This window comes from Deinococcus frigens DSM 12807 (assembly GCF_000701425.1).
Taxonomy (GTDB): Bacteria; Deinococcota; Deinococci; order Deinococcales; family Deinococcaceae; genus Deinococcus; species Deinococcus frigens.
The window spans coordinates 1-55,804 of the sequence record NZ_JNIW01000020.1 but is presented as its reverse complement, the minus strand read 5'-3'; the positions used below and the strand labels follow the sequence as shown (position 1 = coordinate 55,804).

The following is a 55,804-nucleotide window of genomic DNA, read 5'->3' as shown; positions in this document are numbered from 1 at the left end:
AGTGGCCCAACGACCTGCTGGCCCCTGGTGGCCGCAAGCTGGCAGGCATTCTGCTGGAGGCGGACCTGCGCGGCGAGGAAGCCCGGCGCGCGGTCCTGGGCATCGGCCTGAACGTCTCCGGCGCTCCGGCGGGCGCGGCCCACCTGAGCGAACTGCGCTCAGGGGTAACCCGCGCGGGGGTGCTGGGCAGCGTCCTGGCGCAGCTTGACCGCTGGCTGCGCGCCCCGCCCGCCGAGATTCTTGAGGCCTGGGCGCGGGTCAGCGTGACCCTGGGCCGCCCGGTGCGCGTGCAGACGCCGCGCGGCCCACTGGAAGGCGTCGCCGAACGCCTGGACGCGGGCGGCAGCCTGATCGTCCAGACCCCGAACGGGCCGCACACGGTCAGCGCCGGGGATGTGGAACTGATCGGCGCTCTGGACGGTGGTCCGGCCCCGTGAAACGCAGCCCGCTCTTTTTGCACATAACTCTTTTTGCACATAACACGATCTTTTTCCACACATCACAAGCCCCTTTCAAGGAGAACCCCATGACCCAGCTCACCCACCCCACCCTCGCCCGTACCCTGGTCCCCGCCCCCAGCCTGAGCCGTGACCTGCTGCTTATTGCGGGCGGCGCGGCCCTGATCGCGCTGCTGGCCCAGGCCGAACTGCCCCTGAGGCCCGTTCCGGTCACCCTGCAAACCCTGGGCGTGCTGCTCGTCGGCGCGGCGCTGGGCTGGAAGCGGGCGTTCGCCGCACTGGCGCTGTATCTGGCGGTGGGCGCGGTGGGCCTGCCGGTGTTCGCGGGCGGTGTCGGCAGCGTGGCCAAATTTGCCGGACCCACCGGTGGCTTTCTGCTGGCCTTTCCCTTCGCCGCCGCGCTGGTGGGCTTTCTGGTGGAACGCTTCGCGCTGGACCGCCGTCCCCTCGGCACCGTGCTGGCAATGCTGGCGGGCAGCGCCGTGATCTACGCGCTGGGCCTGCTGTGGCTGGGTCTGGTCACGGGCCTGAGCGGCCAGCCGCTGCTCAGCGCGGGCCTGCTGCCCTTCCTGACCGGCGACGCGCTGAAGCTGGGGCTGGCCGCGCTGCTGCTGCCGGGGGCGTGGGCCGTGGTGGGACGGCGTTAGGCGGAAGAGTTACAGCGCCTGAGAAATGTGTCACCGGGGGTTGCCCTGGTGGCGCACTCTCTGAGCTGCCTTGGCCTCCCGGTACGCAAGCGGAAGAGGGAGGAACTTGCAAAGCTGAGCAGAAGCGGAGCGCAGCGGCAGAAGGTGAGGGGCCACCGGGCAGACCAGAAGCTCAGCAAGATGCCAGCGCTTCCTTTCAACTGCCCCCGCAGTGAGCGAGAGCTGTTTCCTCGGCCTCCCCATCCCTGCTGCCCGCGAACCCTGCCCCGCCTCATCCGCGCGCGCTATGCTGCGCCGCAGTCATGAATGAACGCAAACCCCTGGTGTCGCTGGGCGACTTGAACTGGGACGTGCTGGCCAAACCCGACACCATGCTGCTTTCGGGCGGCGACACGACCGGGCGGCTGGAACTTTCGGGCGGCGGCAGCGCGGCCAACCTGGCGGTGTGGGCGCGGCGGTGCGGCTTTCCCGCCACCTTCGTGGGCAAGATTGGCCGGGACCGCTTCGGCGAACTGGCCACCGCCGAGCTTCAGGCCGAGGGCGTCCAGACCGAGCTGATCCTCAGCGCCGAGCATCCCACCGGGGTGGTGCTGGCCCTGATCGACCGCCGGGGCCAGCGGGCCATGCTGACCGGGCAGGGTGCGGACTGGGAGCTGCTGCCCGCCGAACTGCCGCAGGAGGTGCTGCGCGGCGCGGGCCACCTGCACCTGACCGCCTGGAGCCTGTTCCGCGATCCGCCGCGCGCCTCGGCCCTGGCGGCGGCGCTGCTGTCCAAGTCCGCCCGGACCGGGGAGGGCAACGCCACCCTGAGCCTGGATCCCGGCAGTTTCCAGATGATCCAGCAGATGGGCCGCGAGAACTTTCTGAAGATCGTGGACGAGGTGCCGTTTGACCTGCTGTTCCCCAACGACGACGAGGCCCGCGCCATGAGCGGCCACACGGACCCCGGTCAGGCCCTGAGCTGGCTGCGCGAGCGCTATCCGCACGCGCTGGTGGTCCTGAAGATGGACGCCGACGGCGCACTGATCGAGGGACCCCAGCAGCCGCGCGTGCAGGTGGCCGCCACCCCCGACCTCCTGACCGACGCCACCGGGGCTGGGGACGCCTTTGGCGGCGCGTTCCTGGGGGGCTGGCTGACCCACCGCGACGCCCGGAAGGCCGCCCGGCTGGCCGTCGAGGTGGGCGGCTGGGTGGTCTCCCGCTTTGGGGCCAGACCGCCCGCCGACGCCGAGCTGCTGGCCCGCCTCGCGCGGCACCCGCTGGAAAGTGCCGTGACCGAGGCGAGCCTGTGACCCGGCTGCGCGGAGGCCGATCATCCGTATGGGCCAGGGTTCTGCTGATCCTGCTGGTATTGCTGCTGCTGGCGGCGCTGGGCGCGTTCCTGTATGTCCGCAACCTGAGTGCGCCTGCCGGGGGCGCGGCCTACACGCTGGAGGTCAAACCCGGCGACACGCTGGGCGCGGTGGCCCGCGAATTGCAGGACAACACAATCGTCAAGAGCGCCGACGCGCTGCGCTTCGTGATGCGCCAGAACGGCACGGCGGGCAGCCTCAAGGAAGGTCTGTATGATCTGGACGGCACCCTCAGCGTGCAGGGGGTGGCCGACAAGCTGGCGGGTCCGGCGCGCATCCCGGTGGTCAATGTGACCGTGCCGGAGGGCAAGCGGATCAGGGACATTCCGGCCATCTTCAAGAAGGCGGGTTTCGACGGCGCGGCCATTTTGAGCGCCCTGAAAGACCCCAGCCTGAGCAAATACGCTGCCAGCACACAGAAGAATCTGGAAGGCTTTGTTTTCCCGGCCACCTACGAATTCCGGCCCAAGGAAACGCCGCGCAGGATCGTGGAAACGATGGTCTCGCGCATGAACGATGAATTCACGCCGGAGCGCGTGGCACAGGCCAAGTCACTGGACCTCTCGGTGCGCGACTGGGTGGTTCTGGCGAGCATGGTGCAGGCCGAGGCCGCCAACGATCTGGAAATGCCCATCGTGGCCGGGGTGTTCCTCAACCGCATCAAGGACGGCATCGCGCTGGGCAGCGATCCCACCGTGGCCTACGGATTGGGCAAGGACCTGCCCGAACTGGACCGCTCGGCGGGGGATTTTACAAAGGACACCCCGTACAGCACCTACACCCGCATGGGCCTGCCCGCCGGACCCATCAACAACCCCGGCCAGTCGGCCTTGCAGAGCGTGCTGAACGCCAACCGCAAGCTGGCCGACGGGCGCGACGCGCTGTATTTCCTGCATGCGGCGGGCGGCAAGATCTACGTCAACCACACCTATGCCGAGCATCTGCGGGACAACGAGCGGTATCGCTGAGGGCCGCCTGGGGCCGGCGTCCAAACGTCTGAAGACCTCACTGTCAAACTGCCGGGGCCAGGTTGGACAAGAATCTCTGAACAGCGGTTGTCGCCGTGCCGCCTACACTTCTGAAACATGCCCCCCCGCGAATTTCTTGAGCGGCGCAATGCCCTGTGGCAGCGGCTTCGTGCGCTATCCGCAGAGGATGGCCTGCCAGATGACCCGGCGTTCGAGGCGGCGTTGCTTGAACTGTCCGCATTGATCGGCTGGGAGCGGCAGCGGGTGCTGGCGGGCCTGGGCTTGAGCGACGCGCCGAGAGCAGGGGACCGCCTATGAGCGGCCCGCCCATCGTTCCCTTCGACTGGCAGCGCATCTGGCTGGGCGACGTGCCGCCGCTGTTTCTGCTGGAAATCGTCTTCCGCACGGTGGTCATTTTTCTATGGTTGCTGCTGCTGCTGCGCGTGACGGGCAAACGCAGTCTGGCACAGCTCAGCGGCCTGGACCTGGCGATTGTCATCGCGCTGGGATCGGCGGCGGGCGACCCGCTGTTCTACCCGGAGGTGCCGCTGCTGCACGCCATGCTGGCCCTGGCGCTGGTGGTGGCCCTGCAACGGGGCCTGTCCTGGCTGGTGGTCCGCTCGGAGCGCGTCGAGACCCTGATGGAAGGCCAGCCGGTCGAGCTTGTCCGGGACGGCGTGTTCAGCCTGCGGGCGCTGGAGACTGCCAACCTCAGCCGCGAGGACCTGTTCGAGAAGCTGCGTGCCCAGGGCGCGGCGCAACTGGGCGAGGTCCGCCGCGCCTACTTCGAGCAGGACGGCAATCTGACCGTGTTCAGCCATGACGGGGACCCGCCGCCCGGCCTGCCCGTGGTGCCACCCTGGGACCTGGAAAAACCCGCCGTGCTGGACCCCGATGTTCCGCATCAAGGTTTCGTGGCCTGCCTGAACTGCGGGCGCGTGGAGCGGGTCAGTGGGCTGCTCGGTGGCTGCGAATGTGGGGGCAAGGACGGCTGGACGGTGGCGGTGACAGACCCGCTGGCTGGCCCTGCGGGCGTCTGAAGGTCAAAGGGTCTAACCGTCTCTACTCCTGCGCCACCAGGAGCAGCGCCCGCCCGTCGTGGTCCCCTGTTGTTTCCAGCGGCGTGTCGATGGCCGAAGCCAGATTCAGGTAACCCTGGGGCTTAAAGACGGTTTTCGCACCCATCTGCTTGGCCAGGTCCTCGCGGGCCACCTGGAAGGAGCTGTAAGAATGGCCGGGCCGGGGCAGCCAGCGGAAATCCTCGCGGCTGAACGAGGCGATGAAGACCGTGCTGCTGCCCACCTCGAACGGCCCAAAAACGCGCCCGTGGTTGTTGGAGCCGTACCACGGGCCGTCGCTAAAGGCCAGCCCCTTGCCGTGCGGATACTGGGGCCTGAGCTGACCGTTCAGGTAGCCGGAATAGCCGTCGCTGTGCATGTTCTTGGGACCGTAGCCCGCGCGGTTCATGGCGTCCAGCATCCGGCGGGTGGCGTCCGTCGGTGTTTTGGCGACGGCGTCGATCAGGACGACGTTGATCGGTTCGCGCAGGGTTCGGCCTTCCACCTTCTCGCCGAGCCAGGTGGCGTTTTCCAGATTCTTGGTGATCATCCAGCGGCCCAGATCGCCCACGCCGTCGATCTTTGACGCCACCTCGCCGGGCGCGGGGCGGAATGTGACGGGATCGGGCCGGGGGCCAGTCTGGGCCGGGGCGCAGGCGGCCAGGATCAGGCCCAGAGCCAGGGCGGACACGGGAAAAAGCGGAACATGACGCTTGGACATAGGGCGAACCTCCAGGAAAAAAAACGGCGATGATTCTGCGGAGAATAGGGCATTTTTTACCTTCTGTGCCGTCCAAAAAGGGGGACACTCGCACTTGTCTCCCGGCGGTCCAGGCACGATTCTGTGTCCATTGGGACGGGCCAGATGGGGGACCACCGTGACCTCTGGACAGGCCCAGGCAGAGTCAACCTCTTAAACTAGGAGCAAGATGACCAGCAAAAGCAGCATGAAAAAAGGAAACCTCATTACAACGCTGCTGGGTGGGGCCACCGTGGTGACGCTGGCGGTGGCGATTGCGCTGGGCCTGGCCGCGCCGCTGGACCTCAATCAGGGTTCGTTGGTGCGCCTGATGTTCGTGCATGTGCCGAGCGCCTGGCTCAGTTACCTGGCCTACGGCGGCACCGGATTATTTGGCCTGCTGTACCTGATCGGGCGGCAGCGGCGCTGGGACCGTCTGGCCCTGGCCAGCGCCGAGATCGGCGTGCTGTTCACGGTGGTCACCATCGTCGGCGGGATGCTGTGGGCCAAGCCCACCTGGGGCGTGTACTGGGTCTGGGACGCGCGCCTGACCACCACCGCCCTGAGTCTGGTGGTCTACGGCGGCTACCTGCTGATCCGCACCCTGATTGACGATCCCGAACGCCGCGCCCGCGTGTCGGCGGTGGTGGGCATCGTGGGAACGCTGTATGTGCCGGTCAATTACATGGCCGTGGAGTGGTGGCGCGGCGTCCACCAGACGCAGACCCTCAAGCTGCTGGGCAAGATGCGTTTCGACGCCGCCCCGATCTACGGCTGGGTGCTGCTGATGGCGGTGGTGGCCTTTACCTTCCTGTACCTGTACCTGCTGCGCGTGCGCGGAACGCTGGCCGCCCGCGAGGAAGCCCGCGAGGAGCGCGAACTGCTGGAAGATCTGGGCGCTGGGGCGCAGATGGGGGCTGCCCGTGGATAAGTACAGCGCCTACGTGATCGTGGTCTACGCGGTGACCTTTGTGCTGCTGCTGGGCTATCTGGTGTGGCTGTGGGCGCGGCTGCGCGCCGTGAAGGATGAGACCGGCGAGGCCCCACGGTGAGCGGCCAGCTTCCGGCCCCTCTGCCGCGCGCCCGCCAGCGCCGCCGCAATCCGCTGCCCGTCATTCTGGGGGTCGTCGCCCTCGTCGGCCTGAGCGCCTTTATCGCGTTCGGCAACCTGAACAAGAGCCTGGAATACTTCGTGACGCCCACCGAATACCAGCAGCAAAAGGCCGAGCTGGAGGGCCGCCCCATCCGCATCGGCGGACTGGTCAAGGCCGTGAATTACAACCCGCAGACACTGGATTTAAAGTTCGTTGTCTCGGACGGCGGGGCCAGTTTTCCGGTGCAGTACAGCGGGGCGGTCAGTGACCTGTTCAAGGAAAACCAGGGCGTCGTGGTGCGCGGCGAGTTTCAGGGCAATACCTTTCACGCGCAGGAACTGATCGTCAAGCACAGCGAGGAATACAACGTTCCCAAGACGCAATCGGAGCTGAAGGACATGCTTCAGCAGACGCAATGACAGGGGTGGGAGGCAGCGCGTGACAGATTTTCACCATGCACTCCCTCCCGCGCACCTCTACTTTCCGGTTTTCCCGAAAGGACATCCATGCTTAATCTGATTTCCTTCCCGTCCAGCGCGCTGGGTTCGCTGGGACAGATTGCGCTGCTCCTGGCGCTGGCCTTTACGCTGGCGGGGCTGGCGCTGGCCGTTGTGGGCGGCATTCGCGCCGACGCGCGGGTGGTGGAGGCGGCGCGGCGGGCGACCTGGGCGGTCTTCGCCCTCCTGACGCTGGGCATCCTGGTGCTGATGGTGGCGCTGCTGAAAGACGATTTCACAGTGCGTTATGTGGCCGAACATTCCATGCGGTCCTCGCCCACCTGGATCAAGGTCACCAGTCTGTGGGGCGCGCTGGAGGGCAGCATTCTGCTGTGGGCCTGGCTGCTCTCAGGTTTCGCCTTCATCTTGTCGCTGACGCTGCGGCGTGACGCCCTGCGGCCCTGGGCGCTGGGAACCATGTTCGTCAGTCTGCTGTTCTTCGTGGGCATCTGCGCCACCATCGCCTCGCCGTTCACGCCCGTTTCCGTGCTGCTGGCCGATGGGCGCGGCCCCAATCCGGCGCTGCAAAACCACTGGATGATGGCCGTGCATCCGGTGCTGTTGTACCTGGGCTTCGTGGGCCTGAGCGTGCCGTTTGCCTACGCGGTGGCCGCCCTGGTCACGGGCCGCCTGAGCGATCACTGGGTGGTAGTCACGCGTCGCTGGACGCTGGTGGCCTGGACCTTCCTGACCGCCGCCATTGTCGCGGGCGGCTGGTGGAGTTACGAGACGCTGGGCTGGGGCGGCTACTGGGCCTGGGACCCGGTGGAAAACGCGTCCTTTATCCCGTGGCTGCTGACCACCGCCTTCCTGCACAGCATCCAGATTCAGGAAAAGCGCGGGCTGATGCGCTCGTGGAACGTGTGGCTGATCGTGCTGGCGTATTCCAGCACCGTGCTGGGAACGTTCCTGAACCGCAGCGGCATCGTCCAGAGCGTCCATGCTTTCGCGGGCGGCCCGGTGGGGCCAGTCTTCCTGGGTTTCCTGGCCTTCTTGCTGATCGTGGGCATCGGCCTGGCCGCGTGGCGTGCGCCCGCCCTGCGCGACGAGGCGGAGGTGCCTTCCCCGGTCAGCCGCGAAGGGGCATTTCTGGCGGGCAACTGGCTGTTTCTGGTCTTCGCCTTCATGGTGCTGCTGGGCACGCTGTTTCCCACCTTCGTGGAAGCGGCGCAGGGACGGCGGGACGCCAGCGTGGGACCGGCCTTTTACAACGCCTTCGCCATTCCGCTGGGGCTGGGCCTGCTGTTGCTGATGGGTGTGGGGCCGCTGCTGCCGTGGCGGCGCGCGGACGGGCAGGGGCTGATGCGGGCGCTGGTGCCGCTGCTGGCCTCCGGGATGGGCGCGGCGCTGATCGCCTTCGTGTTCGGCATCCGCTCAGCGGGCGTGCTGATCACCATTGCACTGGCTGCCTACAACATCGTCGGCCTGGGTCTGCTGACTGCCCGCGCGGCGCGGCAGGCGGGCGGGCTGGGCAGAACGCTCCAGGCACAACCCCGCCGCTACGGGGCCTACACCGCCCACATCGGCCTCGTGGTGCTGGCGCTGGGGCTGGCCTTCAGCGGCGCGTACCGCCAGGACGCCCAGGCCACGCTGAACCTGCGGGCGGCCCCCAGCACCCTGCTGCATGAGCAGTTGGAGCTGACGGGGTTGCGCGAAGTAGACCGGGGCTTCGGTCAATCCACCATCGCCTCTGTGTCCATTGACGGCAAGCCTTTCAAGGCGCGGCTGAACACCTACGTTCAGGCTCCCGGCACCCTTTTTCCCGCGCCCGCCGTGCGCTACGGGCTGCTGGGCGACACCTATCTGGTGGTCACGAGCATTGACCCTGGGGGGCAGTGGGCCAGCGTCCGCCTGATCGAGAGTCCGCTGGTGTCGTGGATCTGGTGGGGCACGCTGATCATCTGCCTGGGCGCGGGCCTCACGCTGGTCAGCCCGGCGCGGCCAGTGGCGCGCGCGGTCCCCGCCGGGCTGGCTCCAGCGACAGATTAGCGGGGCGGCAGAAGACGGAAAACGCCACTGAGAGTTGACTATGACTGATACACCTTCCACCCAGACCGCCCAACCCAAGTCCGTTCCCACCTGGCGACGCGCCCTGCCTCCACTGATTGCGGCGGCGCTGGTGGGCGTGCTGGGCTACACGCTGCTCAATCCGGCAAAGAATGTCACCACGGGCGGCCCGCTGATCGGCAAGCCCGCGCCCGCTTTTACCCTGACCAGTCTGGACGAGGTACCGGTCAGCCTGGCAAGCCTGAAAGGCCGCCCCGTCGTCCTGAATTTCTGGGCGTCGTGGTGCGGTCCCTGCCGTGAGGAGGCCCCCCTATTCCGCGAGCTGGGCGCACAGCAGACGGCGAACGGCGCGGCCATCCTGGGCATTCTGTTTCAGGAAACCAAGGAGCAGAATGCCCGCGATTTTATCAAGGAGTACGCGCTGGCCTACCCTAACCTGCGGGACCCCGGCATCAACACCGGCGTCGATTACGGCGTGTCTGGCATTCCCGAGACCGTCTTTATCGACAGGGCGGGCATCGTGCAGCACATGGACCGGGGCGGCCTGACCCGCGAACGGTTGAACGTGGGCCTAAAAAAAATCGGTGTGAAGGGGCTATGAGGGGGGGTGTGGGTTGTCGGTTGTCGGCTGTGGAGGCGAACTCTAACCGGCTCACGGTCAAACCGTCTAAGCGCAGAAAGCACCTTGCCTCCTGTCTTCTGACTTCTGTCTTCTGCCTGTCTCTCGCACACGCCACCGCTCCCGCCACACTGCCCCTGACCCTGCCCCCCGCACAGGAGGGGCGCGCCGTCGCCATTCAGAGAAACCTGCGCTGCCCGCTGTGCGACACCGGCGAATCCATCGCGGACTCGCGCAGCGACATCAGCGTCAAGATGCGCTCCTCGGTGCGCGAACAGATCGCGGACGGGCGCAGCGACTCGGAGATCTACACCTTTTTCTCGCAGCGCTACGGCAATTTCGTGCTGCTGGACCCGCCCAAGACCGGGCGTAACCTGCTGCTGTGGGGCGCGCCGCTGCTGGCGCTGGGCGGCGGCGGCGCGGCGCTGTGGGCGTTTCTGCGCCGCCGGGGGCCAGCCCCAGCCCCGGACGCGGCCCAGGATGCCGAACCCTACGACTCGTATCTGGATCAGGTGCGCCGCGACACGGGCGGAGGTGGGACGTGATTTTCAGCCTTTTGCTGCTGGTGCTGATCGGTGCGGCGGCGCTGTGGCTGGTCCTTGAACCCCTGCGCCGCGCCGCCCCCGAGGACCCGGACGCTCCCGAACGTGCGAGGTTGACCGCCGAGCGGAACCGCCTGTACGCCGAGCTGAATACGCTGGAAGACGAGAGCCGCCGCCCCGGTCTGGAACGCCGCGCCGCGCTGACGTTACGGGCCTTGGATGGTCTACCTCCTGCTTCCACAGCCAAAAATCCCAGTCGTTCACGCACGCTGGCGCTGACCGGCGTGGGCGCAGCCGCGCTGCTCACGGTGGCGGGCGCGCTGACCTTTATTCCGCGCTGGCAACTGGCCTCGCTGGACGTGGGGGAGGCGAGCAAGGTGCAGGCCGTTCTCAAACTTCCCGGTCTGAAGCAGACGGCGCAGCGCAGCGAGAAGAATGCCGATTACCTGGCCTGGGGCCGCGCGGCCTTTGATTCGGCCAACTACGATCAGGCGGTCAGCGCCTACGGCAACGCGCTGAAAACCGATCCGCGCCAGCCCGAGGCCCTGCGCCGACTGGGCATTTTGCTCCTGACGCGCGGTGAACAGATCGGGCAGGCCATCAGCGCTGAGGACGCCGAGCGCGCAGGTCTGCTGATCCGCACCGCCGCGCAACTTGCGCCAGAGGAGCCTGAATCTCAGTTGCTGCTGGGCTTTGCGCTGTCCCGCTTCGGACAGGATCAGGAGGCGCTGGCGGCGCTGGAGCGTTACCGCACCCTGGACCCCGCCGGACGCGACGCCGACGACGTGATCACGTCTTTGCGCGCCCGCCTGAACCAGAGTGACCCGGCGCTGAAGCTGTACGCCGCGAGTTGCGCCTCGTGCCACGGTGCGGCGGGCGGCGGCGGCATCGGCCCCAGCTTGCGCGAGTCCATCCTGAGCCGCGCGGCCCTGCGGAGCATCACCGTGAACGGCAAGGGGGCCATGCCCGCGTACCCCAACCTGACCGACGCTGAGCTGAAGCTGCTGCTGGACCTGATGGAACAATGGCAGCAGGAGGGGTGATGCAGGGTGCCTGGAACGAGAAGAGTTCAGGGGCTGAAAGGTCCAGGGGGCTGAGGCTTTTGGTTCCTCCTCCCCTGCGGGGAAGGCTGGGAGGGTGGGCCACCGGGCAAACCTCAGAGCAGGCAAGTTGCCCTGACCGCCCCCACACCCCGGCATGACCACCCGCCGCGCCCTCCTCGAAAAATGGTGGCTGCTGCCTGTGGCGGCCACGGCGGGGGCCTTCGGCTACATGGGCTGGTACGCCACGCGCGTCACGCTGGGCAAGCAGAGGGCCGGTGCGCCGGACTTTCAGGCGGCGGCGGCGCAGCGAATCGCGCCCCTTGCCGGGCTGCAAGCCGAGTGGGCCGATGTGAACTTCACCTACGCGGGCCGTCCCTGCGTGCTGTTGCGGGTGCCGCAGGCGGTGGCAGGCGGACTGGAACTGCGGGCTGGCGGGCATCTGGTGGCGTACTCGCGCGTCTGCACGCATCTGGGCTGCACGGTCAATCTGGTGCGCGATCCGGAGGTCTTGGCCTTCGCCTTCAATTACCGCCCGCCGCCGGACGCGCAGCACCCGCAACTGGGCTGCCGCTGCCATTACAGCGTCTTTGACACCTTGCAGGCCGGAGATGCGGTGTTCGGCAAGGCCAATGGCCCGCTGCCGCGTGTGCGCTTAGAACTGCGGGGCCAGGAGGTCTGGGCGACGGGGATTGAACCCGCCCCGACTCAGGACGACTAAACTGCGTCCATGAGCGGCGTGACCCTGCATCCGGTGGATTCCAGCATGATGAGCCACATTGGCTACGATCCAGCCAGCAAAACCCTGACCATTCTCTTCAACAGCGGCAAGCGCTACGACTATGACGACGTGCCGCCAGAGGTCTACGCGAGGTTTCTGGCGGCCTCGTCCCAGGGATCATTTTTCAGGAACGAGATCGATGAATGCTATTCGTATCATCAGGTGCGCGGACGGCGTTGAGCGAGCTGATCCTCACTTCCGGCAACGACAGCTCCGCCTCCGCAGTGCTGATCGCCGCCGCCCTGTACCTCAAATCTCGTGGTGAGCCGCTCTGGCCTGAAAGCAGCCTGACCCCCGAACGCCTCGCGCGCCATTACCCTCAAGGCGGCTGGCGCGTGGCCTGGCGCGGCGATGTGGCCGTGGCGTGCATGTGCCTGCTGGACACCGATCCGCTGTTCTGGCCGGAGGATTCTGCGGGCGAGGCGCTGTACCTGCACAAACTGGCTGTTCACCCGGACGCGAGGGGTCAGGGATTGTCGGCCCTGCTGCTGCATGAAGCTGCGCGGGAGGCGGCGCAGCGCGGCAGGCCCTGGCTCAGGCTGGACACCGCCACGGCCCGGCCCAAGGTGCGCGCCATCTACGAGGACTTTGGCTTCCAGAGCGCCGGGCAGCGCACCGTGAAGGGCTTTGGCGTGACGCTGTATCAGTTTCCAATCTGACTCCACACATTTGAGGGGGAGGCCGAGGCAACACGCCCGGACCTCCCCTGAGTGAAATGGAGGTTTGAAAATTAGCGCCGCCCCACCATATCCGCGCCCCTGAGCAGTCCGGCCTGCGCCTTTTCCAGCCCCTGCACCACATCGGCCATGTGCCTGATCTGGGCGCTCACCAGAAAAAATTCGGCGGGCGTGGTCCAGCCGTTCCGTGGAATGATCTTCAGCAGCTTTTCCAGTCGGTCCGAATTCGCCAGTTCGCGTTGCATCGCGTGCAGCGATTCGATATCGCGGCCCAGTTGTCTGATGTCATGACCGGAGTGGATCATCCCGGCGTGATTGCGGGTGTTCTCCTGCGTGGTGTCCATCATCGTTCTCCTCCTTTTGTTCTTCTCGGGCTGTGGGGGCGCGATTCCATTCCCTGGCTCCCCCCCGGAAGTGGTCTGGAATCACGCTTGAGAACAGTGTCGGATATGCACCGTGATCAGACCATGATCGGAAAAAGATCGGAAAGCCACAGAGTACAACTGTCTCACTGCCGGACCCGTCCCAGCCGACATTGTTTGGTGGTTAGACCGCTAGACCGCTTCACTCCACCCAGGTCACGGTGATCTCTTCCCAGCGGGCGGGCAGGGTCAGGCGCAGCACGCCGTCCTCGTAGGAAAAGGAGGTGGCCCCCTGGACCTCGCGGACCGGTTCCAGCCCGATGATGTGCAGGACCTCGCGCTGTTCGGGCAGGGCTGAGTCGCCCTCGGTCTCGCGGCGGATGCTCAGCGTACCGCCCTCGCGGTCCCCAACCAGGCGCGTGAATCGGCCCTCGGCGGGACCGTCCCCGGCGTCCTCGTACAGGTGGCCCACGAAGCCGGTCTCGCCCAGGTGCGCCAGCCAGGTCACGCGCGGCCAGCGGGCCTGCGTGGTATGCGCGGCGGGTTCGGTCAGCGGCAGCGCCTCGCCCGCCTTCAGGTACAGCGGCAGCGTGTACAGCGGCGCGTCTGCGGTGACATAGGCGGGACCGTCGTGAATGGCCCCGAATTCCGCCAGGTTGAACACGGCGGCCCAGCGCCCCGCCGGAAGGTAGACCTGCCGCCCTCTGTGGCCCGCCGCCACCACTGGAGCCACCATTAGGCCCTGCCCCAGCAGATACTGGCTGTCCGCGCGCAGGGCGTCCTCGTCCCCTGCGTGGTGCAGCGCCAGCGGACGCAGGACCGGCAGCCCGCTGCGGGTGGCCTGTTCCACCAGCGTGTACAGGTGCGGCAGCAGGCGGTAACGCAGCTCCAGCGCGGCGTGGATGACCCCTGTGTACGGCTCTCCGAAGCGCCACAGTTCCTGGTCTGCCGTGCCCTGCGCCGAGTGGTTGCGCAGGAAGGCGTAGCCCACCGCCGCCTGATACCAGCGCGCCAGCAGTTCCCCGGTGGTGTCGCCGCCAAAACCCCCAACGTCCGCCGCCGCAAACGGTATCCCGCTCAGGCCCAGCCCCCCGATCATCGGCAGGCTGAGGGCCAGATGGGACCAGGTGGCGGCGTTGTCCCCGGTCCAGACGGTGGCGTGGCGCTGAATCCCCGCGTACCCGGCCCGCGAGATGATCCACGGACGAATCTGCGGGCTGTACTTGGCGTACCCGGCGCGGCTGGCCTGGCTCATGGGGTTGGCGTAGACGTTGTGCATTTCCAGATGACTGTGGGCACCGTGCAGGGCGTCGTAGGGCAGTGTCTTCCCCTCTGTCTCCCTGGCCCCACCTTTGTCGGTCAGGGCCAGCGAGAAGCAGGCGGGTTCGTTCATGTCGTTCCACTGGCCCTGGATTCCGGCGTCGGTGAACAGCTTGTGCCGGGCGGCCCACCACGCCACCACTTCCGGGCGGGTAAAGTCGGGGAACACGGCGGGATCGGGCCAGACCTCGCCCACCAGCACATCGCCGCGCGCGGTGCGGATCAGGTAGTCGTTCTTCAGGGCTTCCTCGTACACGTCGTAGCCCGCCTCCAGCTTGATGCCAGGATCGATGATCGGCACCAGCTTGACGCCCTCCTTCGCGGCCTCCTGCACAAACGCCTTGAGGTCCGGGAAGCCCGAACGGTTGACCGTCCAGACCTTGAAGGCGTCCATGTATTCGATGTCGATATATACGCTGTCCAGCGGCAGATCTCGTTCGCGGTAGCCACGGATCACGGCCCGCAGATCGTCCGCCGTGCGGTAGCCCCAGCGGCTCTGGGCGGCTCCCAGCGCCCACAGCGGGGGCATTGGGGCGTGGCCGGTCAGGTCTGCGTAGCGGCGCAGCACGTCCGCCGGGCGCGGTCCGGCCAGCACGTACACGTCCAATTCCGGTCCCGCCGAGGCGAAGGCCAGCTCTTGCGGGTTGGTGCGGGCCACGTCCGCCGTCATGCGCCACGTCTCGTCCACGAAAAGGCCGTGAGCCAGCCCGCCCTGCACCACCGTGGTAAACGGCACGCTGATGTACAGTGGATCGGTATCGGTGTGGTGCGGATAGCAGTCGGTGTTCCAGAATGTGAGGTGCATGCCGCGCTTGTCCAGCGGTCCCACGCGCTCACCGAAGCCCAGGTAGGCCGCGCCTGCGAGGGCGTCTAGGCTCAGGCGGCTGCGGCGCAGGTTGAAGCGCTCGCTTTCCATCGCGGGGCGGGCGGTGGGGGCGTCGCCGCTCCAGGCCAGCACGTTGGCCAGTTCGCGCTGCGGCCTGCCGTCCTCGCCCTCCGTGACCTGCCACGCGCCGTCCCTGCGGTTCAGATGCAGGGTCAATCCGCCGCCGCTCACGCGCAGCGTGTCGCCATCCTCCTGCACGCTCAGGCGTTCGGCTTCGGGCAGATCGGGACGCAGGGCGAAGCTGCGTTTCTCGGTCAGGCGCGGGAAGCCCAGACCGCTGGCCCGTGCCTGCGGGGCCAGCCTCACCCGCAGCACCCCCGGCAGCGGTGCGCTGACCACCAGCACGTCTGTCTCGCCCCATGCGCGCACCTGCGCGCCGCCGCCTTCCGTCACGAACTGGCCTAATCTCATCCTTTACAGCCTAGCGTCCCGCCGTCCCGCCGAGCGCTTGAAACGGGTGCTAGCCTGCCGGGCATGACCGCCTCCGATTCTCCGGTGCTGACCCCCATCGTGGGCACATTGCACGCGCTGCAAGTGCCGATTCCCTACCCCATGAAAACCGTGACCGTGCTGATCGATAAGCCGGAAGACGGCCCCATCACCCTGATCGACACTGCGCTGGACACGCCCGAAGCGCAGGCGGCCATTGAAACGGGTCTGAATGAGCTGGGGCTGGACTGGAAAGATGTCGAGCGGGCCATCATCACCCACCACCACCCGGACCATTACGGTTTGGCGGGCGTCGTGGAGGAGCGCAGCGGCGCGCAGATTCAGATGCTGGACGTGGAAATCGGGCGCGGCGAACGCTACTGGCACCTGTGGGAGGAGTGGCTGCCCGGCCACCTCAAGCACATGCGCGATCACGGGTTGCCCCCCGAGTCCCTGGAGGGGATGGGGGCGGACAACCGCCGGGGCCGGGACCGGGTGCATCCGGCCCAGCACGTCACGCCGCTGCGCGAGGGCCAGAATGTCGCGCTGGCCGGGCGCGACTGGGAGGTGCTGTGGCTGCCCGGCCACGCCGACGGCCACCTGGGGCTGTGGAGCGCCGGGGACAGCATTTTAATTGCCGGGGACGCCATCCTGCCGCGCATCAGCCCCAACGTGGGCCTCTACGCCTACACCCGCCCCGATCCGCTGGGCGACTACCTGCAAACGCTGGGCAAGCTGGAGGCGCTGAACCCGGATCAGGCCGTCGTGGGCCACCACGGCCCGGTCATGACGGGGGTGCAGGCCCGCGCCCGCGAACTCCGGAGCCACCACCACGAGCGGCTGGATTTCATCAAGGCCGAGGCGGACCAGCAGCCCCGCAGCGCCTATGACCTGTCGCTGGCGATGTTCAACCGCGAACTGAACGTCAGCGGACGCCGCTTCGCCCTGGCCGAGACGCTGGCCCACGCCGAACACCTGCGCCTGCTGGGCCAGCTCTACCGCACCTGGCAGGAGGAGGACGGGGTGTGGATTTACCACGCGTGAACGGTGATGAGCGGTGAATACCTACACGCCCACCTAATTCGAGTTGTTCATGACCACCCTCGATCCGGTTCAAACGGAGCGCAAGACTGATTTTCTGGCGCGGCAATTGCCCCGTCCCGAGTATTCCCGCGTGCTGGACCTGTGCTGCGGCACGGGGCGACACGCGCACAGACTGGCCGGACGGGGCTATCAGGTTGTCGGCCTGGACCGCGACGCCACTGCTGTGCAGGAGGCCCGCGCACAGGCCGGGGCGGGCTGCCGTTTTCTGCTGGGCGACCTGCGCGATCTGGGGGGCGTGCCGGGCGTTTTCGATGCCGTGGTGATCCTGTGGCAGAGCTTTGGGTATTTCGATGACGCCACGAACGCCGCTGTCCTGCGCGAGATTCATGCGAAATTGCGGCCCGGCGGGCGTCTGATTCTCGACGTGTATCACCGCGAGGCGTTTGAGCGCCACCAGGGCCGCAGGACGTTCGAGCGGGGCGGCGTTCAGATCACTGAACACAGGCGTATGGACGGGCGGCGGCTGCATGTGGAACTGGACTACGGCGAGGGGGCCAGTGACGTCTTCGACTGGCGGCTCTACTCGCCTGAAGAGTTGAATGCCCTGGCCGGGGCCAGGGGCTTCGCGCCGCTGCTGGCCTGCACCGGCTTCGATCAGGCACGGCCCGCCTCGCCCGGAGCGCCCCGGATGCAATTGGTCTTTTCCCGTGAGGCGTGAGGCGATGAATGCCAGGGGCATAGGGCGCAGGCTTCCGGTTGTTCCCCGCTCCCCGGCTCTATACTCCCCGGCATGACGGCCCCCCAGTCCGAATTGCAGCGGATCGTGTCTGCGCTGCAAGCCAGCGGTTTGACCGTCGAATCCGTGGAAGACGGCGCAATGATCCAGCACGGAGAGTCCCGCGTGGCCCTGTTCGCCGACGCGGACCACCAGGGCGGCGTGATCGTGAGATTTCACCTGGATCTGGACCTGTACGTGGAAGAGGACAGCCTGCCCGAGATCCTGATGGGCATGAATCTGCTCAATCAGGGCCTGGATTACGGCATCCTGAATCTGGACCCGGTGGAACCCGACGAGGACGAGGAGCCAGACGAGGACGCCCCGCTGGCCTTCGCCGTGCTGGGCCGCAGCGTGCTGTGGCTGCCTGATCTGGGCGTGGCCGAACTGGACCGCCTGCGTGAACACCTGCGCCGCTTTGAGGCTGAGGTCACCGACGCGATGGAACGCACCCTGCACGGCAGCAAGGGCCTGAGCGCGTAGGAAGCGGACGTCTTTTTCTCTCTACCAGCATCGGGGCGACTAAACAGAGAAGAGGCCAGAGCATCCATGCCCTGGCCTCTCTTTCCTACGTCCCGCTCAGTTCTTGTCGCTGCCCTCGAAGGCGGCCTTGAACTTCTGCAAGTCCTCGGCGATCTGCTGGCTGGGTTCCTCGCCGAACAGCTTGGCCACCGCAGCGCCCAGCGGTCCCGCCGGGGGGCGGTAGCTGAGGGCCACATGCACGCGGGTTCCGCCGTTGGGCAGTTCCTCGAATTGCACGCTGCCTGCGTTGTCCACAGTTGCCCCCGGCAGGGAGTGCCAGCCGATGCGCTGGCCGGGCTTGTCGTTGACGATCTCGGCTTCCCACTCGACGTGCGTCCCCAGTGGGGCCTTGGCGACCCAGCGGCTGCGCTTGTCGTCCAGCTCGGTCACGCTTTCCAGGTGGCTCATGATCTGGGGCAGGTTTTCCAGCTTGCGCCAGTAGTCGTAGACGGCCTGGGTGGGCCTGTCGATGACCACGCTGTGTTCCACGAAGATGGGCTTGGAAGTGGTTGCGCCGCCGCCCACTGCCGCCATCACCGGGTCGTTGCCAGTAGCTGCGCGGTAGGCCAGATACCCGCCCACTGCCGCCACTCCCAGGCCCAGCACGCCGCGCTTGCGCAGGCCCATCAGCAGCAGAGCGCCGCCCGCTGCCCCACTGATCATGCGGGTCTGATCCATTCCGCCTTCTTCTGTTTTTGTCATGGTTGATCCTCCGTTAACCGGCAGTCTAAGGGCTGGGCGTGGGGGAGCGGTGAAAGGTAAACCAATCCAGAATATGCGCGGGACTGGCCCCACTTCATCTCTCCAGATTCATGATTCAGGTTCGGGTGCGGGCGTGCCCTGCTGCTCGTGCTGCTTCTCGATCTCGGCTGTGGCGGCCTGATCTGCGGCGGTGGCCGGACCGCCCTGCAAGTGTGGGTCCAGATTGGTGTTGGCCCCGTAGGTGCTGGCTGCGCCGCCCTGGTGCGTGTCCATGTCGATGGGCGTGCTGGCGGTCTCCTGGGTGCTGGACGTGGTGGGTTTTCCCTCTCCCATAGCTGTATCCCTCCTGAAGGTGTTGATTCAAAGGTGAGCTGATCTGAAACTGTGGTGACGGCATCTTCCCGCACCGGGCCGGGGGTGGGGTGTGCCCTCCTTGATCTGGGGTTGATCTGGGCGGCAGTAGGGTGGAGACGGAGTGAAGACGCGGCGGCGGAAAAGAGAGGCGCAGACACCTCTTGCCCTCCGCCGCATGCTCTACCCTGGCAGGCGTATGAGCGCTGCCCCGCCCGCCCGCCCCGAAGGTCTGGACGCCGTGTCTCTGACAGCCATTCTGGTGACCATCGTATTCTGGGCCTCTGCCTTTGCGGGCATCCGGGCCGGGCTGGAGGTCTTCTCGCCGGGCCACCTGACGTTGTACCGCTTTATGGTGGCGGCGGCGGCGCTGGGCATCTACGCGCTGGTCACGCGCATTCCGCTGCCTAGCACGGGCGACCTGGCACGCATCTTCGGCCTCAGCTTCATGGGCATCACGCTGTACCACGTTCTGCTCAATTACGGCGAGGTCAGCGTGCCCGCCGGGACCGCCAGCCTGATCATCGCGGCGGGGCCGGTGATCACGGCGCTGCTGGCCACGCGGTTTGGAGGTGAGCGCTTGAACGCCCTGGGCTGGCTGGGCACGCTGATCAGCCTGGGGGGCGTCACCCTGATCGTGCTGGGCAGCGGGCAGGGGGTGAGCTTCACGCAGGGGGCGCTGCTGATCCTGGGCGCGGCGCTGTTTACCAGCATCTATTTTGTATTCCAGAAACCGCTGCTGAGGCGCATGAATCCGCTGCATTTCACGGTCTGGTCCCTGCTGCTGGGCATGCTGCCCATGCTGGTTTTCCTGCCCGGCTTCGTGGGCGAACTGCGCGCCGCGCCGCTGCCCGCGCATCTGGCGCTGATTTACCTGGGACTGTTTCCCTCTGCGCTGGCGTACCTGACCTGGACGTTTGCGCTGTCGCGGGTGGGGGCCAGCACCACCACGTCGTTTCTGTACATCAGCCCGGTGCTGGCTATCCTGATCGCGCTGGTGTGGCTGGGAGAACTGCCCAAGCCCGTCACGCTACTGGGCGGGGCGGTGGCGGTTGCCGGGGTGGTGCTGGTCAATACGCTGGGCCGCCCGAAAAAGACGGTTCCTCTTCAGGAGGCCCTAGAAGCATGAGCGCCCCCGCCGCCGAACTTCCGCCCGCGCCGCCTGCCGACGCGCCGATTGTGCTGGAAGACGTGAGCGTGCGGCTGGGCAGCGAGCTGATCCTGAACGGCGTGAATCTGGACGTGCGCCGGGGCGAGTTTCTGGCGCTGATCGGCCCCAGCGGCGGCGGCAAGAGCACCATCTTGCGGGTGATCGCCGGGCTGCTGAAACCGCTCTCTGGTACGGTACGGGTGGAGTCGGCCCCGGCACTGGTCTTTCAGGATTACCGCCTGCTGCCGTGGCGCACGGCGCTGCGGAACGTGGCCCTGCCTGCCGATCTGGGCGCGGGGGGCGGCCTCCCCCCGGAAGAAGCCCTGCATCTGGTGGGCATGGACGCCTACGCGGGTTACTTTCCGGCGCACCTGTCCGGCGGGATGCGGGCGCGGGTGGCGCTGGCCCGCGCGCTGGCCCAGAGCGGCGACGTGCTGCTGCTGGACGAGCCGTTCGCCGCCCTGGACGCCCTGGTGCGCGAACGCTTCAACGCCGAACTGCGCCACCTGCACGAGAAAACTGGACGCACCACCGTTCTGGTCACGCACTCCATCCGCGAGGCGGTGTGGCTGGCGGACCGGGTGGCGGTGCTGCGCGACGGGAAAATTGTGGAGATTCTGGACACGCGCGGCGAGGGCCGGGTCAGCGCCTACACCGACGGCCTGGAAGCGCACCTGCGCGGTGTGCTGGGGACCGGCGACAGCACCCGGTTGCGAACGCCTGTCCGCGAACGCCTCAGCCTGTCGGGGCTGCTGCCGCTGGCCGCCATCGCTGTGGGACTGCTGGGCTGGCAACTGGCGGCCACACGGTTGAATCAGCCGTTCCTGCTGCCCACGCCCGCCGCCGTGTGGCGCGAGTTGACGGGTACTTTTCCTGCGCTGGCCGCCGCTTTTTGGGTCACGGCCCGCACGGCGCTGCTGGGAACATTGATCGGCAGCGCGGTGGGCGTGCTGATCGGCTACCCGCTGGCAAAGCTGCGCCCGCTGGAACGCTTCTTCAGCCCGTTCATCATCGCCTCGCAGAGCACGCCCATCGTGATTCTCGCGCCGCTGCTGGTGTCGTGGCTGGGCTTCGGCTTCGTCCCAGCCGTGGTGGTGTCGGCCCTGAGCGCCCTGTACCCGATCATGATCGCCACCCTGGTCGGCGTGCGCGAGGTGGACCGCACCTTTTACGAATTGTTCGGAAGTCTGCGTGCCACGCCCTTGCAAAGGCTAACGCGGCTGGAACTGCCTGGCGCATTGCCCGTGATGCTGGGTGGGTTGCGACTGGCGGCCAGCCTGGCTTTAATCGGCGCGGTGGTCTGGGAATTCGTGGACGCCAACCAGAAGGGGCTGGGCCTGGCCGTGCAGGTGGCCGGAACGTACCAGAACAAGGCCGCGCAGTTCGCCGCGATTGCCCTGCTGATCCTGTTCGGCGTGCTGATCTACGGGGTGATTACCGGGCTGGAACGCGGCGTGATGCGTCGGCGGGGACGCTGAGCGGGTAGACTGCCCAAGCCTGCGGGCGGGTTGCATGACAAGTGGGGAGTAGAGAGTTCAACTTCATCTAAGAGGAAACCCCAGTGCGGTAAACACTGGGGCGACCAAAAGGGGGTGATTCTCTACGCGACACAGAAAGCTTACCACAACCCGGCAACGTCAGCCCAAAAAGTTGACCCCGAAAGTGGTGACGATGTGGGCTGGGGCGGTTTCGGCTGTCCTGCTCGTTGTCAAGCTCCTGGTAGAGATCATCGAATTGATCTTCCTCCCTTGATCTGAAGCTCTCGTGCGCCCCATTTGCGTCCCCAACCCAGCCCAAAGGCAAATCCCCCAGCACTCGCCGGGGGATTCTTCATTCAAGAACAAAAATCAGAGGATTTCTTTGACCACCTTCACAACATTTTCCACGCTGAAGCCGAACTTCTCGAACAGGATTTCGGCGGGGGCGCTGGCCCCGAAGGTATCCATGCCGATCACCGCGCCGTCCAGGCCCACCCACTCGTACCACGGGGACTTGGCGAGTGCCTCGATGGCGACGCGTTTGACGCCGGGGGTCAGCACGCTGTCGCGGTAGCCCTTATCCTGCTCGCGGAAGACCTCCATGCACGGCATCGAGACGACGCGGGCGGCGGTGCCTTCCTTGCCCAGCGCCTCGGCGGCGTCCAGCGCCAGCCCGACCTCCGAGCCGCTGGCCACCAGGATCACGGCGGGATTCTCGGCGTCTTGCAACACGTATGCGCCCTTTTTGACGCCCTCGGGGTTGCGGGGCAGGATTCGCAGGTCCTGGCGGGACAGGGCCAGCGCCGTCGGCCCCTTTTCGTATTCCAGGGCCATCTGCCAGGCAGTCGCCGTTTCGTTGGCGTCGGCGGGGCGGATCACGTGGGCGCTGGGAACGGCGCGCAGCATGGCGAGCTGGTCCACCGGCTGGTGGGTGGGGCCGTCCTCACCCAGACCAATGCTGTCGTGGGTCAGCACGTAGGTCACCGGCTGCATCTGAATGGCCGAGAGGCGGAAGGCGGGCTTGAGATAATCGGCAAAGACCAGGAAGGTCCCCACCATCGGGCGCACGCCGCCGTACAGGCTCAGGCCGTTGGCGGCGGCGGCCATCCCGAACTCGCGCACGCCGAAGTAGACGTTGCGCCCGGCGTAGTGGTCCGGGTTCAGCACCTCGGCGTCCTTGATGGTGGTCTTGGTGCTGCCCGACAGGTCCGCGCTGCCGCCCATCAGGCCCGGCACCACCCCTGCCAGCGCGTTGATCGCCTCGCCGCTGGCGTTGCGCGTCGCCATCGCCTTGCCGCCCACTTCATACCTGGGCAGGCTGTCTTCCAGGTTGGCCGGGAGTTCGCGGGCCAGCAGCGCATCCACCTCTTTCCCCAGGTCAGGATGCGCGGCGCGGTAGCTGTCCATCATTTCCTGCCACTCCCCCTCCCGCTGTGCGCCGCGCTTTCTGGCATCCATATGCTCGGCCACCCCATCCGGCACGGTGAAGGGCGGGTAGTCCCAGCCCAGCGCGGCTTTAGTGGCCGCCACACCATCTGCTCCCAGGGCCTCGCCGTGCGCCTTGCTGGTGCCGGCGCGCGGGCTGCCGAAGCCGATGATGGTCCGCACCTGAATCAGGGTGGGCTGCGCCGTGTTGTTGCGGGCGTTAATGATGGCGGCGCGGATTTCTTCCAGGTTGTTGCCGTCCTCCACCTTCAGCACTTCCCAGCCGTAGGCGCGGTAGCGCTGGGCAGTGTCCTCGGACTCGGCCTTGTCGGTGGCGGTGTCGAGTTGAACGTGGTTGTCGTCGTGGAACCAGATCAGCCTGCCCAGCTTGAGATGCCCGGCCAGCGCGGCGGACTCGTGGTTGACGCCCTCCTGCAAGTCGCCGTCGCCCATCACCGAGTAGGTGTAGTTGTCGAAGATGGAAAATCCTTCGCGGTTGTACTGCGCGGCCAGGTGGCGCTCGGCCATCGCCATGCCCACCGTCATCGCCGCGCCCTGGCCCAGCGGCCCGGTGGTAGCGTCCAGCCCCGGCGTGTGGAAGAACTCCGGGTGACCGGGCGTCTTGCTGTCCCACTGCCGGAAATCCTTGAGGTCCTGGAGGGGCATGTCGTGGCCGGTCAGGTGCAGCAGGCTGTAGATCAGCATGCTGGCGTGGCCCGCCGACAGCACGAAGCGGTCCCGGCCCGGCCAGTGCGGGTTCTGCGGGTTGTGGCGCAAAAAGTCCTGCCAGATTACGTAGCCCATCGGGGCCATGCCCAGCGGCGCGCCGGGATGCCCGCTGTTGGCGGCCTGCACGCCGTCGATGGACAGCGTGCGGATGGTATCGATGCTGAGCTGCTCGAGGCTGCTGTCCGTGGCCTGCGTGGTGGGCTGTGTCATGGACCCATCCTACTCCGCCGAATGATTGTGTCCTACGTACACTTATAGATGGTTAATTCGCCAGCGGTTCATTTGGCCAGTACCTCAGCGACAACGGCCCGCACCTCATCGGCGCTGATCCCGGCGGTCCTCAGCTCCTGCACCCGCCGCCGCAAGTCGAGGAGTCCACTCTGCTGCCCCGCCGCGCTGTCGGCGCGCACCCGCGTTCCGGCTCCGGCGCGGTTCTCGGTCAGGCCGTCGTCTTGCAGCAGGGCGTAGGTCTTGGCAACCGTGTTGGGGGCCAGTCCCAGCGCCGAGGCCAGCGCGCGCACGGCGGGCAGGGACGTGCCAGGTTGTAAAACTCCGTCTTGAATGGCCCGCGTCAGCGCCTGCCGAAGCTGAAGGTAGACCGGCAATTCCCCCTCGGCCCTCACCTGGGAGGCCAGCAAAGTCAGCAGCTCGGCGTATCGGTGCGGGGTGTCGCTCATGGATGCACCATCGGGCCACGGCGAGCGGGTTGTCAAGCGGTAGGAGACGTACGGAGATGGCAAAGCTGCGCGACTTGCCTCAGCGTCCCCGGCTCTGATACTCTGCTTCGGTGCGCGGCCCGGTTGGCTGCTGTCGGCCCGTATGATCCCCGCCATCCTTGCGGGTGCAACACCTTCAAAATCACCGAGTATATCAGAGGTTTTCCATCATGGTCAAGATTCGCCTGTCCCGCTTTGGTTCCACCCACAACCCCCACTACCGCATCGTCGTGACCGACAGCCGTGTTGCCCGCGACGGCGGGTACATCGAGAACCTGGGTCACTACGATCCCCGCAAGACCTCCGAGAACTTTCTGAAGGTCAACGCCGAGCGTGCCCAGTACTGGATCGGCGTCGGCGCGCAGCCCACCGACACCGCCCGCCGCCTCCTGAAGTCCCAGGGCGTCAAGTTCTCCTGAACGAACAGACCGTGAAACGAGGCTCCTGCGGGGGCCTTTTTTCGTTCTCCCTCTCACCTGTTAGCCCCCTGTCACCCCGCTCCCCTTAGAATGCGCGCCATGAAGAGCGATCCGACTGACCTGACCCTGTTCCTGGCGCAAAGCGTGGTGGATCAGCCGTCGCTGGTGCGCGTGTCCAAGAAGGGGCCTACCGTGATGGTGCGCGTGGCCCCCGGCGAGGAAGGCCGATTGATCGGACGGCAGGGCCGCGTGATCCAGGCCATTCGCACGCTGGTGCGCGCCGCCAGCGATCCCCGCGAGCGCGTGAACGTCGATCTGGACGCCCCGCGCAAGGGTTGAGCGTGACCGATTCAAGTCCAGATTCAAGTCCAGCGGGGACCGAGACCACCCGGCTGGGCTATTTCCTGGGGCCGCATGGTGTGCAGGGCGGCGTCAAGGTCTATGTGCTGGGGGACGCAGGGCAGTTCAAGGCCCTCAGGCGCGTGTACGTCGAGGGGCGTGGCTGGCTGCGGATCGCGCGCGCCGATCAGCTCGCCCCTGGTGTGGCCCTGCACCTGGCGGGCCTGTCCTCGCGCGAGGGGGCCGAGACGCTGCGCGGCCTGAACGTGTACGCCGCCGACGACGAACTGCCCACCCCCGAAGAGGGCGTGTACTACTTCCACGAGTTGCGCGGCCTGGCCCTCAGCGACGCGGAGGGCGTGGAACTGGGAACGGTCAAGGACGTGATGGACGTTGGGCGTCAGGATTTACTGGTGGTCACGCACCAGGGTGGAGAGGCGCTGATTCCATTGCAAGCCCCGTATGTCACGGTCAACCTGACGGCCAAGTTGCGTCCCAGATCGCTGTCATTGACTGCCGACGCCCCCCAGGGACTGCTGGGCGAGGCGGACGGGCCGGAGCCGGAGGACGCTTGAGCCTTATAGCATGCTGACCTTTTCCTTCCTGACCCTGTTCCCCGAACTGCTGGCCCCCTTTGCGGGCGAGGCCATCATCGGCAAGGCCAGGGAGCGCGGGCTGCTGGACGTGAAGCTGGTACAGCTCCGCGACTTCTCGGACAACCGGTATTTCAAGGTGGACGACACGCCCTACGGCGGCGGCGCGGGCATGGTGATCCGGGTGGACGTGGCCGAGCGGGCACTGGCCAGCCTGTCGCCCGCCGATGAGGTGATCCTGCTGACCCCGGCGGGCCAGCCGTTCACGCAAGCGGTGGCCGAGGACCTGGCGCAAAAGGAGCATCTGGCCTTGCTGTGCGGGCGCTATGAGGGTTTCGATGCCCGCACCGAGGGGCTGGTCACACGCGAGCTGAGCATCGGCGACTTCGTGATGATGGGCGGCGAGGCGGCGGCGGCCTGCGTGCTGGAGGCGGTGGCGCGGCTGCTGCCCGGCGTGATCGGTGACCCCGATTCGCACCGCGCCGACAGCTTCAGCAGCGGCCTGCTGGATTACCCCGAATACACCCGCCCGCCCGAATGGCGTGGCCACCCCGTGCCGGAGGTGCTGCGCGGCGGCAACCACGGCGCGGTGGCCGCGTGGCGGCGGGAACAGGCGCTGGGGCGAACGCTGGCGCGGCGGCCCGATCTGCTCCTGGCCGCGCAACTGACGCCGCAGGACACCGTCACGCTGCTGGAACTTGGAGCGACGGTAGAGCAGTTGCAGGCCTGGAACGCGCCCCCGCCGCCCTCCCCCAAACGGGTGCGGCGCAGAAAAAAGACCGACAGTGACGGCACATCGAAGTGAAGTCTGAACTTCACATGGGGTGTTTATTGTGGGTTCTGCTCAAGTCCCGCCGTCCCAACGGGCGCACCATGAGGGTCAGATGACCGTCCCCCTGTTTCCGCTGCCCAATCTGGTGCTGTTTCCAGGCGTGGTGCTGCCCCTCTACGTTTTCGAACAGCGTTACCGCGCGCTGCTCGCAGACACGCAGACCAGCGGCGAACCCTTTGGGATCGTACAGATCGTGGAGACCTCGGAGGACGTGGCGATGCCCTTTCACGAGCGGGTCTCGAAGGTGGGCACGCTGGCGCACCTGCGACAGGCCGAGACCCACGAGGACGGCACCAGCACCATCGTCGTGGTGGGCGGCGAACGGTTCACGGTGCAGGACTTCGACTTCAGCTGTCCCTACCTGAGCGCGGATGTGGACCTGTGGCCGCTGGAGGACGCCCCGCCCGGCGAGCAGGAGGTGGTGCAGGCCAGCGCCCGCAAGCTGCTGAGCGATCTGCTGCGCCTGCGCCCCGCCGAGGCGGAACTGATCCGCGCCAATGCCCCCGAAGATCCTATGCTGCTGGCCAGTTTCGCGGCCAACCTGCTCCCCGGTCTCAGCGGCCAGCAGCGCGAGGACGCCCTGCGCGCCCCCGGCCTGCTGGACCGTCTGGACGTGCTGATGGGCGCGGTCCCCCGCGACATGAAGCTGATGAACTGATACGGATTCCGTTTGTTTCGTGCATGAATCGGGACAGCGCCGATTCATCCACTTCACGTCCGGAACCCGTTTTTCTCCTGCTCGCCGTCTTGTCCAGAGCAGCGCCCACGAGGACGCTTGGACGCCCGCTCGGATTTCCAGGTGTTGCCAACACTTTCCAATCGGAGTCCGTATGAGGGGTTCCCTGAAGCCTTTGTCAAAAGAGCTGTGAACTTCTGACCGAGTGGGCAGGCGAGCGTTCACATGGGCGTCTGATCGTGACGACCGTCTGTCCTGCCCAGGACAGTGAGTGAATTTGACCGGGCATTTGGGAGTTTTTCTGATGCTGTCATTCGGACCAATGCCCTAAAGCACGTCCTCCGCACTCCCGCGCTTGCGTTTGTTGTTCTGGGTCTTGCGCCAGCGCAGCGCCCTCACGATGGCCGGGGCGGCGGCGTTCAGCGGCAGATCATAGGCCGGATACCACGCCCGCTGCTCACTGAATTTCAGCTTCATCTTGAAGACGCCGAACGAGTGCTTCTCCTCGTCGAGTACGCGCGGGATGCCCCAGAAGTCGAACAGGGTGTAGCCGCGCGCTTTGGCGTCCAACATGGCGTTCCAGTAGAAAGCGTCGGGGGCCTTGCTGTCTTTCAGGGGCTTGCCCGATTCGTCCACGCGGTCATCGCGCACGCTGCCGCCGAACAGGTAGGAGGTGCCGCCGCCCATGCCCAGGAACAAGCCCCCGGCCAGCGCCTTACCCCCGTGGCGCGACAGCACGATGTACGCCTCGCCGCCGTGGGCATTGCCCTCGCGCAGCAGGGTTTCGTAGTACGCGCGGGGATACGCGCCCAGCTTGGCGCGCTCGTTGGTGGCGGTAAAAATCTCCCAGAAGGCGTCAAAGTCGTCGTCGCGGCCCGCCACCACGCCCAGTTTCTGTGCGGTGCGGACATTGCGGCGGGCCATGCTGTGCAGTCCGGCGAACAGCTCGTCCTCTGTGCGGCCCAGATCCGCCAGAATGGTGTGTTCGGGCTGCTCGGACTCGGCGCGGCGGAAGGGGCCATAGCCCTCCGGAATCTCGCTGCCCTCATCGGCGGGCAGCGGCACCGGCGGCTCGATCTTGAGGATGGCGTCGCTGGGCTTGGCCACCGCTTTCACGGCCTCGGCCACGGCGGGCAGCAGGTCCAGACTTTGCAGTGCCGGGCCGCGCGGCGCGTACAGCGTGCTGAAACCGGGCACCAGCCGCTTACGCAGCAGTTGCAACGCGCCCACCGTGCGCCCCGCCTCGCCCGCGATCAGGAAGCGCATGGGCGTCTGGCCCAGCACCCGCCGCGCCTCGCCGTAGCCCCAGCCTTGCAGGGCGCTGGTGATCGGCAGACTGCGCACAGCGTCGTCATAGACGCGCGGATCGGTGGTTTCCAGAAGCTTCAGGCGCACGGGGCGGATTGTAGCAGGGGCCAGTGTAAGGGTTGGGACGGCGCGGGGTCTTCTGACGCCTGCGGACCATCCAAGGCGTCCTTCCAGCACACGCACTTCGGCGGGTTGATCCTGGGGCTATCAGACCGATGTTCCCCCACAATATTTACCCCCAACCGCAGGCTAAACTGCCGGGCGTGAAGAAAATCCTGCTGACCCTGGCGCTGCTCGGCGGCGTCGCCCTGGCCCAGACCACCCCGCCTGCGCCCGCCCCGGCCCCCACGCCCACCACTCCAGCGCCCACTGCCCCCGAGACCGCGCCTGCCGCGCCACAGATACCCGAAAGCACCGGCGATCCGGCCGCCGTGGTGGGCACGCTGGGGGGGCAGACCTATACCCTGGCGGACTTCGACAAGGCGTTCCGCATCGCCGCCGCCCGTATCGTCAATGCCCAGGGCATTCCCTTCGAGGATTCCTACCTGTCCGAGTTCGCCTCGGCCCGCCCGGATTACCTCAAGCAGTTTCTGCGGGACCGCGCGGTGACGCAACTGGCCCAGTCGCGCGCCAAGGCAGATCAGGCCGCCGTGGATCAGCAGTACGAGGACGCCCGCGCCAACTTCGAGACCGATGAAGCCTTTGCCGGGGCGCTGGCGGCCACCGGCTACAGCGATCCCGAGGACCTGCGCGCCGAGCTGGGACGCCAGGCGCTGGTAAACGCTTACCTGGAAAGCCTACAGGAGCGCTTTAAATTCGGGGACGCTGTGGTGGCCGGGTATTACAGCCTGAACCGCGACAAGCTGACCCGCGAGGCCGAGGCCTGCGTCAAGCACATCCTGGTCCCCAGCGAGGCCGGGGCCAGAGCAATCGTGGCCGATCTGGCGGGCGGCGCAGACTTTGCCAAGATCGCCGCCGAGAAGAGCCAGGACCCCGGCAGCGCCCCGCAGGGCGGCGACCTGGGCTGCTTCGGGCCAGGGCAGATGGTGGAAAGTTTCGACAAGGCCAGCTTCACCGGGCCGGTGGGCCAGGTCCAGACCGTGCAGTCGCAGTTTGGCTATCACGTCCTGGTGGTCACCAAGCGCACCGACGCGGGCGTGACCCCGCTGGCCGAGGCCGCCCCGCTGATCCGCCAGCAACTGTCGAGCGAGGCTGCCCAGAAGTACCTGGACGCCCAGATCGCTCGCCTGAACGTGGAGTCCTTTCCCGACGTGGTGACGCTGACGCCAGCGGGCAACTGAGCGGAGCAGCCCTTCACCGGACCCTCTCCATACGGAGGGGGTTTTGATCTTTTCGCCCTGCTGGTAATTCGCTCTGGAACGCCAGGCCCGCTCCCTCCTGTGTTGCGGAGCTGGACCACTCCCAATCTCTGCCACAGGAGCTGGGTCAGGTAGACCTCATGTCCGAACTGTTGGGACAGACGCAGTCCGTGTGCATCGTCGGGGCACCGCAGAGGGCCGCTGCTCTGGCCCCTCGGCCTCGCATCTGCATCTGGCATGCCGCCTAAGGGCCGTCTCCCGCAGTCGGCTCAGATCGCCCCGAAGTTCCACTTCCAGCGCGTACGGATCGTTGCCCCCATCCTGCCGTCGATCCCAGGGGCGTGGTGCAGGGCACCTTTCCAGCCGTGTTCCATCAGATGTCTGGCCGGGCGCCGCCGCCTGAGTGCCCCATTCGGGTGCATCGCCTTGGCCCAGCCCATACTCATCTTGCTCAGGATTCTGGCATGATATGGAGCGTGCCCCCCTCAATCCACGCCCATAGCGGCCCCCTGAGCGGCCCCGCCCTGCCCTCACCGTGGTGGCCTGAAGCGTGGCGATTCTCTGGGGCACAGTGACCCCGGAAAAGCTGACTCCGGAACAGGGTGCGCTGCGGACAGAGGCCCGGCGGCGCCTGGCCCGGCTGGCACCGCTGGAGACCTGGGAGGGCTGGGAGGCTGCGGCGCTCATCCATGAATTGCGTGTCCAGCATGTCGAGATCGAGCTGCAGAACGAGGAGCTTCAGCACAGCGTGGCTGACCTCGAATTTGAGCGCCGGCACTATCACACCCTGTACCAACACGCCCCCTCGGCCTACTTCACGCTGAACGCCGCTGGGGACATCCTGGACGTCAATCTCGCCGGAACGCGGCTGCTCGGCTTCCAGCGGGACCAGCTGCTCCTGCGCCCTTTCAGGCTGTTTCTCGTGCCTGAGCAACGCGCCGAGTTCGCAAGTGTTCTGGCCACCCTGACGCAGACTCAGTCCACGCGGACGCACCTCTTCACGCTGGAGCAGCGAGACGGCGAACGCCTGGAGGTGCAGCTTCAGGGCCTGACCCTGCCCAGCCCAGCGCAGGAGCCGCCCAGCGTCCTGATCACACTGATGGACATCACGCCGCTATCGCAGGCCCGCGCCCACCTCGAACACCTGAATGCCACACTTGAACATCGGGTGAGCCAGGACACCCGGGCGCTGCTCGACCTCAACGCCCAGTTGCACCACCAGGCCCGGCACGATTTCCTGACCGGCCTGCCCAACCGGGCCGCCTTCGCGGACGCACTCCGGGGGGCGCTGGACGGCCTGCACCAGCATGGGCAGGACTTCGCGGTGTTGTTCTTCGATATCGACCGCTTCAAGGTCATCAATGACAGCCTGGGCCATCCGGCTGGGGATCACGTGCTGGTCGAACTTTCCAGGCGCCTGCGTGAGGTCACCCGGCCCGAGGATGACCTGTCCAGGCTGGGCGGGGACGAGTTCGCCATCCTCCTTCACAGCGTCACGGATCCAGACATTATCTCCGGCGTCATCGCCCGCCTGGACGCGGCGGTGCAACATCCCCTCGTGCTGGAGGGCCAGGAACTGTACCTGACGGTCAGTACCGGCATCCTGCTGGTGGGGGACGGCTACCACACGGCTGAGGAAGTGGTCAGAGATGTGGACGTGGCGCTGTATCAGGCCAAGCGTGGTGGGAACGCCGGGTCGAAGGTGTTTGTGCCCTCCATGCGCGATGAAGCCAGGGGACAGCTTGAACTCGAAGCACAGCTCCGCCACGCCCTGGAGCGTCACGAGCTGGTGGTTCACTATCAGCCGATCGTGGCGCTGGAAAGCGGCCAGGTGCTGGGCTTGGAAGCCCTGGTGCGCTGGCAGCACCCGCAGCGGGGCCTACTGCTGCCCGGCGTGTTCATCCCGCTGGCCGAGGCACTGGAACTGGTCGGAGAGATCGACCGCTGGGTGTTGATGGAGGCCCAGCGCCAGACCGCGCGCTGGCGGCTGGACAGGGCCAGGGCCCACCCACTCTGGATGAACGTCAACGTGGCGGCCCAGAATCTGGAGCAGATCCGCCAGGTCACGGATCAGCTCCTGATACACGCCAGTCCCGCCCCGTGGCGGGTGCTGGTCGAGATCACCGAACGGGTGCTGACTTCCCGCGAGGAGGGCGATCCCGGGACCCTGGAGGCCCTGCGACTGGCCCAGGTGGAACTGGTGCTGGACGACTTTGGCATGGGGTTTTCATCGCTCAGCGCCCTGCACCGCTTTCCGGTCAGGATGCTCAAGATCGACCGTTCCTTCGTCATGGCGCTTGGTGAAAACGCCAGCCTGATCCGGGCCATCGTGCTGATGGGCGAGGCGCTGGGGCTGACGGTAGTGGCTGAAGGCGTCGAAACGCAGGAGCACCAGCGGGGCCTGCTGGAACTCGGGCTTAAGGTTGCACAGGGCTGGCTGTTTGCGGCCGCGCTGCCCCCTGAAGAGGCCGAGGCGTACTTGCGGACGAATCACCGACTGGAGTGAAGGGCAGGAATGAATGGCTGTGCCGCCTGGGACAAACCTTCAAGTGCGGTCCACAGCACCGCTCCGCTTCACTACGCCTTGCTGGCTTCGTGTTCAAGCTTCTGGACGCTGAGGCTTTTATTTTCCACGATGTCCTGGAAGATCAGCTTCGTGCGGGCCTCCATTTCCCTGGCCTTGCGGGTGTATTCCTCGGCCAGCCGGGCATTCCCAGCCGCCGCGAAGTCCTTGCCGGTGTGTTCCAGCAGCATGCTGGCTTCCTCCAGCGCCCGCATCGTCTGCCACAGCTTGTCCTCGATGGCCTCCGTGACGCTCACCAGCAGGGTGTCGCCGGTATAGGCGTGCCCAGTATGGCAGCGGTAGCGCGTGAAGCCCCCCTCTTTGATCTCCACCAGCACGCCGCCGCAGTCCGGGCAGGTCTGCGGGGTGACCTTGCCGAAGGCCATCACGCCCTTGCGAAAGGCGTGGCCGCTGCTGGCGATGCTGACCTCGATGCCCACCCGCCTGCGGTCGTCTTCACTTACGTTCACCTCCGGGAGCGTTTCCACAGGCTCAGCGCACAGCCGCACCAGCAGTGCGGCCAGGTCGGCGGCCCGCACGCTGTGGTCAACCTTCACCTGACCCAGCGCACTCTGCGGCATCGAGTCATACTCAGCGTCCTGCACATCCTGCACCACGGCCACGCCGCCGAAGTGCTTGATCGTCCAGAGGCCCGAGGTGCCGTCGTCCAGCAGGCCGGACAGGATTACGCCGATCACATTGGCCCCCTCGCTGTACGCCGCCGAGCGAAACAGGGTGTCGACGGCGGGCCGGACGCGGTTTTCCTTGGGACCCTTGGTCACGCAGAACTGGCCGTCCTCGATGAGCAGATGATGATCCGGGGACGCGCAGTAGATCTGGCCCGGCAGGACGGCTTCGCCGCTGGCGGGCTGCGACGCCGGAAGTGGCCCGGCCCGGCCCAGAATCTCTGCGAGGGCGCTGGGCGCGTAGGCCGGGATGTGCGTCACGATGCAGACAGCCGCCGGGAAGCCCTCAGGCAGCCCCGCCGCCAGCTCTATCAGTGGCGTCAGGCCACCCGCAGAGGCGCCGATAACCACCACTCGGAAAGGAAGCATGGCGACAGTGTGCGCTTAGCCGTGGGAGTTCCCGTGCGTTCTTCCTGAAGCTATACCCAGGACAACACAGGCCCAGGACAGCGCGGGGCCTGAACAGTACAGGGCTGCTAGGCGCAGATGCGGGCGGCTCCGGCGCTTACCCAGGGCCAACTTACGTCGGGCCTCCGGCTTTTCAAATGTAAAGTTGCCGAAGGACGTAGAAGGCGAAAAGAGCTTTGGCAGGCAGTCTGAAACAGAAGAATTCGGTTCGTTGCTTGTCATTTGACAGACGGATCGACATTTTGAGGCGACGTAAGTTGGCCCTGGGCGCTTACCCGTTGACTCCGGGGTAAACCTGCGCGTCCCCCAGATCGCGGGGCAACTGAACCCAGAACACCGAACCCTGGCCCGGCACACTCTCGGCCCAGATGCGGCCCTGCGAGCGCTCGACGATCCGCCGGGCCAGCGCCAGCCCCAGCCCCTGGCCCTCGAAATCGCGGTCACTGTGCAGCCGCTGAAACACGTCAAAGAGCCGCCCGCTCTGGCCGGGGTCAAAGCCCACGCCGTTGTCGCGGACGCTGAACAGGAAGCCGTCTCCCTGCTCCTGCACGCCCACATGAATCCGGGCCACGGGGCAGGGGCGGGTGAATTTGACCGCGTTCGAGAGCAGGTTGCCGAAGATGAGTTGCAGGCTCAGCGGGTCGGCCTGAAGGGTGGGCAGCGGGTCATGGGTGATCTGCACCTGCCGCCCGCGCCGCTCTGGCCCCAGGTTGACGGCGCACTGATCGATCAGCCGGTTCAGGTCCACGGCCTGACGACTGAGCGGCTGCCCGCTCTGGAAAAAGCGGGTCAGCGAGTCCATCAGCGCGTTCATGTCCGAGGCCGCCCGCAGCAGATCCTTGAGGAGCCGGGCGCTTCTGCCGTCCGGTGTCTGGAGGGTCTGGCCCAGCAGCTCGGCAAAGCCGCCTACCTGCCGCATGGGCGCGCTCAGGTCGTGCGTCATGGAATGCAGGAAGGTTTGCAGTTCCTGGCTCGCCTGCTGGGCCTGGCGGGTGCGCTGCTCGGCCTCGCGTTGCGCGGTCTTCAGTTCCGTGATGTCGGTCAGCGTCAGTCGGGCCAGGGAAGCCGGCTGCCCGGCGAGGCCCGAACCGGCCAGTCCCGTACACTCCAGCAGCGCGTCCCAGTGGCGGCCATCCGGGTAAAGCATCTTCACTTCCATTCGTTGGCTTGCAGAGTTACCCACGGGCAGAAGAGCGGCGTGCAACAGCTCTGAAAAGGCGACGCGCTGGCCTTTGCCGACAAAGAGCGAGAACTGCCTCCCCACCAGGTCGGCACAGTCGGCCCCCAGGTGCAGACACCCGGTCTGGTTGATCTGCTGGATCAGGCCGTCCTGGTCACACACCACGTAGCCCACCGGCGCGAACTCGAACAGGTCGGCGTAGCGGTTGCGCGCCTCCTCCAGTTCCAAGTTGATCTGGCGCAGTTCCTCGTTTTGCTGTTGCAGCTCGGCCTGGTGAACACGCAGTTCGTATTCCTGCTCCTCGAAGCGCTGCTGGAGGTTATTGAGATTAGTCATGGTGGCTCCTGACCCGGTCAGTCAACAGGCAACGCCAGTTAAGCAGCGCCAGTTGAAGGGTGCAATGATCCACTACGACGAGTCTAAAACAGGTCAAATGTGGGCCAGGCTGAACCTGGATTCCCGAGTCTAAGCCCACTGACGGGTTCAGACTGTGGTGGCGGCAAACCACACTCACTTGTGCTTCCCTTCATAGAGCCTGTGCGGGGCATCATGACCGCTGTATCCAGCACCTCTGGGAGCAGGCTGGCTCCAGCGGCCCCGCAGCTCAGCCGCCCTGCCCACCCGGCGGCTCCTGAGCTTTGATCAGGTCGATGTTGGTGAAGGCCACGACCACCCCACCGATGTAGTTGTCGGCTGTCCGGTAGGCGCTTACGCGCATCAGATACCACTGGTCCCGCCGGGTCTGGTCAGCCCCCTCCCTGGGATGGGTGCCGAGGGTCTGAACCTGCACTTCGAAGGGCTCCAGCGTCTTGAGAACGCGGGCGATGTCCTGGAGCAGGTGGCCGTAGCGCAAGTTGACGTGAAAATCGGTAATTGGCCGCCCCAGATCCGCCGGCGTCAACGAGATGATGGCGCTGATGAACGGTGTGAAGCGCCGGATTTTCAGGTCGTTGTCCAGGAAGACGGTGGCCGTTCCTGCCCCCTCCAGCAGGTTATTGGTGTCGTCGTTGGCCTGGGCCAGGTCGCGGATCACCACCTGATGCTCGGCATTGATGGTGCTCAACTCCTCGTTGAGCGACTGGAGTTCTTCTTTCGAGGTCATCAGTTCCTCATTGCTGCTCTGGAGTTCCTCGTTGGTGCTTTGAAGCTCCTCGTTGGTGCTCCGCACTTCCTCCAGGGTGATCGCCATCTCCTCACCCGTGGCTTGCAGGATTTCCCGGCTGTGGTGCAGTTCCTGCTCCAGCGCCACCACCTGATCGGTCTTTTCAGGAGAGGCCAGACCGGAAATTCCAGGGACGTCCGGCCGCTCCTGAAAGGCGATCATGACCAGTCCAGACTCTGGCCCAGGTAGTGGAGTCACGATCAGATCCAGCGTCTGGCAGGAGCCCTCGACGTCCACCTGCAGGCCGCTGCGAATGACCTTGCGGCCTTCACTCAGGGCCTGACGCACGGCGGTGGGCACTTCGTAGCGCAGCTCCCCCCGGGCCATCTCGAACACGTTGTTCAGACCCCGTCCGGGCGACAGCTCCAGATAGCGGGCAGTGCGGCCATGGACGAAGCGCACCTCACCCTGCCCGTTGACCACCACGGCCGGCGGCGCGTAGTCGGCCAGCAGCGCCTTCTGGGCCTGCTGGGCCAGTTCCACGCTGCGGCCGCCGTCTGGCCTGGGCAGCCGTCCTGTTCGGCCCCCGGCCTCCTGACCCGGCCCAGTGGCCACGGGCGCGTGGCGCATCGGTGGCAGCCCGGCGACGCCCTCCTCGCGCTGATAGATCTTCCAGCGCTGGTCGAGCGTCTGGAAGTGATCCCGCTGGACGCCAACCGTCTCGCTGGCCCCCAGGAACAGCAGGCCCTGGGGCCGCAGTGCGTAGCGGAACAGCGCCAGGATCTGGCCTTGCAGCTCAGTGTTCACATAGATCAGCATGTTGCGGCAGCACAGCAGGTCTAGGCGCGTGAAGGGCGGATCGCCGAAAGTGGAATGGGTGGCAAAAACCACGCTCTCGCGGATATCGGCCCGCACCTGATAGCGGTCGCCCTTGACGAAGAAATACCGGCTGAGGCGTTCGGGCGAAATGAGGTAAGCGATATCCCTGGAGTACAGCCCCTGGCGCGCCCGGTCGATGGCGACCTGGTCGATATCGGTGGCGAAGATCTGCACCTTGACCGCGTGATCCGCGCTGATCCCCCCGAGCAGTTCATGCAGCACGATGGCGACCGAGTAGGCTTCCTCACCCGTCGAGCAGGCGGCCACCCAGACCCGCAGGGTGTCCTGCTGCTGGGTGTTGGCCTGGAGGTAGGCGCGCAGATGCTCCTTCAGGGCCTCGTAGGCCTCCACATCGCGGAAGAAACTGGTGACATTGATGGTGAAGTCTTGGAACAGTGCCTCGGTCTCGTTGGGCACCTCTTCGAGCAGCTTGAGGTACTGGGACACGTCCTGCACGCGCCAGTCCAGCATCCGGCGCTCGATCCGGCGAATCAGGGTGGTGCGCTTGTAGCGGCTGAAATCGTGGCCCGTGCGGCCCTGGACCAGGCGCAGGATCTTCTGCAGGGGCGCGCCTTCCGGGTCGCCGTCCGTGATCAGGGCCACGGAGTCGAGCGTCTGGGTCAGGTCGGTCAGGCTCAGCAGCCGCGCCGCGAGGTCGTCGGCGGGCAGCACGTCATCGGCGAGATGGGTGGCGGCGGCGCTGCTGGGCATGGAGGCATATTCAGCCGTGTCCGGATCCTGCACCAGCACCCGGCCGCCCCGCTGCTTGATGGCCTGGATGCCCCGCGTCCCGTCGCTGCCCATGCCCGACAGCACGATCCCCACCGTGCGCTCGCCCTGATCGGCGGCCAGCGCTTCAAAGAACGTGTCGATCACCTTTCCCCTGGCGGCCGCCGGGTCTTCCAGGCGCAGAACGCCGTCCTGGACGGACAGGCTGTGGCCAGGGGGAATGACATGCACCTGGTCGGCCTGGAGGGCCATGCCGTCCTCGATCTGGACGACGGGCAGGCTGGTACAGCGCCTGAGAATGTCCGGCATCAACCCCCGGTGGTGGGGATCGAGGTGCGGCACCACCACGAAGGCCAGGCCCGTGACCGGTGGTACCCCCAGAAAGAAGCGTTCATAGGCGTTGAGCGCGCCTGCCGACCCCCCGATGGCCACCACGGCAATGGGTGGCGTCCGGGGACTGGCCGTATCATCTGGCAGCGTTTCCAGTTGGGCATGTTCGTCGGGCATAAAAAGCTCCAGGGGATGGTTGGAAACAGGTGTGTCGTCTGTTCACTGTACTCCCGGCGTCCGGGACGATGGAGTGAACCCGCTCGCCCCGGAATGAGGGCGAGTACGCATGGAGGCGCGCGGGCGCTCCATTACAGGACTGATGTGCTTCCTTCCCAGTCGCGGCTTCCCCTCATTTTACGGCTGCTGACCGTTCAATGTTGTTCGCCTCTGTGCCTGGCTGGACGGTGATCGCCCCAGAGGAACGAGGCTTTCGCGCTTCGCCGAACTGTGTGCAGCTTGAATTCGCCAGCAGAATCCCGGATTCTGCGCACGTTGAGCCAGGCTGATTAACAAGATCGTTCCCGATGGCAAGACCCTGTCACACCGATCATCACAACAGCAACAAGCTCTTACAGCAACAAAAAGCCGTGTCCGAAGCAACACCCAGCCTCAGGCGAACCCCTTTCTCGTGTACTGCGCCATGCGCCTCCACCAAGAACCAGTGGTGCCCTTGAGTGGGCCAACAGTTGGGTCTTGCTCGGTGAGTGAAGCCGTCAGCGACGGCTTCGGCCCAACCAGCACCTCCAGGGTGCAGAGCATTTCAGGGTGGGCGGGGCAGGGTGAAGCCAAAGGTGGCCCCACCGTCCACCACGCCCTGGGCAAACACGGTGCCGCCGTGCCGGGCGATGACCCGCCGCACATTGGCCAGTCCCACACCCGTCCCTTCAAACTCGTCCTGACGGTGCAGGCGCTGAAACACGCCGAACAGTTTGTCCACGTACCGGGGGTCGAAGCCCACGCCGTTGTCCCGCACGAACACGGCCCAGTCCTGTGGACGTTCCTCGGTCCAGACCTCGATGTGGGCCTCCGGGCGGGTGCGGCTGTATTTCAGCGCGTTGGACAGCAGGTTCACCATCACCTGCTGCAGGGTGGTGCGATCGGCCACGACGAGTGGAAGCGCACTGACCGTCCACCTCACCCGCTGATCCGGGATCCCGGTTTCCAGCTCGGTACGCGCCGCGTTCACCAGGGGCGCCAGATCCACCAACCCCATTACCAGCGGTTGACGGGAAGTGCGCGACAGGTCGAGCATGGCGTCGATCAGGATGTCCATGCGGCTGGCCGCGTCGTCCACGATGCCCAGATAGCGGGTGGATTTGGCGTCCAGTTCCGGGCCAAGGGACTTCCGCAGCAGGTCGGCAAAGCTCTTGATGTGCCGCACCGGGGTGCGCAGGTCGTGTGAAACGCTGTAGGAAAAGGCTTCGAGTTCTTCGTTGGCGGCCTCCAGTTTGGTGTTGCTGCGTTCCAACTCCTGCGAATGAATCTCTAACCTGGCCACGCTCTCGCCGCGTTCCAGCGCCAGGGAGAGACTGCGCAACACACCTTCGAGCACGGCCCGGTCCGCCGGACTCCAGGTGCGGCCTTCGTACTGAACCATGCCGAAAATGCCGACGACGTTCCCATGCTCCATCAGGGGCAGGGTCGCGGTGGCCCCCACGTTTTGCAGCACCGCCTGATCCAACCCATCGGTTGTGACGTCATAGGCGTCTTGATACAGCGGCTGCCGGGTCGTCCAGGGCCGCATCATGTTTTGACTGCGTTCCAGATCGACCCCCGATCCACGAGCGCCTGCAAGCTGGGCGAGCGCATGGAGCCCACCTGAGATCTCACCCACCAGCGTCCCCCCTCGGGTTCAAAGTACGCCGCGTACCCCTGGGGGAGGAGTGACCGCACCACCTCCTGCGCCCGCCGAATCAGGGCCAGCCGGTCGCCCTGAACGCCCAGATCCTTGGTGAGCTGCATGAACGCTTCCAGCGCCTGGGTGCGGGCTTCGAGCACCTCGTTTTGAGCCTGAAGCGTTTCGGCCTGAATGGCCCGGTCGAGCGCCAGACCCAGACTGTGGCCCACCGCCGTGAAGAGGGCCCGGTCCTGGGAAGTCCAGACGCGGCTGTCCACCGTGCCCATCGCCAGCATGCCGAAGGGCTGCTCCCCCTTGAAATAAGGGTAGAGGGCCACCGCGCCGTAGACCTCCGTGTGGGCGATCCCCTCCCGCTGGGGATCCCAGCCATCGGTGAAGACGGGTCCCCTGGCCTGCACCGCTTCCAGGAAGCTGGGCGTGTCCTGCAGATGCCCCATCCGTGCGGTGGCCGCGATCTGGGGATCCACGTTGTCCGACACCATCCTCGCTTTCCAGAGGCCCTCTTCCAGCTCATGGTAGACCACGCTCAATTCGGGCACCGAGGCTTGCAGCACGTCTTGCGCGTGCCGCGCCAGAACGTGCAGATTCGTTTCTGTCCCAACGGCCTCGGTCAAGGCCACGAAGGCGTTGAGCGCCGCCCGGCCTTCCAGTTGCCGCGCCTGTTCGGCCCGGTCGAGCGCCCCGCCCAGACTGCGCCAGAGTGCGGTGAGCACCGCCCGGTGTTGGAGCGTCCAGAGGGGCTCCTGTTGCAGGACGGCCACCAGCATGCCCACGGGTTGTCCCTGCTGAAAGTAGGGAGCAAACACTCCTGCACTGAAAGCCCCGGTGTGCGCAATCCTCTGCGCCTCACTGTTCCAGTGTTCAACAAAGTGCGGCAGCCCGGTCTGGACGGCCTGGTGAAAGGCCGGCGTGTCCAGCGGCAGGCCCGTGACCAGCAGGCGCTTGAGGTCGCCAGGTGCCTCGTCCAGCAAGGCTGGCACCCACCGTCCCTCGTTCGGGACAAAGAAGGCCATAAACACGTCAGGGAAGCTGGCCCGCAGCACGTCCCGGGCGCGCTGGGTCAGCGTGTCCAGATCAGTGTTGAGTCCGACGGCTTCCGTGAGGGCCACGAACGCGGTCAGGGCCTCGGCCTGTTGGTGCAGCCGGGTGCTCAGGGCGAGGCGGTCGAGCGCCAGGGCGCACTGGGCCGCGAGGGTCTGAAGGAAGCGGCGCTCTTCAGGCGTAAAATGATGGGGTTCAGTGAACACCAGCACGATGACCCCGAGCGCCTGGTCACCCAGCAGCATGGGCACCACCGCCGTGGCGACCACCTTCACCCCAAGAGGGGGAGCCGTGAGTTGTGGATAGGCGGCCGTCAAGGCTTCCTGGTGCTCAAAGAACAGGGCTTCACGCCGTTTGAGGCTGTCTTCAGTGGGAGCGAACGCATCGAAAGCCCCGTCTTGCCATAGGGTCTGTTCGCCTTTGGCATACCCCTGTGTGGCGGCCACCTGCAAGCGGTCTCCCGTGCCCTGACCCAGCAGGACAACGCCGGCCAGGGCCTTCAGGGCCTCGAGGGCGGGATTCAGAACAATCTCGAACACATCTGCGGGGATGGTTGCCGCTGCGAGCGATTCCGTCACGCTTTGCAGCCGGTCACTCAGTGATGGACGACTGAGCCTGCGAAAGGGGTCGGTCATAGAGCACCATAGCGTGACGTTTGGGGAACGCCGCTGTCCATTGGCGTTGTCCTGGCACCTACCGGAGCACCGATCTGCCGGGCCGCTCCCAGCGGGGCGTCTGGCTCCAGCTTCAACACCTGCGCCACCGCCTCGCCCACGATGCCCAGTTGCCGCTCAACAGCCGACGAACGCATGGCGTCCAGTGTGTACTCCTCGAAAGTCACGCCCTCAACGAACTACTACGCCAGCGCGCCGGCTTTCACGATTTTGTGCAGCCAGGTGCGAGGATCACGGGCGTAGATGTTGACGCATTCGCGCTGCACCTGGGCAGCGAAATACGGATTACTCAGCGCCTCGCTCTCTACCAGATCGACGGGCGCGGCCAGGGCGTCTTCCAGGGCGCTGAGCAGGGACAGGTAGGCCCGCCCATGCTCCAGCAGCGGTAACGGCTCGAGGGTCACCAGAAAGTCGTAATCGTGGGTATCCGCCTCCCCACGCGCCACGCTGCCGAACAGATCGAGGCGCTGGCCCCGGTGATCGCGGGCCAACTCGCGCAACTCGTTCAGGCGCAGATCTATGGGCAGGTTGGGGGCCATGTCCAGAGTTTAGGTCGGCCGTCTTCCGCAACTCGTTCCGGCCCAGTCTGAATCCCTGTGTCCAGCGCGGCCAGCACCTTATACGGCTGGCAGTCCCTGCGCCCAGATCAGCCCCAGCACCTGGCGGCTGGCCGGGGAATGTTCACCGGGCCGGGTCACGGTCCCCAGGGTCCGCACCAGTGGGACGGGCAGGGGGCGGCGCACCACTGAAGGAGGCAGCCCTTCCCCGATCAAGCCAGGCAGCGCCAGGCGCGGCAGTGCGGTGAAGCCCAGTTCCCGGCCCACCATCGCCACGATGACACTCTCTGTCAGCAGGCACAGCGTGGGGCGCAGCGAGATGCCCGAGCGGCGCAGATGTTGCATCACGAAATCGTCAGTGGCCGGGCCGAGGTGAAGGTAGGGCTGTTCCCAGAGCGTCGCCACATCCATCTCGGTGGGCCACGTTGCAGGCAACAGCAGTTCGTAGGGATCGTCGCCCATCACCCGCGTCATTAGCCGGGTGTGGGCGGGCAACTGCGTCAGGCCGATGTCGGCCTCACCCCGCAGCACGGCGGCCTCGACCGCGTGACGCTCCAGAAAGGCGTCGCTCACCTGAACATCAATCCCCGGATATGTGGACCGAACCTGTGCCAACACGGGCGGGAGGAAATGCAGCGCCAGGCTGGGAAAGCTGGCGATGGTCACGCTGCCCGAGAGCGGCGTGACCGCCCGCGCCTCTGCCTGCAAGCGGGTCGCCTCTTCCAGCAGGTGCCGGGCCAGTGGCAAGGCCCGCAAACCTGCCGGGGTGAGTTGCACGCCGCGCGCGTGCCGGTCCAGCAGCCGTGCACCCAGGGCCTCCTCGAGTCCCTGCACCGCGTGGCTGACGCCCGACTGGGTCAGGTTCAGCTCGACCGCCGCCGCCGTAAAACTGCCTGTCCGGACTACCGCCAGCAGGATTCGCAGTTGAGAGAGGCTCAGGTCAGCCATGAGTTTCAGTCATAGCATGCGCAGAGGCATGAGCTTTTCTCCTCTCAAGCCATGTCGCAGCGAGTAAGCTTCTTCATTAAGTTCCACAAGATTTATTCCTTCATGCAGCGCGCTACGTTCGGGCTTGTCCTGGTGTTTCTCACACAGAGGTGCCTTTTGAGTCAGGTTGCTCCCCACCGCGTCCCGTCCCCAGGCTCGCCCGACCCCTGGCTGGAGCGCACCCATGAACTGGCGATTACGCTGACGCGCTGGGCCAGCGTCACGGGCAGCGCGGGCGAGACGGCCTTTGGCGGGCGGCTGGAGGCGCTGCTGCGGACCTGGCCGACGTTCGCGGCGCGGCCCGGTGACGTATGGCTCTCGCCCGCGCGGCACGGCTACGCTGCCCAGAACGTCTATGGCCTGGTGCCGGGCCGCTCTGCACGCACGCTGCTGCTTTCCGGGCATTACGACACTGTGGAAACTGGGGACTACGGGGAATGGCAGCCGCTGGCCTGTGAGCCGGAGACCCTCAGCCAAGCCGTAGCCGCCGCCCTCGCCCGCCTGCCTGATCCCACCGCCGCCGAGGCCCTGACGGTCCGTGACCTGGCGGGCGGCGACTTCCTGATGGGGCGCGGCCTGCTGGACATGAAAGGCGGGCTGGCGGCGGGTCTGGCCGTGCTGGAGCGCTACGCCGCCCTGCCCCTGCGCGAGAGACCCGGCCACCTGCTGCTGGTTGCCACCCCTGACGAGGAAGGACGCTCCAGCGGCGCGCGGGCCGTGGCCCACGATCTGCCCGCCCTGGCCCTTGGGCGCAGCCTGGACGTGGTGGCAGGCATCAACCTGGACGCGACAGCCGACACCGGCGACGGCAACGAGGGCCGGGCGGTGTATCTGGGAACGGTGGGCAAGGTTCTGGTCTCGGCCCTGGTGATCGGGCGGGCCGCCCACGCCGCCTACCCCTTCGACGGCTTGAGCGCCACGCTGCTGGCCGCTGCGTTGATCTCGCGGATAGAAGCGGCCCCCGAGCTGGCCGACGCGGCCCACGGCGAGGCCAGTGCGCCACCGGTGTGCCTGGAACTGCGCGACGGCAAGACCGCCTACGACGTGACCTCCCCGGGGCAGGTCTGGTGCGCCTTCAACATGCTGACCCAGGGCCGCACGCCGGGCGCGGTCCTGGCGCAGTTCGTGGCGGTGGCCCAGGCAGCGGCGAGTGACGCCCTGGCAGAGTTCGCGGCGCGGGCGGCGGCGGCACACAGTCCGAATGCGGCGGCGTTGGCGGGCGCGCAGGCCGAGGTGCTAACTTTCGGCGAGTTGCGGGGCCGCGCCGTGACCCGCGCTGGAGAGGAAGCGGTGCGGCGCGTACAGGACGGCCCCGCTGGCCCCAATCCGCTGGCGGACAGCCGCGAGATCATGGCGGCGCTGACGACCCTGGCCGGGCTGACCGGACCAGCGGTGGTACTGGGCTTCGGGGCGCTGCACTATCCGGCCACCCACCTCGCCGGTCACCCGCATGACCACGCCCTGCTGGGGGCCGCACAGTCCCACGCCGCCGACCTCTCCCGCCAGACGGGTCAGAGCTTGCGTCTGCGTCACGCCTTTCCCGGAATCTCGGACATGAGTTTTCTGGGGCAGCCTGCCGACGACGCCACAGAGCAGGTGCTGGCGCGGCACACCGCCCACCCCGCGCACATCGACCCCGCCCCACCCGACGCCCTGCGCTTCCCGGTGGTCAACATCGGCCCCTGGGGACGCGATTATCATCAGCCCCTGGAGCGCGTCCATGTGCCGTATTCCTTCGGGGTGGTCCCGGAACTGCTGTGGCGCGTGACCCACACTGTGCTGGGTGCCGGGTTGCCTCCAGATTGACCGTGGCCCCTGCGCCGTTCTCTGACCTGACCCCCATTCGCCGCCCGCCGCCGCCCCGATTCCCCGATCTCTTGGCTCAAGGAGGAACCCCCATGTCCACAACGATCAAGTCCAGAACGATCAAGACCGCTGCCCTCTGCGCCCTGCTCCTCAGTGGCCTGGCGCACGCCACCGATCTGGCGCAGATCAAGCAAAAAGGCGTGATGACGGTGGCCATGTCCGGCGAGTACCCGCCCTTCTCGCAGCCGTCACTCAAGGGCGGGCTGGAGGGCTTCGATGTCGATGTCGCCAACGAGCTGGGCAAACGCATGGGGGTCAAGGTCAACGTGGTCAAGACCGAGTTTCCCTCGATCATCGCCGGCATCCAGGCAGGAATCTTCGACCTGGCGGTGGCCTCTCAGGGCAAGACGCCCGAGCGGGCCAAGGCCGTGGACTTCAGCGACGCGCCGTATTACTACGACGGCGTGCAACTGTTCGCTCCCCTCGGCTCCAAGGCCACGGGTCTGGCGTCTCTCAAGGGGCAGCCGGTGGGCGTCGCGCTGGGGACCACCTTCGAGGCCACGCTCAAGGAAAAGGGCCACGATAAGATCGTGAGCTATTCCGGCGAGCAGGAGGGTTTCCTGGCGCTGGCCGCCGGGCGCGTACAGGCCTTTTTGACTGAGAAATCGGTAGGCGCAGTTGCCATTCAGAAGGGCGTCAAGATGATGCCGGTCGGCCCGGTGGTGGCGAGCGACGCGACTTACGTGACCTTCGCCAAGAACTCGCCCGCCCTGGCGGCGGCGGTCAACAAGGCGCTGAACGACATGCGCGCCGACGGTACCCTGAAAAAAATCTCAATGAAATGGGTGGGCCTGGACCTCAGCGTGCCGAGCAAGTAGTGGCCCTGTCCAGGCAGGAGCAGTCCAGGCAGGGGCGTTAGGCCGTGGAGATCCTGCTCAATCCTGATGTTCTGAGCAGCCTGTGGCAAGGCACCCAGATCACGCTGGCGCTGACGTTCTTCGCCAGCATCGGCGGGCTGCTGCTGGGGCTGCTGGCGGCAGTCGCCAAATCCTCGCGGGTGATCGTGCTGCGGGCGATAGCGGTGGCCTACATCGAGTTGTTTCGCGGCACGCCGCTGCTGGTGCAGCTCTTCTTCCTCTACTTCGCGCTGCCCCAGCTCACCGGTATCACCCTGCCTGCCTTCACCACCGCCGCCATCGGCCTGAGCCTGTTCGCGGGGGCCTACACCGCCGAGATCGTGCGCGGCAGTCTGAATGCGGTGGCCTCCGGGCAGCGCGAGGCCGCCACTGCGCTGGGCCTCAAGCCTCTCCAGGTGCTGCTCGAGGTGCAACTGCCGCAGGCCACCCGCATCGCGCTTCCGGCGCTGGGCAACCAGTTCATCGGGCTGCTCAAGGATTCCAGTCTGGCCTCGGTGATCACCGTGACCGAGCTGCTGCTCAGCACGCGCGGACTGGTGTCGGTCACGTACCAGCCGGTGGCGCTCTACGCGGCAACGGGGCTGATCTACTTCCTGCTGTCCAACGTTGCCTCGCGCGTGTTCGCCGTGCTGGAACACCGGCTCAACCGCCCGTACCGCACGGCGACCCGCTGAGGTCGTGAGGATGCCTGCTTCGCCTGTCTGTGGAGGAGACTTGAACACGTGAACACCGGCTACGACACCATCATCGTCGGCGGTGGGATGGCCGGGATCGCCGGGGCGCATGAGCTGGCGCGGCGCGGTCAGCAGGTGCTGTTGCTCGAACAGTTTGCCTTCGGCCATGAGCGCGGCAGCAGCGCCGGGCCGTCGCGCATCTTCCGGTTGTCGCAAACCGTGCGCGAGTACGCCCCCATGGCGGCCCGCGCGCTGACGCTCTGGAAGCAGTTTCAGACCGACTACGCCACGCAACTGTACTGGCCTGCGGGTCTGCTCGATCTGGGGAACACCCAGACCCACATCCTGGCGGAGATCCAGGCCCACCTGCGCGAGGGCGGGCAGGACTTCGAGGTTCTTGACGCTCTGGCGCTGGCCCGGCGCTATCCGCAGTGGCGGCCCGGCGACGACTGGCAGGCGGTCTATAGCCCGGAGGCGGGCATTCTGAATCCCAGCCTGACTCTGGAACTGCTCACCGCCATGGCGGGCGTGCTGGGGGCGACGCTTCTGGACCGAACGCCCGTGCTGGGCTTTGACCTGAGTGACCCCGCAGTTCCTGCCGTTCACACCGCATGCGGGACCTTCAGCGCCGGGCGGCTGGTGGTGGCTGCCGGAGCCTGGCTGCCGGGGCTGGTGCCTGATCTGGCCCCGTCGTTGCGGGTGACCCAGGAACAGGTGGTCTTCTTCCGCCCCACGCAGCCAGAGGCGTTCGCGCTGGGCCGCTTTCCGCTGTTCATCCACCACCAGATGCCCGAGGTCTACGGCTTTCCGCTGTTTCACCTGCCCGGCGTCAAGGTCGGCCTGCACACCAGCGGCCCGCAGGTGGACCCTGACACCCGTGATGGCCTGCCCCAGCCCAAACTGACTGCGATGATGCGCGCCTTTCTCGAAGATCATCTGCCCGGCGCGGCGGGACCGGTCATGCAGATCAAAACGTGCCTGTACACCACCACCCGCACTGGAGATTTCATCTACGACACCCATCCCGATTCCCCACAAGTGCTGCTGGTTTCGGCGTGTTCGGGAGTGGGCTTCAAGTTCCTGCCGGTCCACGGCGAGATCATTGCCGACTGGGCCGCCGGGCGGCGTCATCCGCTGCTCACCGGGCGCTTCGGGCTGGTCGAGGCCACGCCGCCCTTCGCCCCTTCCGGCTGAGCCTGGCCGCTTTCCAAACTTTTGAGGAGACCGTTGACATGAAGCGAAGTTTCGACACCATCGTGCTGGGCTGCGGCGGCCTGGGCAGCGCGGCGCTGTACTGGCTGTCCAGGGAACTCGGGGGCGAGGTTCTGGGCCTGGAGCAGTTCGCACACGGCCACGAACGGGGCGGCTCCCATGACCACTCGCGGATCATCCGGCTGTCGTATGGCGTGACCGACTACACCCACCTCGCCGTCCACACCTACCCCTGCTTCGCCGAGCTGGAAGAGGAATCGGGCGTTCAGTTGGTCTTTAAAACCGGTGGCCTGGACCTGTCGCCCACTCCGGCGGGCCAGCCCGGTGAACTGGGCAGTTTCGCGGCGGCCATGCGCGAATCTGGAATCGACTTCGAGACGTGGAGTGCTGAGGACACCATGCGCCACTTTCCCCAGTTCCGGCTGCCCGGGGACGTGCAAGTGCTGTACCAGAAAGATGCCGGTCTGGTGGACGCGCGCAAGGGTGTGATGGTCCACGCCCTGATGGCGCGGCGCAACGGGGCCGCCCTGCTGGACCAGACCGCCGTGCAGGGCATCACGCCCCACAGCGATGGCGTCGACATCGACACCACGCAGGGCCGCTTCAGCGCCCGCAGACTGGTGGTGACGGCGGGGGCTTGGCTCACTCCCGTTTTGAGGCTGGTGGGCCTGAAATTACCCATCACCGTGACCCGCGAACAGGTATCGTATTTCAGCTCGCCTCATCTGCGCGACTTTGCGGTGGGCCGCTTTCCCGTGTGGATCTACTACGGCAACCAAGACCACTGCTTTTACGGCTTCCCGGTGTATGGGGAGGCTGCCGTGAAGGCCGCCGAGGATGTGGGGGGTCAGGCCACCACCGCCGAGACCCGGAGCTATGACAGGGATCAGCGTTCTGACCACAGCCTGCGGGCCTTCATGCAGGCCCATCTGCCCAGCGCTCTGGGGCCAGAACTCTATACCAAGACCTGCCTGTACGACATGACCCCGGACCGTGACTTCATCGTGGACTTTCTGCCGCAGCACCCCAACATCCTGATCGTGAGCGGCGCGGCCCACGCCTACAAGTTCAGCAGTCTGCTGGGAAAGATCGCGGCTGAGTTGACGCTGACTGGGCAAACCACCTTTGGAATCGAGCGCTTCGGCCTGGACCGGCCCGGCCTGACCGACCCAGGGTTTACACCCAGTTTCAGGCTGCAAGGTGAGGCACTTTCACCTTGAATCTTTCACCCTGAATATTGTGGGCCTGCCGCGCTAACCGGGCTGCTGCAGGTCTGCAGGCGCTCTGGCGGTGTCGCTGTCGTCCGTAGCGTAGGCACATCACGCACCTTCGCAGGCTTTCTGGCGGACTGGTGGGAGCCGTAGGTCCGTGTCTGTGGTAGGCCCGTCTCTCTGGTCACTGACAGGCATGTCCACAACAGTTCATACGTCCGCCCTGTAGACTCCACATCCAGATGATGCATTTTGGGAAACCTGCGGCGGGATGTGGCGAAGCGGGGACGGCCTACAGTGGGCCTGCCGCCCGGTCAGGCCAGGGCAAGGATGTGCGCCGCAGTCCACAGGCCGTCCCCGGTCCCTGCCTGATCTTCCCTGCTTCACGGCGGAACCGGCCGCCCTGGTCCTCAGCGGGCTGATGGAACGGTCCGGGCAGCGTTCGAATGGCCTGTCTCCCACCGGGCAGGCAGGCGAAGGTCTGCGGGCCAGCCCTCTGGGAACGCTGGAACAGGCGCTGCGGGAGCAACTTCTGCGCGGCGCACAGTACCAGCAGCTCTCTGCGCCGCAGCTCTACTACCGCCAGGCCGATGCCCCTGACCGCGTGACGCTGGTGCTGAGCGGACTGGCGCGGGTCTTCATGATGTCGGCGCAGGGGCGGCAGATCACCGTGCGTTACGCCCACCGGGGCGACCTGCTGGGCGTGGCCGCGCTGCTGGCCGGGCCACCACCTGCCAGCGTGCAGGCCCTGACCGACTGCGAACTGCTGCATCTGGACGCTGCATTTCTGCGCGAACTGGCCGGGCGCGAGGCGAGCGTGGCCCTGCTGCTGGCCGAGGAAACCGCCCGGCAACTGTACGGCGTTCTGGCGGTGCTGGCGGGTCAGGCCTTTGGCAGCGTGCGGCAGCGGCTGGCCTGGCACCTGCTGGAACTGGCTGCCGAACAACCAGAGGCCAGTCCGTTCACCGTTCCCGGCAGCCAGCAGGAACTGGCCGACGCGGTGGGCAGCGTGCGCGAGGTGGTGGCCCGCACATTGCAGGACTGGCGTGCCAGCGGCGTGGTGGCAACGGGTCCAGGCGGCGTTCAGATTCTTGATCCCGCCGCGCTGCACCGGGAGCTGGGCCGCCAGGGAGAGACCTGACTCCCGCCCCGGCGTAACTTAAGTCACTGCCCCTGCCAGGTCCGCGCCGCAGGCTAAGCGTCTACAACCTCGTTTCCGAGTTTTAAATGTTTTCCTGCCTGGCAAGCCGTGCCGGGAGGTGATCGCCACGCCACGCTTCCGTGCGTGGGCCGCCCCCATTCGCTCACCCCCAGAGAGGAAACGAACATGCCAAGCGCGAAAAAGTCGTCTTCGAGAGCTTCCATCCTGGGTGCTGCGGCGCTGCTCACCCTGCTGCTGGGCGCGGCCCAGACCGCACTGGCCCAGAATAAGGCCCCCATCAAGATCGGCGCAATCAGCTCGCTGACCGGGGCCGCCGTCTTTCCCGAATCCAGTCAGGCCGCCAAAGCCGTCTTTGACCGGGTCAACGCGGCGGGTGGCATTGGCGGGCGAATGATCGAGTACATCTCGGAGGACGACAAATTCGATCCGGCGGGTGCCTCGCAGGCGGCGCGGCGGCTGATCGACGATGAGGGCGTGGTGGCGCTGGCGGGATCGGCCAGCCCCATCGAGTGTAACGTGAACGCGGCCTTCTACGCGCAGCGCAGTGTGCTGTCGGTGTCGGGGGTGGGCATCGACACCAAGTGCTTTACCTCCGCCAACATCGCGCCGGTGAACGTTGGGCCGTACAGCGAGGCCGCCGCCGCCATGTACTACGCCAGCAACACCCTCAAGCGGGGCAAAGTGTGCTTCGTGGGCAACGCCAACCCGGCCCAGAACGCCGGGTACGACGGGGCCGTGGCCCGCTGGGAAAAGCTGAGCGGCCAGAAGCTTGCCCTGCTGGACCGCACCCTGCGCCCCGGCGACGACCTGACGCCCACGCTGCTGAAAGTGCAGCGCGCGGGCTGCGAGGCGGTCATCTTCAGCGGCGTGGAGCCGCAGGTGGTGGCCTGGATGAATGCGGCCAGCACCCAGAAGATCAAGGGGATTGATTTCATCATGCTCTCGGCGGCGTACACGGACCGTCTTGCCAAGGCGCTGGGGAACGTCGGCAACGGCATGTACGCCATCAGCGCCTTCGAGCCGTTCTCCGGCAGCGCAGGCACCCTGACCGACTGGCACACCCTGATGAACGCCAGCAAGGTGCCGCTCAACTCGTTCTCGCAGGCCGGGTACGTGGCCGCCAACGTGATGGTGGACGCGCTGAAAAAGGTCAAGGGTGAGATCACCCGCCAGAGCGTCACGGCGGCCCTGCGCGGCCTGAAGAATTACCGCTCACCCCTGATGGGATCGGCCTACACCTTCGGCAGTGGGGCCAACAACCCCAACCAGTCGGTCAAGATCGTGCGGCTGCGCGGCGGGCAGTGGGTCACGGTCAACACCACCTGGCTGCGCCTGCCCGCCGCCGGGCAGTAAGGGAGGCGCGGCAAGATGTTGCAGTCGGCCCTGGCTGGACTGGCGGCGGGCGGCGCTTACGCCCTGCTGGGCGCGTGCGTGGTGCTGCTGTACCGCATGGTGGGCGTGCTGAACTTTTCCACCGCCGCTGTGGGCGCGTTCGGCGCGTATGCCAGCCTGGAATTTCTGGACCTGGGCTGGCCGTACTGGGTGGCGGCCCTGGGCGGCATCGCTGTCGGCACGCTGCTGAGCGGCGGCATCGGCTGGGTCATGTCTCGCTGGTTCTTCGAGGTCTCGGTGGGCGTGCGCTCTACCGTCACCATCGCGCTGCTGATCGGGCTGCTGGGGCTGGCGCACCGGGCCTTCGGGGACGCGCCCAAGGCCGTGCCATCGGCCTTTCCGGGGGCCAGCCTGGATCTGGGGGTCACCATTTCCAGTGACGCGCTGCTGGCGCTGGGGCTGGCAACGGCGTTGGCGCTGGGCGTGGGCGCATTTCTGAACCGCACACTGCTGGGCGTGCAGCTCCGCGCCCTGAGCGAGCGGCCCACCACCGCCGAGCTGCTGGGCATCCCGGCGCGGCGGCTTTCGCTGCTGGTGTGGCTGTTCGGAGGTGCGGCGGCCACCGTTGCCGTGCTGGTGATCGCCCCCACCCGCCCGGCGGATTTCAGCAGCCTCAGCTTTCTGGTGCTGCCCGCGATGGCGGCGGCGCTGCTGGGCCTGTTTCAGAACTTCACGGCCACGCTGCTGGGCGGGGTGGCCGTGGGGCTGCTGGAGGGGCTGGCGACGTATTTTGACGCCGTTTCTCCGTACCGCTCAGTCCTGCCCTTTGTGATGGTCCTGCTGGCGCTGCTGTGGACCCAGCGCGGGGAGGTCTGGGATGCCGCCCGCTGAGGCCGCGCGCACGCCGTCGCCTGCCGCCGCCACTTCTCGCCCCCCGGTCCGTGGGCTGGTTCTCGGCGTGCTGGCTGTCGCCGTGGCCGGACTGGGCCTGGTCCTCCCCAGCTTCTGGCTGTTCCTCGCCACCGGCGCGGTCATCTCGGCGGTCACGGCCCTGAGCGTGGGCATCGTGTATGGGCGGGCGGGCATGATCTCGCTGTGCCAGCTCTCGTTTGCGGCCATCGGGGCCTTCGTGGTGGCGGGGCTGAACACGCAGGGCATTCTGGTCCTGCCGCTCCAGATTCTGCTGGGCGGCCTGGTGGCGGTGCCGTTCGGGCTGCTGATCGGGCTGCCCGCGCTGCGGCTGCGCGGGGTCAACCTGGCAATCGTCACGCTGGGCTTTGCCAGCGCGGTGGATGTGGTACTGGGTCTGAACGCCTTTCCCGGCGCGGACAGCGGGGAGTATGTGACCCGCCCGGCCCTGCTCGCTGGTGATCCGGCCTACTTCGCCTTCTGCTGGGCAGTCTTCGTGGCGCTGGCCCTGGGCCTGGCCTGGCTGAGTCGCCGCCGCGCCGGACTGGCCTGGGACGCTGTGCGCCGCAGCGAACGGGCCACCGCCGCCCTGGGCCTGAGCGTGCCGGGAACCAAGCTGTGGGCTTTTGGCCTCAGCGCTTTCGTGGCGGGGGTGGGCGGGGGGCTGCTCATCGGGCAACTGCTGACGGTCAGCCGCGCCAACTTCGAGCCGGTCTTTTCTTTAATGGCCTTCGCGCTGGGCGTGATGCTCGCCACCCAGTACTGGGAGGGGGCGCTGGTGGCGGGCGTGGCGATGGCGCTGGTCCCGGAGATTCTGCGCCGCACTGGGCTGCCGCAGGACCTGACCAGCCTGCTGTTCGCCCTCGGCGCGGTGGAGGCGCTGTTTCGCGGCACCGGCGGACTGGCCGCGCGGCTGCGCCTGGTGGCCGCGCACCGCCGGGCGCGTGACCTGCCCGCCGGGTTGCCGCCCCTGCCCGCGACGCAGCAAAGCAGACCCCGTGTCACATCAGCCCCTGGTGGCCCGGTGCTGGAGCTGAGCAACCTGAGCGTCCGTTACGGCCAGGTCGCGGCCCTTTTAGAAGTGAATCTACGCGTCGAGCGCGGTACGGTGGCCGCTCTGATCGGTCCCAACGGGGCGGGCAAGTCCACGTTGATCGACGCCGTGACCGGCTTCAAGGGCTACATGGGAACAGTGGCGCTGGGCGGGCGGTCCATCGACGCCGTGAGCGCCCACGGACGGGCGCGGCTGGGGCTGCGGCGCTCGTTCCAGCAGGACCGCACCATTGCCGACCTGAGCGTGGAGCAGTACCTGCGGTTGCTGTCGGGCCATGATCTGGGCCGGGCCGAGTTGCTCGAAGCCCTGCATTTTCTGGGCGGCCCCCACCCCGAACGCCCGATGGACTCCGTGGACGTGGGAACCCGGCGGCTGGTGGAGGTCGCGGGGCTGCTGGCGGCCCGCCCGCAGATCGTGCTGCTCGACGAACCCGGCGCGGGGCTGGACGAGGCCGAGTCGCTGCGCTTCGCCGCCCGGCTGCGCGAGGTGCCTGCCGTCTTCGGCTGCGCGGTGCTGCTGGTGGAACACGACATGGCGCTGGTGGCGGCGGCCTGCTCACAGGTCACGGTGCTGGACTTTGGGCAGGTGATCGCCTCTGGCGAATGCGCCGAGGTGCTGGGCAGCCCGCAGGTGGTCCGCGCCTACCTGGGCGGCGAGGACGCGGCATGACGGGCATCGTAGATCAAGCGGACACCGGCCTGATGATCGAGGAGCTGAGCGTGGCCCGCGGGGGCTTCCCGGTGGTGCGCGGCGTCACCCTGCACGCACCCCCCGGCCAGGTCACGGTGCTGCTCGGCCCCAACGGCGCGGGCAAGACCACGCTGCTGGAAGCGGTGTCCGGCGTGATTCCGGTGTCTGGTGGGCAACTCCGCCTGAACGGGACCGTCATTACCGCGCAGCCGCGCGAGGCCCGCGCCCGCCGGGGGCTGGCTCACGTCGAGCAGGGCCGCACGGTCTTCGCGGGCCTCAGCGTCGAGGACAACCTGCGGGCGGCGGGGCGGGGGCGCAGCCTGGATGAGCTGTTCGGCCTCTTTCCCGAACTGATTCCCCGCCGCACCGTGGCCGCCGGAATGCTCTCGGGCGGCGAGCAGCAGATGGTGGTGATTGCCCGCGCCTTGGCGGGCCGCCCGCAGGTGCTGCTGGTCGACGAGCTGAGCCTGGGCCTCGCACCCATCGTGGTGCGCCGCCTGATGCCGGTGCTGCGCGGCTTGGCCGACGATGGTGTGGGCGTGCTGCTGGTCGAGCAGTTCGCGGCCCTGGCGCTGGACATCGGGGACCACGCTTACGTCCTCAACCGGGGCGAGGTGGTGCATGCGGGCCGCGCCGACGAACTGCGCCGCCGCCCCGAACTGCTGCGCGGCGCGTATCTGGGCGCGTCCGCCTCGCCTTCAGCACCCAGTCCAGCCTCACAGCAGGAGACTCCCCATGACCACATTTGATCTTCAGCAGCGGCTGGCGCGGTTGCGCGAGCTGCCCGAACCCCGCGCCGACGTGCTGGTAGACGGCCAGATGCCGGACCTGTACGCCCGCAAGGTCTACGCGATCATGGGGGCCACCGTCACGGACCGGGGGCCGCATATCAGCGAGACGGCAGGCATCAACGTCGCCATTCTGGAATGCCCGCCGGGCAAGGGTGTGGGCCTGCACAACCACGCCACCGCCGAGGTCCTGATGCCCATTTCCGGCACCTGGCGCTTCGACTGGGGGGCGGGGAGCGAGGTGGGCGTCCACCTGGGGCCGTGCGATGTATTCAGCGTGCCGGTGGGCGTCAACCGCCGGTTCACCAACCGTTCGGCACAGCCCGCGCTGATGTTCGCGGTGGTGCAGGGGGACGGCGTGGCGAACACCGTGAAGCTGGCCGCCTCGGTGATCGAGGAGGGCCGCGCCCGTGGTCTGGAAGTGGACGACGACGGACGCCTGATCGGCGGCGGCCTGAGTTTCCCGCCGCGCGAGCTGCACATTCCTGAACTGGAATTCTCGCGCCCGGAGGTGCTGGCCCGTATCGCCCATTTTCATGACCTGGATGCGCGGCCCCGTGAGGACGGCGGCGAGGAGCTGATGGCCCTCAGTTCTGCCCCTGGCTCAGCCGCCGCAGTTCACGATGCCGTGGGCTTCTCGTTGTCGTTCCTGCGCCTGGAAGCGGGCGGACAGACCGCAGTGGGCGCGGCGGATGTGCATCTGCTGATGCCGCTGGATGGACAGTGGCGGCTGGAAGTGGGCGGCCAGACCTTTGAGCTTAGGGCCACCGACGTGTTCGCCATTCCCGCTGGAATGCACGGCACCCTCAGCGCTCTGGGATCGGAAGCGGCGCTGTGCCTCAGTCTGGTGGGCGACGGCTCCCGTGTGGGTGTGGAGGCGAATTCTCCCTGAGTGGCTTGGGTTTCAAACCAGACTGCCTGATGATGCATGCCCCGCCCTGCGTCTGCTCTGGGAGTTAGGTTCCTTCTCGCCTGCGCTCCGGCCTGAGATCAGGTAGACGCAGTAGGACTCATACGGATTCCGATTAAACAGTTTATAATAGAGGGATGAAACCTGCACTCTTCATTCGTTCCCTCGCACATCAAGCGGCTGACTTCTGGCAGCTCTTCGAGACCAGTACCTGTGCCGTCCAGCGGCGCAGAGCGCAATTCTTTGCGCTCCTGGCAGAACGTCGTCCCCTTGCCGAGATTCTGGCGCTGA

General features: G+C 66.7%; 55 protein-coding genes (1 of these 55 cut by a window edge). 39 read left to right on the top strand and 16 right to left on the bottom strand.

Annotated features, from left to right (window positions below; genetic code table 11):
* The 6 genes from Q322_RS0109680 to Q322_RS0109655 all read left to right on the top strand — a co-directional run.
* Positions 1-437, top strand: the 3' end of a protein-coding gene (locus Q322_RS0109680) for a biotin--[acetyl-CoA-carboxylase] ligase (protein ID WP_029477709.1). It extends 508 nt beyond the left edge of the window; the window shows 437 of its 945 coding nt (coding positions 509-945); its start codon lies beyond the left edge, outside the window; its stop codon occupies positions 435-437.
* A gap of 89 nt (positions 438-526) precedes the next feature.
* The gene (locus tag Q322_RS0109675; RefSeq protein WP_029477708.1) at positions 527-1,105 is read left to right on the top strand and encodes a biotin transporter BioY; all 579 of its coding nucleotides are present in this window, start codon (positions 527-529) and stop codon (positions 1,103-1,105) included.
* A 302-nt stretch (positions 1,106-1,407) separates the two neighbouring features.
* The gene (locus tag Q322_RS0109670; RefSeq protein WP_029477707.1) at positions 1,408-2,397 is read left to right on the top strand and encodes a carbohydrate kinase family protein; all 990 of its coding nucleotides are present in this window, start codon (positions 1,408-1,410) and stop codon (positions 2,395-2,397) included.
* Positions 2,394-3,425, top strand: coding sequence for an endolytic transglycosylase MltG (mltG, locus tag Q322_RS0109665; RefSeq protein WP_029477706.1), 1,032 nt, complete (start codon positions 2,394-2,396; stop codon positions 3,423-3,425). The genes Q322_RS0109670 and mltG overlap by 4 nt, the downstream gene beginning before the upstream one ends.
* Before the next feature lie 117 nt (positions 3,426-3,542).
* Positions 3,543-3,743 carry a hypothetical protein gene (locus Q322_RS0109660; protein WP_029477705.1) on the top strand — a complete coding sequence of 67 codons (201 nt, stop codon included), beginning with the start codon at positions 3,543-3,545 and terminating at the stop codon, positions 3,741-3,743.
* Positions 3,740-4,465, top strand: coding sequence for a DUF421 domain-containing protein (locus Q322_RS0109655; protein WP_029477703.1), 726 nt, complete (start codon positions 3,740-3,742; stop codon positions 4,463-4,465). Before Q322_RS0109660 ends, Q322_RS0109655 begins: the two co-directional genes overlap by 4 nt.
* Positions 4,466-4,487: 22 nt before the next feature.
* Here Q322_RS0109655 and Q322_RS0109650 read toward each other — a convergent pair whose 3' ends face one another.
* Entirely contained in the window at positions 4,488-5,174 is a 687-nt protein-coding gene (locus Q322_RS0109650) for a hypothetical protein (RefSeq protein WP_245593204.1), read from the bottom strand.
* 238 nt (positions 5,175-5,412) lie between these two features.
* Between Q322_RS0109650 and ccsA the strand changes: the two genes are divergently transcribed.
* The 10 genes from ccsA to Q322_RS0109600 all read left to right on the top strand — a co-directional run bounded on the left by ccsA (position 5,413) and on the right by Q322_RS0109600 (position 12,461).
* Positions 5,413-6,153: a cytochrome c biogenesis protein CcsA gene (ccsA, locus tag Q322_RS0109645; RefSeq protein ID WP_415831256.1), complete on the top strand. Its 741-nt coding sequence runs from the start codon at positions 5,413-5,415 to the stop codon at positions 6,151-6,153.
* On the top strand, positions 6,146-6,274 hold the full coding sequence (locus Q322_RS23265; RefSeq protein ID WP_156952981.1) for a heme exporter protein CcmD: 129 nt from the start codon (positions 6,146-6,148) through the stop codon (positions 6,272-6,274). The genes ccsA and Q322_RS23265 overlap by 8 nt, the downstream gene beginning before the upstream one ends.
* The gene (ccmE, locus tag Q322_RS0109635) at positions 6,271-6,735 is read left to right on the top strand and encodes a cytochrome c maturation protein CcmE (protein ID WP_029477700.1); all 465 of its coding nucleotides are present in this window, start codon (positions 6,271-6,273) and stop codon (positions 6,733-6,735) included. Before Q322_RS23265 ends, ccmE begins: the two co-directional genes overlap by 4 nt.
* Before the next feature lie 87 nt (positions 6,736-6,822).
* Positions 6,823-8,802 carry a heme lyase CcmF/NrfE family subunit gene (locus Q322_RS0109630; protein ID WP_029477699.1) on the top strand — a complete coding sequence of 660 codons (1,980 nt, stop codon included), beginning with the start codon at positions 6,823-6,825 and terminating at the stop codon, positions 8,800-8,802.
* Positions 8,803-8,842: 40 nt separating this feature from the next.
* The gene (locus Q322_RS0109625; RefSeq protein WP_029477698.1) at positions 8,843-9,421 is read left to right on the top strand and encodes a TlpA family protein disulfide reductase; all 579 of its coding nucleotides are present in this window, start codon (positions 8,843-8,845) and stop codon (positions 9,419-9,421) included.
* A 29-nt stretch (positions 9,422-9,450) separates the two neighbouring features.
* On the top strand, positions 9,451-9,984 hold the full coding sequence (locus Q322_RS0109620; RefSeq protein ID WP_245593203.1) for a cytochrome c-type biogenesis protein: 534 nt from the start codon (positions 9,451-9,453) through the stop codon (positions 9,982-9,984).
* Entirely contained in the window at positions 9,981-11,024 is a 1,044-nt protein-coding gene (locus tag Q322_RS0109615; protein ID WP_029477696.1) for a c-type cytochrome, read from the top strand. The genes Q322_RS0109620 and Q322_RS0109615 overlap by 4 nt, the downstream gene beginning before the upstream one ends.
* A 154-nt stretch (positions 11,025-11,178) precedes the next feature.
* Positions 11,179-11,742 carry a QcrA and Rieske domain-containing protein gene (locus Q322_RS0109610; RefSeq protein WP_029477695.1) on the top strand — a complete coding sequence of 188 codons (564 nt, stop codon included), beginning with the start codon at positions 11,179-11,181 and terminating at the stop codon, positions 11,740-11,742.
* A gap of 9 nt (positions 11,743-11,751) precedes the next feature.
* On the top strand, positions 11,752-11,982 hold the full coding sequence (locus Q322_RS0109605; protein WP_029477694.1) for a KTSC domain-containing protein: 231 nt from the start codon (positions 11,752-11,754) through the stop codon (positions 11,980-11,982).
* A complete protein-coding gene (locus tag Q322_RS0109600) occupies positions 11,979-12,461 on the top strand; it encodes a GNAT family N-acetyltransferase (RefSeq protein ID WP_034418169.1) in 483 nt (160 codons plus the stop codon). Before Q322_RS0109605 ends, Q322_RS0109600 begins: the two co-directional genes overlap by 4 nt.
* Positions 12,462-12,532: 71 nt before the next feature.
* On the opposite strand, the gene Q322_RS0109595 is transcribed toward Q322_RS0109600, so the two are convergent.
* Together Q322_RS0109595 and Q322_RS0109590 are read right to left on the bottom strand one after the other, a co-directional pair.
* On the bottom strand, positions 12,533-12,823 hold the full coding sequence (locus Q322_RS0109595; RefSeq protein ID WP_162176604.1) for a hypothetical protein: 291 nt from the start codon (positions 12,821-12,823) through the stop codon (positions 12,533-12,535).
* Between the two features lie 220 nt (positions 12,824-13,043).
* On the bottom strand, positions 13,044-15,458 hold the full coding sequence (locus Q322_RS0109590) for a glycoside hydrolase family 31 protein (RefSeq protein WP_029477691.1): 2,415 nt from the start codon (positions 15,456-15,458) through the stop codon (positions 13,044-13,046).
* A 63-nt stretch (positions 15,459-15,521) separates the two neighbouring features.
* Here Q322_RS0109590 and Q322_RS0109585 point away from each other — a divergent pair, with 63 nt between their 5' ends.
* The 3 genes from Q322_RS0109585 (at position 15,522) to Q322_RS0109575 (ending at position 17,778) form a co-directional block, all read left to right on the top strand.
* On the top strand, positions 15,522-16,520 hold the full coding sequence (locus Q322_RS0109585) for an MBL fold metallo-hydrolase (protein WP_029477690.1): 999 nt from the start codon (positions 15,522-15,524) through the stop codon (positions 16,518-16,520).
* 49 nt (positions 16,521-16,569) lie between these two features.
* Positions 16,570-17,238, top strand: a complete 669-nt coding sequence (locus Q322_RS21725) for a class I SAM-dependent methyltransferase (protein WP_156952980.1) — start codon at positions 16,570-16,572, stop codon at positions 17,236-17,238.
* A gap of 72 nt (positions 17,239-17,310) precedes the next feature.
* Positions 17,311-17,778 (top strand): hypothetical protein, encoded by a 468-nt coding sequence (locus Q322_RS0109575; protein ID WP_029477688.1) that lies wholly within the window; start codon positions 17,311-17,313, stop codon positions 17,776-17,778.
* Positions 17,779-17,874: 96 nt separating this feature from the next.
* Here Q322_RS0109575 and Q322_RS0109570 read toward each other — a convergent pair whose 3' ends face one another.
* Together Q322_RS0109570 and Q322_RS0109565 are read right to left on the bottom strand one after the other, a co-directional pair.
* A complete protein-coding gene (locus Q322_RS0109570) occupies positions 17,875-18,519 on the bottom strand; it encodes an SRPBCC family protein (RefSeq protein WP_029477687.1) in 645 nt (214 codons plus the stop codon).
* 108 nt (positions 18,520-18,627) lie between these two features.
* Positions 18,628-18,852 (bottom strand): hypothetical protein, encoded by a 225-nt coding sequence (locus Q322_RS0109565; protein ID WP_029477686.1) that lies wholly within the window; start codon positions 18,850-18,852, stop codon positions 18,628-18,630.
* A 217-nt stretch (positions 18,853-19,069) separates the two neighbouring features.
* Between Q322_RS0109565 and Q322_RS0109560 the strand changes: the two genes are divergently transcribed.
* Both Q322_RS0109560 and Q322_RS0109555 read left to right on the top strand, forming a co-directional pair.
* Complete coding sequence (locus Q322_RS0109560) at positions 19,070-19,999, top strand: DMT family transporter (protein WP_029477685.1); 930 nt, start codon at positions 19,070-19,072, stop codon at positions 19,997-19,999.
* Positions 19,996-21,498, top strand: coding sequence for an ABC transporter permease subunit (locus Q322_RS0109555; RefSeq protein WP_029477684.1), 1,503 nt, complete (start codon positions 19,996-19,998; stop codon positions 21,496-21,498). Before Q322_RS0109560 ends, Q322_RS0109555 begins: the two co-directional genes overlap by 4 nt.
* Positions 21,499-21,867: 369 nt before the next feature.
* Here Q322_RS0109555 and tkt read toward each other — a convergent pair whose 3' ends face one another.
* A complete protein-coding gene (gene tkt / locus Q322_RS0109545; RefSeq protein WP_029477683.1) occupies positions 21,868-23,862 on the bottom strand; it encodes a transketolase in 1,995 nt (664 codons plus the stop codon).
* A 68-nt stretch (positions 23,863-23,930) separates the two neighbouring features.
* Entirely contained in the window at positions 23,931-24,329 is a 399-nt protein-coding gene (locus Q322_RS20840) for a GntR family transcriptional regulator (protein WP_051668405.1), read from the bottom strand.
* Between the two features lie 209 nt (positions 24,330-24,538).
* Here Q322_RS20840 and rpsP point away from each other — a divergent pair, with 209 nt between their 5' ends.
* From rpsP to Q322_RS0109515, 5 genes are all read left to right on the top strand, one after another.
* The gene (gene rpsP / locus Q322_RS0109535) at positions 24,539-24,787 is read left to right on the top strand and encodes a 30S ribosomal protein S16 (protein WP_029477681.1); all 249 of its coding nucleotides are present in this window, start codon (positions 24,539-24,541) and stop codon (positions 24,785-24,787) included.
* Between the two features lie 99 nt (positions 24,788-24,886).
* Complete coding sequence (locus Q322_RS0109530) at positions 24,887-25,126, top strand: KH domain-containing protein (protein ID WP_029477680.1); 240 nt, start codon at positions 24,887-24,889, stop codon at positions 25,124-25,126.
* 2 nt (positions 25,127-25,128) lie between these two features.
* A complete protein-coding gene (gene rimM / locus Q322_RS0109525; RefSeq protein ID WP_051668404.1) occupies positions 25,129-25,701 on the top strand; it encodes a ribosome maturation factor RimM in 573 nt (190 codons plus the stop codon).
* A gap of 10 nt (positions 25,702-25,711) precedes the next feature.
* Positions 25,712-26,524, top strand: a complete 813-nt coding sequence (gene trmD / locus Q322_RS0109520) for a tRNA (guanosine(37)-N1)-methyltransferase TrmD (RefSeq protein ID WP_029477677.1) — start codon at positions 25,712-25,714, stop codon at positions 26,522-26,524.
* Positions 26,525-26,603: 79 nt separating this feature from the next.
* The gene (locus Q322_RS0109515; RefSeq protein WP_029477676.1) at positions 26,604-27,209 is read left to right on the top strand and encodes an LON peptidase substrate-binding domain-containing protein; all 606 of its coding nucleotides are present in this window, start codon (positions 26,604-26,606) and stop codon (positions 27,207-27,209) included.
* Between the two features lie 345 nt (positions 27,210-27,554).
* Here Q322_RS0109515 and Q322_RS0109510 read toward each other — a convergent pair whose 3' ends face one another.
* Positions 27,555-28,622 (bottom strand): lipid II:glycine glycyltransferase FemX, encoded by a 1,068-nt coding sequence (locus Q322_RS0109510; RefSeq protein ID WP_029477675.1) that lies wholly within the window; start codon positions 28,620-28,622, stop codon positions 27,555-27,557.
* 176 nt (positions 28,623-28,798) lie between these two features.
* Here Q322_RS0109510 and Q322_RS0109505 point away from each other — a divergent pair, with 176 nt between their 5' ends.
* Both Q322_RS0109505 and Q322_RS0109495 read left to right on the top strand, forming a co-directional pair.
* Positions 28,799-29,836: a peptidylprolyl isomerase gene (locus tag Q322_RS0109505; protein WP_034418188.1), complete on the top strand. Its 1,038-nt coding sequence runs from the start codon at positions 28,799-28,801 to the stop codon at positions 29,834-29,836.
* A gap of 568 nt (positions 29,837-30,404) precedes the next feature.
* Positions 30,405-32,360 (top strand): putative bifunctional diguanylate cyclase/phosphodiesterase, encoded by a 1,956-nt coding sequence (locus Q322_RS0109495; protein ID WP_051668403.1) that lies wholly within the window; start codon positions 30,405-30,407, stop codon positions 32,358-32,360.
* 71 nt (positions 32,361-32,431) lie between these two features.
* Here Q322_RS0109495 and Q322_RS0109490 read toward each other — a convergent pair whose 3' ends face one another.
* From Q322_RS0109490 to Q322_RS0109450, 8 genes are all read right to left on the bottom strand, one after another.
* Positions 32,432-33,472, bottom strand: coding sequence for a chemotaxis protein CheB (locus Q322_RS0109490; RefSeq protein ID WP_029477671.1), 1,041 nt, complete (start codon positions 33,470-33,472; stop codon positions 32,432-32,434).
* Between the two features lie 310 nt (positions 33,473-33,782).
* Complete coding sequence (locus Q322_RS21720) at positions 33,783-35,027, bottom strand: sensor histidine kinase (protein WP_029477670.1); 1,245 nt, start codon at positions 35,025-35,027, stop codon at positions 33,783-33,785.
* Between the two features lie 268 nt (positions 35,028-35,295).
* Positions 35,296-37,908 (bottom strand): chemotaxis protein CheB, encoded by a 2,613-nt coding sequence (locus tag Q322_RS0109475; RefSeq protein ID WP_051668402.1) that lies wholly within the window; start codon positions 37,906-37,908, stop codon positions 35,296-35,298.
* 583 nt (positions 37,909-38,491) lie between these two features.
* A complete protein-coding gene (locus Q322_RS0109470; RefSeq protein WP_084147910.1) occupies positions 38,492-39,478 on the bottom strand; it encodes a sensor histidine kinase in 987 nt (328 codons plus the stop codon).
* Entirely contained in the window at positions 39,475-41,265 is a 1,791-nt protein-coding gene (locus Q322_RS0109465; protein WP_084147909.1) for a GAF domain-containing protein, read from the bottom strand. Before Q322_RS0109465 ends, Q322_RS0109470 begins: the two co-directional genes overlap by 4 nt.
* Positions 41,262-41,471 carry a ribonuclease HepT family protein gene (locus Q322_RS21715; protein ID WP_051668400.1) on the bottom strand — a complete coding sequence of 70 codons (210 nt, stop codon included), beginning with the start codon at positions 41,469-41,471 and terminating at the stop codon, positions 41,262-41,264. The genes Q322_RS0109465 and Q322_RS21715 overlap by 4 nt, the downstream gene beginning before the upstream one ends.
* Before the next feature lie 15 nt (positions 41,472-41,486).
* Positions 41,487-41,843: a nucleotidyltransferase family protein gene (locus tag Q322_RS0109455; protein ID WP_051668399.1), complete on the bottom strand. Its 357-nt coding sequence runs from the start codon at positions 41,841-41,843 to the stop codon at positions 41,487-41,489.
* Between the two features lie 78 nt (positions 41,844-41,921).
* A complete protein-coding gene (locus Q322_RS0109450) occupies positions 41,922-42,809 on the bottom strand; it encodes a LysR family transcriptional regulator (protein WP_051668398.1) in 888 nt (295 codons plus the stop codon).
* Positions 42,810-42,965: 156 nt separating this feature from the next.
* Between Q322_RS0109450 and Q322_RS0109445 the strand changes: the two genes are divergently transcribed.
* From Q322_RS0109445 to Q322_RS0109395, 11 genes are all read left to right on the top strand, one after another.
* A complete protein-coding gene (locus Q322_RS0109445) occupies positions 42,966-44,654 on the top strand; it encodes a M20/M25/M40 family metallo-hydrolase (RefSeq protein WP_051668397.1) in 1,689 nt (562 codons plus the stop codon).
* A 92-nt stretch (positions 44,655-44,746) separates the two neighbouring features.
* Positions 44,747-45,532, top strand: a complete 786-nt coding sequence (locus tag Q322_RS0109440; protein WP_051668396.1) for a transporter substrate-binding domain-containing protein — start codon at positions 44,747-44,749, stop codon at positions 45,530-45,532.
* 44 nt (positions 45,533-45,576) lie between these two features.
* Complete coding sequence (locus tag Q322_RS0109435; protein WP_051668395.1) at positions 45,577-46,245, top strand: amino acid ABC transporter permease; 669 nt, start codon at positions 45,577-45,579, stop codon at positions 46,243-46,245.
* Positions 46,246-46,293: 48 nt separating this feature from the next.
* Positions 46,294-47,439 (top strand): N-methyl-L-tryptophan oxidase, encoded by a 1,146-nt coding sequence (gene solA / locus Q322_RS0109430; RefSeq protein WP_245593202.1) that lies wholly within the window; start codon positions 46,294-46,296, stop codon positions 47,437-47,439.
* 38 nt (positions 47,440-47,477) lie between these two features.
* Positions 47,478-48,677 (top strand): N-methyl-L-tryptophan oxidase, encoded by a 1,200-nt coding sequence (solA, locus tag Q322_RS0109425; RefSeq protein ID WP_029477661.1) that lies wholly within the window; start codon positions 47,478-47,480, stop codon positions 48,675-48,677.
* A 412-nt stretch (positions 48,678-49,089) separates the two neighbouring features.
* Positions 49,090-49,809, top strand: coding sequence for a Crp/Fnr family transcriptional regulator (locus Q322_RS0109420; RefSeq protein ID WP_051668394.1), 720 nt, complete (start codon positions 49,090-49,092; stop codon positions 49,807-49,809).
* A gap of 186 nt (positions 49,810-49,995) precedes the next feature.
* Positions 49,996-51,183, top strand: a complete 1,188-nt coding sequence (locus Q322_RS0109415; protein WP_051668393.1) for an ABC transporter substrate-binding protein — start codon at positions 49,996-49,998, stop codon at positions 51,181-51,183.
* A gap of 15 nt (positions 51,184-51,198) precedes the next feature.
* Positions 51,199-52,053: a branched-chain amino acid ABC transporter permease gene (locus Q322_RS0109410; RefSeq protein WP_029477658.1), complete on the top strand. Its 855-nt coding sequence runs from the start codon at positions 51,199-51,201 to the stop codon at positions 52,051-52,053.
* Positions 52,040-53,794: a branched-chain amino acid ABC transporter ATP-binding protein/permease gene (locus Q322_RS0109405; RefSeq protein WP_084147906.1), complete on the top strand. Its 1,755-nt coding sequence runs from the start codon at positions 52,040-52,042 to the stop codon at positions 53,792-53,794. The genes Q322_RS0109410 and Q322_RS0109405 overlap by 14 nt, the downstream gene beginning before the upstream one ends.
* Positions 53,791-54,564, top strand: a complete 774-nt coding sequence (locus Q322_RS0109400) for an ABC transporter ATP-binding protein (RefSeq protein ID WP_051668392.1) — start codon at positions 53,791-53,793, stop codon at positions 54,562-54,564. The genes Q322_RS0109405 and Q322_RS0109400 overlap by 4 nt, the downstream gene beginning before the upstream one ends.
* The gene (locus tag Q322_RS0109395) at positions 54,551-55,495 is read left to right on the top strand and encodes a cupin domain-containing protein (protein WP_029477655.1); all 945 of its coding nucleotides are present in this window, start codon (positions 54,551-54,553) and stop codon (positions 55,493-55,495) included. The genes Q322_RS0109400 and Q322_RS0109395 overlap by 14 nt, the downstream gene beginning before the upstream one ends.
* Positions 55,496-55,804: the final 309 nt, after the last annotated feature.

What these genes read in the sequence shown, in the direction of transcription:
- Q322_RS0109675 (WP_029477708.1), top strand. Translation starts at nt 527, where the DNA reads ATGACCCAGCTCACCCACCCCACCCTCGCCCGTACCCTGGTCCCCGCC.
- Q322_RS0109670 (WP_029477707.1), top strand. Translation starts at nt 1,408, where the DNA reads ATGAATGAACGCAAACCCCTGGTGTCGCTGGGCGACTTGAACTGGGAC.
- Q322_RS0109660 (WP_029477705.1), top strand. Translation starts at nt 3,543, where the DNA reads ATGCCCCCCCGCGAATTTCTTGAGCGGCGCAATGCCCTGTGGCAGCGG.
- Q322_RS0109655 (WP_029477703.1), top strand. Translation starts at nt 3,740, where the DNA reads ATGAGCGGCCCGCCCATCGTTCCCTTCGACTGGCAGCGCATCTGGCTG.
- ccsA (WP_415831256.1), top strand. Translation starts at nt 5,413, where the DNA reads ATGACCAGCAAAAGCAGCATGAAAAAAGGAAACCTCATTACAACGCTG.
- Q322_RS0109630 (WP_029477699.1), top strand. Translation starts at nt 6,823, where the DNA reads ATGCTTAATCTGATTTCCTTCCCGTCCAGCGCGCTGGGTTCGCTGGGA.
- Q322_RS0109625 (WP_029477698.1), top strand. Translation starts at nt 8,843, where the DNA reads ATGACTGATACACCTTCCACCCAGACCGCCCAACCCAAGTCCGTTCCC.
- Q322_RS0109610 (WP_029477695.1), top strand. Translation starts at nt 11,179, where the DNA reads ATGACCACCCGCCGCGCCCTCCTCGAAAAATGGTGGCTGCTGCCTGTG.
- Q322_RS0109605 (WP_029477694.1), top strand. Translation starts at nt 11,752, where the DNA reads ATGAGCGGCGTGACCCTGCATCCGGTGGATTCCAGCATGATGAGCCAC.
- Q322_RS0109595 (WP_162176604.1), bottom strand. Translation starts at nt 12,823, where the DNA reads ATGGACACCACGCAGGAGAACACCCGCAATCACGCCGGGATGATCCAC.
- Q322_RS0109590 (WP_029477691.1), bottom strand. Translation starts at nt 15,458, where the DNA reads ATGAGATTAGGCCAGTTCGTGACGGAAGGCGGCGGCGCGCAGGTGCGC.
- Q322_RS0109585 (WP_029477690.1), top strand. Translation starts at nt 15,522, where the DNA reads ATGACCGCCTCCGATTCTCCGGTGCTGACCCCCATCGTGGGCACATTG.
- Q322_RS21725 (WP_156952980.1), top strand. Translation starts at nt 16,570, where the DNA reads ATGACCACCCTCGATCCGGTTCAAACGGAGCGCAAGACTGATTTTCTG.
- Q322_RS0109575 (WP_029477688.1), top strand. Translation starts at nt 17,311, where the DNA reads ATGACGGCCCCCCAGTCCGAATTGCAGCGGATCGTGTCTGCGCTGCAA.
- Q322_RS0109570 (WP_029477687.1), bottom strand. Translation starts at nt 18,519, where the DNA reads ATGACAAAAACAGAAGAAGGCGGAATGGATCAGACCCGCATGATCAGT.
- Q322_RS0109565 (WP_029477686.1), bottom strand. Translation starts at nt 18,852, where the DNA reads ATGGGAGAGGGAAAACCCACCACGTCCAGCACCCAGGAGACCGCCAGC.
- Q322_RS0109560 (WP_029477685.1), top strand. Translation starts at nt 19,070, where the DNA reads ATGAGCGCTGCCCCGCCCGCCCGCCCCGAAGGTCTGGACGCCGTGTCT.
- Q322_RS0109555 (WP_029477684.1), top strand. Translation starts at nt 19,996, where the DNA reads ATGAGCGCCCCCGCCGCCGAACTTCCGCCCGCGCCGCCTGCCGACGCG.
- tkt (WP_029477683.1), bottom strand. Translation starts at nt 23,862, where the DNA reads ATGACACAGCCCACCACGCAGGCCACGGACAGCAGCCTCGAGCAGCTC.
- Q322_RS20840 (WP_051668405.1), bottom strand. Translation starts at nt 24,329, where the DNA reads ATGAGCGACACCCCGCACCGATACGCCGAGCTGCTGACTTTGCTGGCC.
- rpsP (WP_029477681.1), top strand. Translation starts at nt 24,539, where the DNA reads ATGGTCAAGATTCGCCTGTCCCGCTTTGGTTCCACCCACAACCCCCAC.
- Q322_RS0109530 (WP_029477680.1), top strand. Translation starts at nt 24,887, where the DNA reads ATGAAGAGCGATCCGACTGACCTGACCCTGTTCCTGGCGCAAAGCGTG.
- trmD (WP_029477677.1), top strand. Translation starts at nt 25,712, where the DNA reads ATGCTGACCTTTTCCTTCCTGACCCTGTTCCCCGAACTGCTGGCCCCC.
- Q322_RS0109515 (WP_029477676.1), top strand. Translation starts at nt 26,604, where the DNA reads ATGACCGTCCCCCTGTTTCCGCTGCCCAATCTGGTGCTGTTTCCAGGC.
- Q322_RS0109490 (WP_029477671.1), bottom strand. Translation starts at nt 33,472, where the DNA reads ATGCTTCCTTTCCGAGTGGTGGTTATCGGCGCCTCTGCGGGTGGCCTG.
- Q322_RS21720 (WP_029477670.1), bottom strand. Translation starts at nt 35,027, where the DNA reads ATGACTAATCTCAATAACCTCCAGCAGCGCTTCGAGGAGCAGGAATAC.
- Q322_RS0109475 (WP_051668402.1), bottom strand. Translation starts at nt 37,908, where the DNA reads ATGCCCGACGAACATGCCCAACTGGAAACGCTGCCAGATGATACGGCC.
- Q322_RS0109470 (WP_084147910.1), bottom strand. Translation starts at nt 39,478, where the DNA reads ATGATGCGGCCCTGGACGACCCGGCAGCCGCTGTATCAAGACGCCTAT.
- Q322_RS0109465 (WP_084147909.1), bottom strand. Translation starts at nt 41,265, where the DNA reads ATGACCGACCCCTTTCGCAGGCTCAGTCGTCCATCACTGAGTGACCGG.
- Q322_RS0109455 (WP_051668399.1), bottom strand. Translation starts at nt 41,843, where the DNA reads ATGGCCCCCAACCTGCCCATAGATCTGCGCCTGAACGAGTTGCGCGAG.
- Q322_RS0109450 (WP_051668398.1), bottom strand. Translation starts at nt 42,809, where the DNA reads ATGGCTGACCTGAGCCTCTCTCAACTGCGAATCCTGCTGGCGGTAGTC.
- Q322_RS0109440 (WP_051668396.1), top strand. Translation starts at nt 44,747, where the DNA reads ATGTCCACAACGATCAAGTCCAGAACGATCAAGACCGCTGCCCTCTGC.
- solA (WP_029477661.1), top strand. Translation starts at nt 47,478, where the DNA reads ATGAAGCGAAGTTTCGACACCATCGTGCTGGGCTGCGGCGGCCTGGGC.
- Q322_RS0109420 (WP_051668394.1), top strand. Translation starts at nt 49,090, where the DNA reads ATGGAACGGTCCGGGCAGCGTTCGAATGGCCTGTCTCCCACCGGGCAG.
- Q322_RS0109415 (WP_051668393.1), top strand. Translation starts at nt 49,996, where the DNA reads ATGCCAAGCGCGAAAAAGTCGTCTTCGAGAGCTTCCATCCTGGGTGCT.
- Q322_RS0109410 (WP_029477658.1), top strand. Translation starts at nt 51,199, where the DNA reads ATGTTGCAGTCGGCCCTGGCTGGACTGGCGGCGGGCGGCGCTTACGCC.
- Q322_RS0109405 (WP_084147906.1), top strand. Translation starts at nt 52,040, where the DNA reads ATGCCGCCCGCTGAGGCCGCGCGCACGCCGTCGCCTGCCGCCGCCACT.
- Q322_RS0109400 (WP_051668392.1), top strand. Translation starts at nt 53,791, where the DNA reads ATGACGGGCATCGTAGATCAAGCGGACACCGGCCTGATGATCGAGGAG.
- Q322_RS0109395 (WP_029477655.1), top strand. Translation starts at nt 54,551, where the DNA reads ATGACCACATTTGATCTTCAGCAGCGGCTGGCGCGGTTGCGCGAGCTG.